The organism is Pseudoalteromonas sp. Z9A6 (assembly GCF_011378805.1).
Classification (GTDB): domain Bacteria; phylum Pseudomonadota; class Gammaproteobacteria; order Enterobacterales; family Alteromonadaceae; genus Pseudoalteromonas; species Pseudoalteromonas distincta.
This window is the reverse complement of the sequence record NZ_WTKZ01000030.1, coordinates 1-51,216: the sequence shown is the minus strand read 5'-3', so window position 1 is coordinate 51,216 and position 51,216 is coordinate 1. Positions and strand designations below refer to the sequence as shown.

Annotated in this window: 45 protein-coding genes, 4 tRNA genes and 1 pseudogene; 24 read left to right on the top strand and 26 right to left on the bottom strand. The window is 39.3% G+C overall.

Features of this window, described 5'->3' with window-relative positions; translation table 11 throughout:
• Positions 1-49: 49 nt before the first annotated feature.
• Positions 50-145: pseudogene (locus GQR53_RS22515) on the bottom strand (VOC family protein); the annotation flags it as partial.
• A 1-nt stretch (position 146) separates the two neighbouring features.
• On the bottom strand, positions 147-803 hold the full coding sequence (locus tag GQR53_RS12365; protein WP_039487345.1) for an HD domain-containing protein: 657 nt from the start codon (positions 801-803) through the stop codon (positions 147-149).
• A 140-nt stretch (positions 804-943) separates the two neighbouring features.
• Here GQR53_RS12365 and GQR53_RS12360 point away from each other — a divergent pair, with 140 nt between their 5' ends.
• The gene (locus GQR53_RS12360) at positions 944-2,134 is read left to right on the top strand and encodes a class I SAM-dependent methyltransferase (RefSeq protein ID WP_002961441.1); all 1,191 of its coding nucleotides are present in this window, start codon (positions 944-946) and stop codon (positions 2,132-2,134) included.
• 30 nt (positions 2,135-2,164) lie between these two features.
• Here the strand turns inward: GQR53_RS12360 and GQR53_RS12355 are convergent, their stop codons facing one another.
• The 11 genes from GQR53_RS12355 to GQR53_RS12305 all read right to left on the bottom strand — a co-directional run bounded on the left by GQR53_RS12355 (position 2,165) and on the right by GQR53_RS12305 (position 17,388).
• Complete coding sequence (locus GQR53_RS12355) at positions 2,165-2,461, bottom strand: PilZ domain-containing protein (RefSeq protein ID WP_007581065.1); 297 nt, start codon at positions 2,459-2,461, stop codon at positions 2,165-2,167.
• Between the two features lie 9 nt (positions 2,462-2,470).
• Positions 2,471-2,851 carry a response regulator gene (locus GQR53_RS12350; RefSeq protein WP_024597850.1) on the bottom strand — a complete coding sequence of 127 codons (381 nt, stop codon included), beginning with the start codon at positions 2,849-2,851 and terminating at the stop codon, positions 2,471-2,473.
• Between the two features lie 75 nt (positions 2,852-2,926).
• On the bottom strand, positions 2,927-6,814 hold the full coding sequence (gene hrpA / locus GQR53_RS12345) for an ATP-dependent RNA helicase HrpA (protein ID WP_186807012.1): 3,888 nt from the start codon (positions 6,812-6,814) through the stop codon (positions 2,927-2,929).
• 194 nt (positions 6,815-7,008) lie between these two features.
• Positions 7,009-8,040, bottom strand: coding sequence for an isoaspartyl peptidase/L-asparaginase (locus GQR53_RS12340; RefSeq protein ID WP_029752414.1), 1,032 nt, complete (start codon positions 8,038-8,040; stop codon positions 7,009-7,011).
• 127 nt (positions 8,041-8,167) lie between these two features.
• A complete protein-coding gene (locus GQR53_RS12335; protein WP_024597622.1) occupies positions 8,168-8,872 on the bottom strand; it encodes a SapC family protein in 705 nt (234 codons plus the stop codon).
• A gap of 335 nt (positions 8,873-9,207) precedes the next feature.
• Complete coding sequence (gene pgl / locus GQR53_RS12330; protein ID WP_024606581.1) at positions 9,208-9,918, bottom strand: 6-phosphogluconolactonase; 711 nt, start codon at positions 9,916-9,918, stop codon at positions 9,208-9,210.
• A gap of 2 nt (positions 9,919-9,920) precedes the next feature.
• Positions 9,921-11,393: a glucose-6-phosphate dehydrogenase gene (gene zwf / locus GQR53_RS12325; protein ID WP_154903432.1), complete on the bottom strand. Its 1,473-nt coding sequence runs from the start codon at positions 11,391-11,393 to the stop codon at positions 9,921-9,923.
• Positions 11,394-11,662: 269 nt separating this feature from the next.
• A complete protein-coding gene (pgi, locus tag GQR53_RS12320; protein ID WP_165744057.1) occupies positions 11,663-13,309 on the bottom strand; it encodes a glucose-6-phosphate isomerase in 1,647 nt (548 codons plus the stop codon).
• A gap of 400 nt (positions 13,310-13,709) precedes the next feature.
• Positions 13,710-15,965, bottom strand: a complete 2,256-nt coding sequence (locus GQR53_RS12315) for an aminotransferase class V-fold PLP-dependent enzyme (RefSeq protein WP_165744056.1) — start codon at positions 15,963-15,965, stop codon at positions 13,710-13,712.
• Between the two features lie 135 nt (positions 15,966-16,100).
• A complete protein-coding gene (locus GQR53_RS12310; RefSeq protein WP_024606584.1) occupies positions 16,101-17,177 on the bottom strand; it encodes an AI-2E family transporter in 1,077 nt (358 codons plus the stop codon).
• Positions 17,170-17,388, bottom strand: coding sequence for a hypothetical protein (locus GQR53_RS12305; protein WP_149602402.1), 219 nt, complete (start codon positions 17,386-17,388; stop codon positions 17,170-17,172). The genes GQR53_RS12310 and GQR53_RS12305 overlap by 8 nt, the downstream gene beginning before the upstream one ends.
• Positions 17,389-17,533: 145 nt before the next feature.
• Here GQR53_RS12305 and GQR53_RS12300 point away from each other — a divergent pair, with 145 nt between their 5' ends.
• Genes GQR53_RS12300 through GQR53_RS12280 form a run of 5 tightly spaced genes read left to right on the top strand, consistent with a single transcriptional unit; the run spans position 17,534 to position 21,053 of the window.
• Entirely contained in the window at positions 17,534-18,199 is a 666-nt protein-coding gene (locus GQR53_RS12300; RefSeq protein WP_024597628.1) for a hypothetical protein, read from the top strand.
• A gap of 1 nt (position 18,200) precedes the next feature.
• On the top strand, positions 18,201-19,658 hold the full coding sequence (locus GQR53_RS12295) for a M48 family metalloprotease (RefSeq protein WP_165744055.1): 1,458 nt from the start codon (positions 18,201-18,203) through the stop codon (positions 19,656-19,658).
• A gap of 53 nt (positions 19,659-19,711) precedes the next feature.
• Positions 19,712-20,059 (top strand): arsenate reductase (glutaredoxin), encoded by a 348-nt coding sequence (gene arsC, locus GQR53_RS12290; RefSeq protein ID WP_024595681.1) that lies wholly within the window; start codon positions 19,712-19,714, stop codon positions 20,057-20,059.
• The gene (gene wrbA, locus GQR53_RS12285) at positions 20,059-20,613 is read left to right on the top strand and encodes an NAD(P)H:quinone oxidoreductase (protein ID WP_165744054.1); all 555 of its coding nucleotides are present in this window, start codon (positions 20,059-20,061) and stop codon (positions 20,611-20,613) included. Before arsC ends, wrbA begins: the two co-directional genes overlap by 1 nt.
• On the top strand, positions 20,610-21,053 hold the full coding sequence (locus GQR53_RS12280; protein WP_165744053.1) for a DUF2069 domain-containing protein: 444 nt from the start codon (positions 20,610-20,612) through the stop codon (positions 21,051-21,053). Before wrbA ends, GQR53_RS12280 begins: the two co-directional genes overlap by 4 nt.
• 80 nt (positions 21,054-21,133) lie before the next feature.
• Here GQR53_RS12280 and GQR53_RS12275 read toward each other — a convergent pair whose 3' ends face one another.
• Both GQR53_RS12275 and GQR53_RS12270 read right to left on the bottom strand, forming a co-directional pair.
• Entirely contained in the window at positions 21,134-22,471 is a 1,338-nt protein-coding gene (locus GQR53_RS12275; protein WP_039487320.1) for an ankyrin repeat domain-containing protein, read from the bottom strand.
• 357 nt (positions 22,472-22,828) lie between these two features.
• Complete coding sequence (locus tag GQR53_RS12270; protein ID WP_024595677.1) at positions 22,829-23,422, bottom strand: ABC transporter substrate-binding protein; 594 nt, start codon at positions 23,420-23,422, stop codon at positions 22,829-22,831.
• Between the two features lie 245 nt (positions 23,423-23,667).
• Here GQR53_RS12270 and GQR53_RS12265 point away from each other — a divergent pair, with 245 nt between their 5' ends.
• Positions 23,668-24,204: an acyloxyacyl hydrolase gene (locus tag GQR53_RS12265; protein WP_039487317.1), complete on the top strand. Its 537-nt coding sequence runs from the start codon at positions 23,668-23,670 to the stop codon at positions 24,202-24,204.
• A gap of 89 nt (positions 24,205-24,293) precedes the next feature.
• A complete protein-coding gene (locus tag GQR53_RS12260) occupies positions 24,294-24,440 on the top strand; it encodes a DUF2897 family protein (RefSeq protein WP_076914920.1) in 147 nt (48 codons plus the stop codon).
• A 53-nt stretch (positions 24,441-24,493) separates the two neighbouring features.
• Here the strand turns inward: GQR53_RS12260 and GQR53_RS12255 are convergent, their stop codons facing one another.
• The gene (locus GQR53_RS12255; RefSeq protein WP_138489349.1) at positions 24,494-25,864 is read right to left on the bottom strand and encodes a YjiH family protein; all 1,371 of its coding nucleotides are present in this window, start codon (positions 25,862-25,864) and stop codon (positions 24,494-24,496) included.
• A 66-nt stretch (positions 25,865-25,930) separates the two neighbouring features.
• Complete coding sequence (gene bamC / locus GQR53_RS12250; RefSeq protein WP_165744052.1) at positions 25,931-26,992, bottom strand: outer membrane protein assembly factor BamC; 1,062 nt, start codon at positions 26,990-26,992, stop codon at positions 25,931-25,933.
• A 358-nt stretch (positions 26,993-27,350) separates the two neighbouring features.
• On the opposite strand from bamC, the gene GQR53_RS12245 reads away from it, so the two are divergent.
• Both GQR53_RS12245 and bcp read left to right on the top strand, forming a co-directional pair.
• On the top strand, positions 27,351-27,884 hold the full coding sequence (locus GQR53_RS12245) for an ACT domain-containing protein (RefSeq protein ID WP_007583906.1): 534 nt from the start codon (positions 27,351-27,353) through the stop codon (positions 27,882-27,884).
• A gap of 11 nt (positions 27,885-27,895) precedes the next feature.
• A complete protein-coding gene (gene bcp / locus GQR53_RS12240; RefSeq protein WP_002963124.1) occupies positions 27,896-28,375 on the top strand; it encodes a thioredoxin-dependent thiol peroxidase in 480 nt (159 codons plus the stop codon).
• 576 nt (positions 28,376-28,951) lie between these two features.
• Here the strand turns inward: bcp and GQR53_RS12235 are convergent.
• The 3 genes from GQR53_RS12235 to queE form a co-directional block, all read right to left on the bottom strand.
• Positions 28,952-31,141 carry an AAA family ATPase gene (locus GQR53_RS12235; RefSeq protein ID WP_165744051.1) on the bottom strand — a complete coding sequence of 730 codons (2,190 nt, stop codon included), beginning with the start codon at positions 31,139-31,141 and terminating at the stop codon, positions 28,952-28,954.
• A 364-nt stretch (positions 31,142-31,505) separates the two neighbouring features.
• The gene (locus GQR53_RS12230; protein ID WP_165744050.1) at positions 31,506-32,249 is read right to left on the bottom strand and encodes a class I SAM-dependent methyltransferase; all 744 of its coding nucleotides are present in this window, start codon (positions 32,247-32,249) and stop codon (positions 31,506-31,508) included.
• Positions 32,250-32,466: 217 nt separating this feature from the next.
• Entirely contained in the window at positions 32,467-33,132 is a 666-nt protein-coding gene (queE, locus tag GQR53_RS12225; RefSeq protein ID WP_002960417.1) for a 7-carboxy-7-deazaguanine synthase QueE, read from the bottom strand.
• Positions 33,133-33,277: 145 nt separating this feature from the next.
• Here queE and queC point away from each other — a divergent pair, with 145 nt between their 5' ends.
• The gene (gene queC / locus GQR53_RS12220; RefSeq protein ID WP_002960416.1) at positions 33,278-33,934 is read left to right on the top strand and encodes a 7-cyano-7-deazaguanine synthase QueC; all 657 of its coding nucleotides are present in this window, start codon (positions 33,278-33,280) and stop codon (positions 33,932-33,934) included.
• 94 nt (positions 33,935-34,028) lie between these two features.
• Here the strand turns inward: queC and GQR53_RS12215 are convergent, their stop codons facing one another.
• Entirely contained in the window at positions 34,029-34,478 is a 450-nt protein-coding gene (locus GQR53_RS12215) for an isoprenylcysteine carboxylmethyltransferase family protein (protein WP_165744049.1), read from the bottom strand.
• Positions 34,479-34,685: 207 nt separating this feature from the next.
• Here GQR53_RS12215 and GQR53_RS12210 point away from each other — a divergent pair, with 207 nt between their 5' ends.
• A complete protein-coding gene (locus GQR53_RS12210) occupies positions 34,686-34,928 on the top strand; it encodes a hypothetical protein (RefSeq protein ID WP_010553668.1) in 243 nt (80 codons plus the stop codon).
• A 4-nt stretch (positions 34,929-34,932) separates the two neighbouring features.
• On the opposite strand, the gene GQR53_RS12205 is transcribed toward GQR53_RS12210, so the two are convergent.
• From GQR53_RS12205 to GQR53_RS12185, 5 genes are all read right to left on the bottom strand, one after another.
• Positions 34,933-35,955, bottom strand: a complete 1,023-nt coding sequence (locus tag GQR53_RS12205) for a hypothetical protein (protein ID WP_165744048.1) — start codon at positions 35,953-35,955, stop codon at positions 34,933-34,935.
• A 101-nt stretch (positions 35,956-36,056) separates the two neighbouring features.
• Positions 36,057-36,737, bottom strand: a complete 681-nt coding sequence (locus tag GQR53_RS12200) for a tRNA (adenine(22)-N(1))-methyltransferase TrmK (protein ID WP_165744047.1) — start codon at positions 36,735-36,737, stop codon at positions 36,057-36,059.
• A complete protein-coding gene (locus GQR53_RS12195; RefSeq protein ID WP_165744046.1) occupies positions 36,738-37,676 on the bottom strand; it encodes a class I SAM-dependent methyltransferase in 939 nt (312 codons plus the stop codon).
• Between the two features lie 2 nt (positions 37,677-37,678).
• Positions 37,679-39,673 carry an excinuclease ABC subunit UvrB gene (uvrB, locus tag GQR53_RS12190; protein WP_165744045.1) on the bottom strand — a complete coding sequence of 665 codons (1,995 nt, stop codon included), beginning with the start codon at positions 39,671-39,673 and terminating at the stop codon, positions 37,679-37,681.
• On the bottom strand, positions 39,670-41,049 hold the full coding sequence (locus GQR53_RS12185) for an MATE family efflux transporter (protein WP_165744044.1): 1,380 nt from the start codon (positions 41,047-41,049) through the stop codon (positions 39,670-39,672). The genes uvrB and GQR53_RS12185 overlap by 4 nt, the downstream gene beginning before the upstream one ends.
• Before the next feature lie 1,050 nt (positions 41,050-42,099).
• Between GQR53_RS12185 and GQR53_RS12180 the strand changes: the two genes are divergently transcribed.
• The 12 genes from GQR53_RS12180 to GQR53_RS12125 form a co-directional block, all read left to right on the top strand.
• Positions 42,100-42,176 (top strand) — tRNA-Asn (locus tag GQR53_RS12180).
• A 20-nt stretch (positions 42,177-42,196) separates the two neighbouring features.
• Positions 42,197-42,273, top strand: a tRNA-Asn gene (locus GQR53_RS12175).
• 21 nt (positions 42,274-42,294) lie between these two features.
• A tRNA-Asn gene (locus GQR53_RS12170) sits at positions 42,295-42,371 on the top strand.
• A gap of 26 nt (positions 42,372-42,397) precedes the next feature.
• A tRNA-Asn gene (locus GQR53_RS12165) sits at positions 42,398-42,474 on the top strand.
• A gap of 148 nt (positions 42,475-42,622) precedes the next feature.
• Entirely contained in the window at positions 42,623-44,566 is a 1,944-nt protein-coding gene (locus GQR53_RS12160) for a GGDEF domain-containing protein (protein ID WP_039487283.1), read from the top strand.
• Positions 44,567-44,774: 208 nt separating this feature from the next.
• Positions 44,775-45,356, top strand: a complete 582-nt coding sequence (rsxA, locus tag GQR53_RS12155; protein ID WP_008134172.1) for an electron transport complex subunit RsxA — start codon at positions 44,775-44,777, stop codon at positions 45,354-45,356.
• A 1-nt stretch (position 45,357) separates the two neighbouring features.
• A complete protein-coding gene (gene rsxB / locus GQR53_RS12150; RefSeq protein WP_002960333.1) occupies positions 45,358-45,912 on the top strand; it encodes an electron transport complex subunit RsxB in 555 nt (184 codons plus the stop codon).
• A gap of 8 nt (positions 45,913-45,920) precedes the next feature.
• The gene (rsxC, locus tag GQR53_RS12145; protein WP_165744043.1) at positions 45,921-48,344 is read left to right on the top strand and encodes an electron transport complex subunit RsxC; all 2,424 of its coding nucleotides are present in this window, start codon (positions 45,921-45,923) and stop codon (positions 48,342-48,344) included.
• Entirely contained in the window at positions 48,341-49,399 is a 1,059-nt protein-coding gene (gene rsxD, locus GQR53_RS12140) for an electron transport complex subunit RsxD (protein WP_165744042.1), read from the top strand. The genes rsxC and rsxD overlap by 4 nt, the downstream gene beginning before the upstream one ends.
• Entirely contained in the window at positions 49,396-50,037 is a 642-nt protein-coding gene (gene rsxG / locus GQR53_RS12135) for an electron transport complex subunit RsxG (protein WP_149602385.1), read from the top strand. The genes rsxD and rsxG overlap by 4 nt, the downstream gene beginning before the upstream one ends.
• Positions 50,034-50,732, top strand: coding sequence for an electron transport complex subunit E (locus GQR53_RS12130; RefSeq protein ID WP_024595474.1), 699 nt, complete (start codon positions 50,034-50,036; stop codon positions 50,730-50,732). Before rsxG ends, GQR53_RS12130 begins: the two co-directional genes overlap by 4 nt.
• Positions 50,733-50,781: 49 nt before the next feature.
• Positions 50,782-51,216: endonuclease III (locus GQR53_RS12125; RefSeq protein ID WP_165744041.1), on the top strand; the 435-nt coding region annotated here is incomplete at its 3' end.

Below are 51,216 nucleotides of genomic sequence, written 5' to 3'. Positions count from 1 at the left end.
AGTGGCCTGACTTAAACAAACTGGTCTCCGATGAACTCGGGGCGATTCAAACCCGTTCATACCACTTAACGGCATTAGCTAAGTTATCAACATTTAAATGGCAATGATCAATGCCAGATAATTTCGGTATGCTTGTATTATTCACATTACTCACCAATTTCTGACTTTAATTGCTCTAAAAACTCATGCATATACCTTGTTCGTCTATTCGCCTCTGCTTTAGCTGATGGGGTATTCATACTATCGGCAATATGTAATAACTTTATGAAAAAATGATCAAGCGTGTATGTTTTATCATCAGCCTCGCGTTCAACACAAAAAGGGTCATTTGGGTTATATAATAACCGAGAAATTGAGCCACCAACTTTCATGCATCGGCTAACGCCAATAGCGCCCAACGCATCCATTCTGTCGGCATCTTGTACTATTTGCGCTTCAACTGTTTTAATTTTTATATTTGCGCTGAAGCTATGCGCTGCAATTGCATGATGAATCTCATCAAAAAGTGACTCGTCATAATTAATCGATTTTAAAAACTCCAATGCCTTATCAGCTGCCATAGTAGAGGCTTTTGCACGATCAGGGTGGTTTTTAGCCACCGCCACACAGTCGTGCATCCACGCTGCAGGTAATACTACTGACATGTTTGCCTGCTCCGCATTACATAACTGTATTGCAACACGCACCACTCGCTCTATATGAGTAATGTCATGAGCAACATCAGCATGCACTAAAGAGGCGATAAACCCTCTACATTGTGAGTTAAGTATTTCTAAATCAGGGCTTAAAGCGACGTCAGACAAAGTTAGGTTCCAAAAAGCTAATTAATCAATGAATTATCCGTACTTTACCGTGCTTTATGCCCCCCTTGCAAAACATTCATTGTATGTTGCTCCTTGCTTGACTAAAATACAGCGCTTATTTATTACTACTGAGAAGCCTTATGTCATCTGCCGTTTACCTACAAGCTGGTCGCGATAAATCATTAAAAAGAAAACACCCTTGGTTATTTTCAAAAGCCATCAAAAAAATTAAAGGTAAACCTGGATTAGGCGACACAGTAACGATTCACGACAGCGAAGGTAAGTTTTTAGCAACTGCTGCGTATAGCCCTCACTCACAAATTCGTGCACGTGTTTGGAGCTTTGACGAAAAAGAAGTCATCGATCAACACTTTTTTGAACGCCGTTTACGTCGCTCATTAGAAGCCCGTAGCCAAGTTATTGAAGAAGGCGGATTAACAGGGTTTCGCTTATGTGCTGCTGAGTCTGATTACTTACCAGGCGTTACAATAGATAAATTTGACAACGTATTAGTGTGCCAGCTATTAAGCGCCGGTGCCGAGCGCCATAAAGGCGAGATTGTAGGCGCATTGATGTCTATTTTCCCCGGCTCTAGCATATATGAGCGTTCTGACGTAGATGTACGTACTAAAGAAGGCTTAGAACCAATTAAAGGCGCACTTTGGGGGAATGAACCAAAAGAGCCTGTGCTTATTGAAGAAAACGGCTTAAAAATCGAAGTTGATATAATTGAAGGTCACAAAACAGGATTTTACTTAGATCAGCGTGACAGCCGTGCTGCACTTGAGCGCTTCTCAAAAGGTAAAACTGTCCTTAACTGCTTTAGTTACACAGGTACATTCTCGTTGTATGCCCTGCGTGGTGGATGTGAGCATGTAACTAACGTAGATGTATCGCAACCCGCTTTAGATACAGCAAAACGTAATGTTGAGCATAATAACTTAGATTTAAACAAAGTGAGCTTTGTTAAGCAGGATGTATTTAAATTATTACGCCAATACCGCGACGAAGGTAGACAGTTTGATACCATCGTAATGGACCCACCAAAATTTGCTGATAATAAAGCGCAGCTAACGGGCGCGTGTCGTGGCTATAAAGATATCAACATGATTGCCATGCAAATACTAAAACCAGGCGGAACACTATTAACATTCTCATGCTCTGGTTTAATGGAACAAAACCTGTTTCAAAAAGTAGTAGCCGATGCAGCACTTGATGCAGGTAAAGACCTACTGATAATGGAGCGATTAAACCAGGCAGCCGATCACCCAATTGCTGGCAGCTACCCTGAAGGCTTTTACTTAAAAGGCTTAATCTGTAAGGTTTTTTAATATCTACTATTGAGTTTAACTGAATTCGATTTAGTTAAACTGAATGATTTCAAGACCTGCTGTTACCGTGCCATCATCTTCTTTGCTGGCACGTATTACTTTTGCTGTTGCATTTAAAGGCGCAATACTTGGATGAGTCGAATCAATGTTCACCGTCAGTAAGGTATTAGGTTCAAGCAATTCATCTAAATGAATTGATAAACCTGTTGCACTTAAATCCACGCACTCTGCGGCAAAACTTAAACCCGCTATTGGTTCTATCGTTGTTAAATTTGCAGGAGTGTTAATCTGCATGCGTCTAAAATTTCGCTTATCATCAGTAAACATATGTTACCTCTAAACAACCGTGTTAATTTCTTCCAACAAAGCACCCACTGAAAATGGCTTTACAACATACGCGTTACAACCAGCATCAAACCCTGCTTGTTTTTCAGATGGGGACTCTAGGCCCGATACCATAACAACAGGAATATTTTTTGTTTCAGGTGTGTGCTTTAGCATTCGGCATGTATCATAACCATCAAGACCAGGCATACAAACATCAAGCAAAATTATATCTGGCGGACTCGCAATTGCTGACGCAAGGCAGCTTTGCCCTGAATCTGCGTAACTAACATCAAATTTCGACGCTAGTGCGGCTTTGAGCATTTCAAAATTAAAATACTCGTCATCTACCACTAAAAGTCGCTTTGTTTTATGTTCAATCGATGAGGACATAACTATGTCGCTTCCTTTTCAAAACAAAAATAAATCCTTCTATTAAGGTACTAAGCTTAATAGAAAATGCAAGTTTTATTCTATCTCTTTTATCGCATTAAGTACCCGCTTGGCTGAAATTGGGTAAGGCGTTCCTAGTGTTTGAGCAAATAGCGACACCCTAAGCTCCTGTTGCATCCAAAAAATAGCGGTTACCTCTTGTGGTATAGGCAACCCTTTAGGCGTTTTATTAACTACTTTTTTATACTCTTGCGCAACTTTATCTAGCTCTAGTACGCATAACCTATCACGATTTGGATCCACAGGCAGCTTTTCTAAACGTTTTTGAATCGCTTTTAAATAACGAATTAAATCCGCTATTTTATCTGCGCCATGCGCGCTCACAAAACCTTTAAATATAAGTGACTCAAGCTGTGACTTAATATCGCCGTGCGCGGTTATCATGGTTAAATCAACGCGCCCTTTCATTTTTTTATGCAGGCCATGAGCAATACTTAATACTTGCTCAACTTGCGTTGCAATCGATACAACGGCATCGCCCAGCTCACCACGTATTTGCTCTTTTACTGTTTCAAATGCTTTTTCGTCGCGTATATCACCGTGTTTTACTAATAAGCTATCAACACCTGCGGCAATACAGTCATCAATTAAATCAGCTATTTTACCAAATGGGTTAAAGTACAAACCTAGCTTTGCCTTATTCGGTAAGTTTTGTTGTAAGTACTTAATTGGCGATGGCACATTTAATAGTACTAAACGGCGCAAACCTTGTTGATGTGCTTGCTGCGCTTTTGCTTCGCTATCAAAAAGCTCCACTGCAGCGGCTGATTTTTTATCCACCAGCGCAGGGTATGCTTTTATCTCATATTGACCTTGCTTTTTAACGTATGAAGCGGGTAACTCACCAAAATCCCATTGTGTTAGGTCTGATTTTTCAATGCCTTTATCGGCTACTTTAGACAGTGTTTCGGTTACTTCACCTTGCAGCTCTGCTTTGAGCTTGGCTAAATCAAGTCCTCGTGCAAGTAACTTATCGCTCTCATCACGTACTTCAAACTGTAATCGTAAATGCGGTGCAAGCGCGGTTAAATCCCATGCCTCTGGATCAACTCTCACACCTGTCATTCTTAATAAACGCGTGGCTAAAGCATCAATTAAGCTACCTTGCATTGGCTCAATAGCTGCCAGCACTGCATCAGCATAATTTGGTGCTGGCACAAAATTACGACGAAGCGATTTAGGCAATGACTTTATAAGCCCACTTATTAGCTCATGCCTAAATGCAGGTATGTGCCAGTCAAAACCACTTTCTTGTACTTGATTTAAAAGCGCTACTGGTATTTGTACCGCAACGCCATCAACTGCTTGGCCTGGATCGAAATGATAAGCAAGCGGCAATATAATATTGTCTTGCTGCCATGTGTCAGGGTAGTCAAACTCAGTGATATTACTTGCACCATGCTGCATTAGCTCTTCACGAGTCATGTGTAGGTAATGCTTATTTTGTTGTTTTTGTGTTTTATACCATTTTAAAAATGCAGCGCGGTTGTTAATTTCTTTGGGTATTTTTTTATCGTAAAACTCAAATAACGTTTGCTCATCAACTAAAATATCACGACGACGTGACTTATTTTCCAGAACTTGAATATCTTCTATTAGCTCACGGTTAAACGCTAAAAAGCCCTCGTTTAAGCCCAGTTCTTGCTCCACTAATGCAGTGCGCACAAAAAGCTCTCGACTCACTTTAGGGTCTATGTTGCTATAAACACAGCGGCGTTTATTTACAACAAGTAAGCCGTATAAAGTTTGCTGTTCAAACGCGATTACCGCACCTGGCTTTTTCTCCCAATGAGGTTCTGTGTAACTACGTTTAACTAAGTGCTGTGCTAATGGTTCTACCCAGTTAATGTCTATTTTTGCATTTGTGCGGGCATATAACTTACTTGTCTCTACCAGCTCCGCTGACATGATCCATTTAGGGCTCTTTTTAAATAAACCTGAACCCGGAAAAATATGAAACTGACTATTACGTGCGCCTTTGTATATTTGTTTTTCATCTTTAAAGCCAATATGGCTTAGCATCCCGCTTAACAACGCTTTGTGAACAAGTTCGCCATCAGCCGCTTGGCTGGTTGCTTTCATGCCCATTTCGTTACACACAGTACTTATTTGATAAACAATATCTTGCCATTCACGCAGGCGCATATAGGCTAAGAAGTCTTTTTGACACAACTTTCTAAATTGGCTATTAGTCAGCTCGCTTTGCTGCTCTTCTAGGTAATTCCATAAGTTTAAAAAAGCGATAAAATCAGAATCTGGATCATCAAAACGACCGTGTTTTTCATTGGCAGCAGCACGTTTTTCTTGTGGGCGTTCACGTGGGTCTTGAATAGAAAGCGCCGCCACAATAATAATCACTTCACGCAATGCGCCAAGTTTATGGGCTGTTAGCACCATTTTTGCTAAACGTGGGTCAACGGGTAATCGACTAAGCTCTCTGCCCGATTGCGTTAGGCTGGTTTTACTATCGCGTTTAGCTGGTTTTACCGCTTGTAGCTCTTCAAGCAATGTTAGGCCATCATTAATATTGCGGCTATCTGGCGCTTGTACAAACGGAAATTGCGCCATATCACCAAGCCCTAGCGCCAACATTTGTAAAATAACAGATGCAAGATTAGTACGCAGTATTTCAGGGTCAGTAAACTCTGGGCGCGATAAAAAATCATCCTCAGAGTACAACCTAATACAAATACCCGCTTCAACACGTCCACAACGACCCATACGCTGATTGGCGCTTGCTTGCGATATAGGCTCTATTGGTAGGCGCTGTACTTTTGTACGATAGCTGTAGCGACTTATACGCGCAGTACCTGGGTCTATTACATAACGAATACCTGGCACGGTGAGTGACGTTTCGGCTACGTTAGTCGATAAAATAATATGACGACGAGAATGCGGCGCAAATATACGGTTTTGCTCTGCGTTAGATAAACGCGAGTAAAGTGGCAATACATCGGTGTGTTTTAAATTACGCTTGCTAAGTGCATCTGCGGTATCGCGTATTTCACGCTCACCATTTAAAAATATGAGAATATCGCCAGGACCTTCAGCGCACAGCTCATCAACGGCATCAAAAATACCTTGTAGCTGATCGCCCTCCGCTTCCATATCATCTTTATTAATATCAGTAATAGGGTTGTAGCGCACATCAACAGGGAAAGTACGACCCGATACTTCTATAATGGGCGCATCATCAAAGTGCTTTGAAAAACGCTCAGGATCGATAGTCGCTGAGGTAATTATTATTTTTAAATCAGGGCGTTTTGGAAGCAGGTTTTTTAAGTAACCTAAAATAAAATCAATATTTAAACTACGCTCATGCGCTTCATCAATAATAATCGTGTCGTATTGATTTAAAAAACGGTCTTGCTGAATTTCAGCCAGCAAAATACCGTCGGTCATTAATTTAATATACGTATTATTAGATACCTGATCGCTAAAACGAATTTTAAAGCCAACTTGCTGACCAAGTTCACACTTCATTTCTTCAGCAATACGATTAGCCACAGTACGCGCTGCTAATCGACGTGGTTGCGTATGACCAATTAAACCATCAACACCACGACCAAGCTCTAAACACATTTTAGGTATTTGCGTTGTTTTACCTGAACCCGTCTCACCGGCAATAATAACCACTTGGTTATTTGCAATGGCGTCTTTAATTAATTCCTTTTTTTGACTTACCGGCAATTGCTCAGGGTAAGTCACTTTAGGGAGGCCAGCAAAGCGTTTATCGCGTAATTCTTGGCTACGGGTTATATCAGCCGCTATTTTTTCAAGCGCGTTGGCATGCTTGTTTTCATCCGTTATTTTTTTTACGCCATGTAAGCGTTTCTTGAAAATGAATTGATCTTTTTTTAAGCACGTTTTTAGCTCGCCAAACAACTGACCTAGGTTTACCACCCGCATACCTTATAAAATTAGTTAAAGAGCCGTAATTGTATCAAATTAAACGGCTGGGGTTAATCCTACAAAATGCATAACGCGGGGTTGTTTGTTATATAAACGCTGCTATTGAACTAAACTGTAAATAATAAATTTATTTTAAACAATTATTTTCAGGGCTAACTACATTGAATAAATTAAATGACGTTGGCTTATTCGTCACTAAAAATGCCTACGTAGGTCGCTTGAGTATTCGATTTACTTGCCCGATACATGCCAGAGGTATTAAACGGTAAGCTAATATTACCTTTTGTATCAATAATAATTACGCCGCCTGTGCCACCAATCGGCTTAAGCACACCGTTTATAACTTCATCCCCTGCCTCAGCAATGGTTTTACCTTGGTACTTAACTCGCGCACATATATCGCTTGCTACGTTATAGCGAATAAAGTATTCACCATGCCCTGTTGCCGATACCGCGCACGATTCATTTTCAGCAAATGTTCCGGCCCCAATTACCGGTGCATCCCCCACACGACCATAACGTTTTGCGGTCATACCACCTGTTGATGTACCTGCCGCTAAATTACCATTTTTATCAAGCGCCACTGCGCCAACCGTGCCCATTTTGTAAGAGTTAGGTAATGCTTTGTGCGCGGCTTGGTACTCTTTACTGGTTGCTTTGGCTTTATCTAATTTTTGTTTTGCTTTTAAAAGCGCTTTGTAACGAGGCTCGGTATCAAATAAGTTATTTTCGACAAGCTCAACACCTTGCTCTTTAGCAAACTCTTCAGCGCCTTGCCCACTAAGCATTACATGTACAGAGTTATCCATTACCAAACGTGCTAAGTTAATTGGGCTCTCAATATGCTTTACACCCGCAACTGCGCCTGCTTCACGGTTTCGACCATCCATTATGGATGCATCAAGCTCATGCCCGCCATCGTAGGTGTATACCGCTCCACGCCCTGCATTAAAATAAGGGGATTGCTCTAATACTGCAATTGCTGCAATTACCGCATCTAAGCTTTCGCCGCCTTGGTGTAATACTTTATAACCTGTCTCTACTGCTTGCGTTAATTTTGCACGATACTCTTTTTCTTGAGCGGGTGTAAATCGTGCTTTTTCAATTGTCCCTGCCCCACCATGAATCGCAATGGCAAAAGGAGTCTCTGCAGCTACTGCGCTATTACTTAAAGCAACAAAGCTGCTCGCAAAAATCGCTAATAATGGTGTTTTCATAATGAGTTCTTTTATGGGGAAGTTATAAACTAATGTGAATGGTTACGGACTTAATTTCAACTAAAGTGAGTTTAATGGCATAAAAAAAGCGCCTTAAGGCGCTTTTTAAAATTTTACGTGTTTGTAATTAAGCTTGTTTAGCTTTTAAACGCGCTAAACGTGCTACTTGGTGAGTAGACGTTAAGAACGAGTAAATTGGTGCTAAGTAACCACGTTTACGAAGCTCTAAGAAATCAGCATCGCTTAACTCATTTAGTTTTTTCTCATCGATAAGGTAAATACCGTTGATGTCTTTTTTCTCGCCTTTAATGTCTACTGTTAGCGTTTGCGCAATTAGTAGCTCTTTATCAGCAAGGAATTTAGTGAACGCTTCAGTTACTTGAGAAAACTCAATAAATGATACTAGCGCTTCTTTACGACGTTTTAGGTAATCTGTTTCTTCGCCGTTTTCAAATAATGCATTACCTTCGTCTTCACCAACAAGCGCACTTGCTTCGTCAATTACGATACCGTATTGATCTTGATCTGGGTGTTTAACTAAACCCAGTGGGTAACGAGTAGATGCCATAGGTGCAAATGCTGCAGTCCATTTACCATCTTCTACAAAAAGGTTTTCGCCTGGCTCTAAGCCAAACATAGCAACTGCTTGAAAAGTGCCTGTTTCGTTATTTTTAACGAATGACATTGGAAACTCGTTTGCTACACGTGCAAACTCATGTGCAACTACTGGCACTAAGTGTTGAGTTTTCATGAATTCTACATTGATGCCGTTTTGAATTTTAGTGTTGGCATGTTTTTCGTTGTGTAAAGGCTGTACTTGTTGCTCCGCCATGTTACTGCTCCGTTTATTTTAATTTATATGTTTCATTGTTAATGCCTTTAGGCTAATGCTTTTGAGCTAAAAAAGGAAGGGAAACTTTTATGACAACAACCATGAAAAAATAAAATTTAACTAAATCTGAACGTTGCTAAAAAACATACAGCTCAAACTCATAAATTTTGTTCAAAAACAACACACTTCGTGGTTGATTTTAATACAAATCAAAGTTATTCATTAACATTGGTTAACAGTTCAAAGCTATTTTTTGCAGTGTTTGGGCTTAAATTTAAGCAAATAAAAAAGGCCGCTTATATAAGCGGCCTTTAAAAGTTAAATTGGCATCTAAATTAAGGCGCCCAATATACTTCAATATTTATACTTGGGTGATTAAGCACAGCGCGAAGTGGCATGTCATTAACATCGCCGCCCGCTTTTGCTTGCTTATAAACAGCGAGTTTTTCTTCACCGCTAATTAAAAGCTTAACCACTTTAGATTGCGCAATGGCATTTAACGTAAGCGTCATTCGCTCAGTAATACTACCCGTCACATCACTTTGTATCGCATTAATTGCACATACTGTTTGCTCAGTTGTTAAACCATGCTCTAAACCGTCTGCATTTGGGAATAACGACGCTGTATGGCCATCTGGGCCCATACCTAAAATAGTTACATCATATGGGCTTTTTAACTCGCTATAAGCCGCTTCACACTCTTGTGCGCCCTGTTGAGCCGTTGCTGCAGCGTTCTTCATAGTAATAAAGTTTGCAGCACTACCATGATTTTGTAATAAAGTACTTTTAATAAATGCTTCATTACTTTTTTCATGGCTTGGGTCTACCCAACGCTCATCAACCATAGCAACATCAACATGTTGCCAATCTAAATCAAGTGTTGATAAATGCTTATAAGCGGGCGCAGGAGACGAGCCGCCCGACACCATTAATACAGCACGGCCATCGTTTTTAATGCCATCACGTAATGATTGCTCAAGCGTTGCAGAAAGCTCAGCTGTTAACGCGTCTTTATCATCAAAAAACTTTTCAACTAGTGTTGCCATGCTTATACCTTATCGCCTGTGTTAAACCATACATGATTGCTTTCTGCCAATAATTCATCAGCATCATCAGGTCCCCAGCTACCAGCACGGTAAAGCGCAGGCTTACCTTTGTCTTGCCAACGGTCGATGATTGGATCAATCCACTTCCACGCTTGACGAACTTCATCACGGTGAATAAATAACGACGGGTTATCAGCAGCGGCATCAAGCATTAAACGTTTGTACGCATCTGAGTGGAAACCATTGCTGTAAGCTTGTGAAAGCTCAATATTCATTGTTACTGGCTCAAGTTGCATTTGAAGATTATCAAGGCGCTTAGACATAAGCGTTAGTTGAATTGTTTCCTCTGGCTGCAAACGAATAACAAGACGATTTGGCTCGATATTACCCACGTTATCTTCGTAGATATTGTGAGATACTTTTTTGTATTCAACCACAATTTCTGCACAGCGCTTAGCCATACGTTTACCCGTACGAAGGTAAAATGGAACACCTGCCCAGCGCCAGTTATCGATATGCGCGCGAATAGCTACAAACGTTTCTGTTTTACTAGAACCTTCATTTAGCTCTTCTAAGTAACCCGGTACAATTTTACCGTTTAAGTCACCTGGTACGTATTGACCACGAACAATATTTTCATCAACATCACCATCTACAAGCGGGCGAAGTGCTTCTAATACTTTTAGTTTTTCGTTACGAATGCTGTTAGCGTTAAGCTTATTAGGCGACTCCATTGCAACTAAGCAAAGCAGTTGTAATAAGTGGTTTTGAACCATGTCACGAAGTGCACCGGCTTTATCATAAAAACCAGCGCGGCTTTCAAGGCCAACCGTTTCTGATAAGCTAATTTGAATATTATCAATAGATTTAGCATCCCACATATTTTCAAACAATGAGTTTGAAAAACGCAGCGCCATTAAGTTTTGTACTGTTTCTTTACCTAAGTAATGGTCAATACGGAAAATTTGTTCTTCATTAAAAAACTCTGCAATTTTTCCATTAATTGCTTCAGCAGAATCACCGCAATAACCAATTGGCTTTTCAACAACAACACGTGATGTAGGGGTAATTAAACCTTTAGTCGATAATATTTCACAACATGTGCCGTAAACAGCAGGCGGAAGCGATAAGTAAAACACGCGAGACTTAGTGCTTTCGTGCTCATCTAAAATGCCTTTTAGTACATCCCAGTTGTCGTCTGCTTCTGTAACATTACTTACCACTGGCACTAAAAAAGTAGAAAACGCTTTCCAATCTTTAGCGTTAAACTCACCTTTGCTTAAAAATTCTTGTAATGCTTTATGCGCTGTTTCTATGTATTCAGCACGTTTCGATTCTTCGCGCACTGTTGGTAAGATACGTGAGCCTTCAGGTAAGTTACCTTCTTGATATGCTCTGTACATTGCAGGTAGCAATTTGCGTAACGCAAGATCACCACCGCCCCCAAAAATTATAATATCAAAAGGATTAAGCATAGTTACTCTCTACGTTGTGATACCCAGTACACTTTATAAATGCGCGGGTATGCCTATTTATTGCTAGATTAGATGGCTTTTATAGCTGTATTTAAATAAAAGCCTGCTGAATTGTTCTGTATCGATGATTTATTATTATTGTTTATCATTGCGCTTATTAAATGAGCCTTAGGGGCCCTGTATCTCCTCTCACAAAAATACAGACCCTAAGCACTCCAGCGCTACCCGTTCAAAGGTACTCGGTTTACTTACTTGCGTAAGCGAATTTTTTACTGCGTACGGTTTTGTTTATAGTACGCCATTAAGCCGTTTGTAGAACTATCATGAGCGTGTTTCACGCTATCATCAGTGAGTTCACTCTCAATTTTAGATGCTAAACCTTTACCTAGCTCTACACCCCATTGGTCAAACGAACATATTTCTAAAATAATGCCTTGGCAAAATATCTTATGCTCATACAGTGCAATTAAACGGCCCACTGTTTTAGCATCTACTGTATCTAATAGCATAGACGTTGTAGGACGATTGCCTTGATGAATTTTATGATTTAATAACTCATCAATCTCTGCTTGCGATTTACCCTTAGCGGTTAAATCAGCTGTAACTTGCGCTGCATCTACACCACTCATCATCGCTTCTGTTTGTGCAAAGAAGTTCGATAATAAAATATCGTGATGCTTATCAACATTCACTTGTGGCTTAACTGATGCAATAAAATCTGCAGGTACAATTACATTACCTTGGTGTAAACACTGATAAAAGGCATGCTGACCATTAATACCCGTCATGCCCCAAATAATTGGAACTGTAGTATAAGGTACCGTTTCGCCTGCAAAGTTAACGTGTTTACCGTTACTTTCCATTTCGCCTTGCTGTAAATACGCAGGCAACATATGCAGTGCTTGATCGTACGGTAATATAGCTTGCGCTGTATAACCTAAAAAGCTCGTATTCCATACACTAAGCAATGCCATAATTAATGGTATATTTTGCTCAAACGGCGTAGATTTAAAGTGCTCGTCTATTTCAAACGCACCTTCTAAAATTGCTTCAAAGGCGTCGTAGCCTAAATATAAAGCAATTGGTAAGCCTATCGCACTCCAAAGTGAAAAGCGACCGCCAACCCAATCCCACATAGTGAATACGTTTTCGTCGCTAATACCAAAGGCTGCCGTTTTTTCTAAATTTGTACTTACTGCAACAAAATGCTTTGCAATTGTACTTTCATCTTTTGTTGTTTGTAAAAACCAGTCAACCGCCGTTTTTGCGTTTGTCATGGTTTCTGACGTAGTAAATGTTTTTGACGAAATAACAAATAATGTTGTTTCAGGGTCAATGGCTTTTAATATAGACGAAATCTGTACACCGTCAGCATTAGATACGTAGTGAACATTTAACGTATCATCAGCGAGTGCTTTTAATGCCTCAGTTGCCATTTGTGGACCAAGGTTAGAACCACCAACACCAATACTTACAACATCTTTTACCGCTTTGCCGGTATAGCCTAACCATTTACCGCTACGAACTTTTTCTACAAACACTTTAATTTTAGCTAACTCGTTGTCTACGGCTTGTGTCACGTTTTCGCCATCAACAATTAATGGAGTGTGAGCACGATTACGAAGTGCCGTATGCAAAACTGAGCGATCCTCAGTGATATTTATTTTTTCACCGCTAAACATTTTATCGCGCCACGATGCAATATCGCATTCTTTAGCAAGCGACATTAAGTTAGCAAAAACATCATTATCAATAAGTTGCTTAGAATAGTCGAATAATACGCCTGGTACTTGAGTAGAAAACTGAGAAAAGCGCGTGTCATCTTGTGCAAATAACGTTTTTAGATGTGTTTGTTTCATCTTAGCTGCACTTTGTTCTAGTGCTTGCCAACTTGCTAGTTGCGTTCGGTTAGACATGGAAATATCCTCTATTTTTTTCAATCAATTGATTTAAAAATGTTTTTTATAAAAGAAAAACTCTTATTACTACTTATTCACACTAAATTAAAGCGCAAATAGTATAACTAAAAATGCAAAAAAAGTGCTGTTTTTATAATTTTATGTGCAGATGATAACGCAATTTTTAGCTTTTGACACCGGTATCATAAAAATTTTATAAATTAATTTACCTGTAATTTTAAAGGCAACGGCATAGCTTAATCAATCAAAATGAAATATTAATGAATTTTTATAAGCGCTGCTAATTACTTTTCATAGTTATTCACTAATTACTGTAATTGTTTGCCTTGCAAACAATTAAACCTTAAAAACAAAAAATCCGCTCTAAAGCCGATTTTGTATAAATTAAAATCTTTGCTTAATTACTAAGCGCTAGCCCACCACTTAGGTTATAAACCGTTTTGTATCCTAGCTGCATTAAATTGCTCGCAGCAATCTTTGAGCGGTTACCACTGCGGCATAATAAAATATATTTGTTATTTTTACTTAACTGCCCTTCAAATACCGCATTTGCCATTCTGCTAAGCGGTATATTTAATGTTTTTTCATCTAGCGTATTAAATAACTGAGCAACATTATTTGCTCCATGTTCATACGGCTCCCGAGTATCTATTAAATATGCATCGCCGGTGTTTAACATTGCTTTAGCGTCATCAAAATTTAATTGCTGTGTATCAATCTCAGGCAATGCATTTACATAACCACACAATTGCGTGTTATTTACTTGCTTTGAAGCGTCGTGCTGCTGCTTTTGTATAGTAAATTCATCAACTGAAATACTGCCGCTTACTAACGCATTGAGTAATGGCGTTTGGTTTTGTTGTACAGCCCAGTTCATGGCAAAACATTGTTGGTAGTCGTGCCCTGAGCAAATAATGCTGGTGCCATTAAGTTGCTCGCTTATTGCTAAAATAGAGCGTGCCATTGCTTTTGCATCCCCACCTATAAGCGATGTATTGCCAAGCCCTGCAGGCAAAATTAAATCACCACAAAAACAATAACGCGTTTCGCCATTACTATTTTTTAATAAATAACTTACGCTATCTTTGCTGTGCCCAGGTGTCGCTACTTTTTCAAGTACGTCATTTGCTAAGCTAATACTTTCTGCATTTAGTGGCCAACCTAAAGCATCAACCTCACCTTTTACAACTCTTGATGCAAGAACACTGGTTAATAAATTAGTCGCTGACTCTCGCTCTTGATGCAGATGTGTATTAAGCACCGCTGATATAGTTAAGTTTTGTGTATTAGCTATTTTTTCAAAGCGCGGAATAAGCTCAATAATCGGGTCTATTATAACTGCGTATTTATCATCGCTTACATAAAGCCAACTACATGCTCCTTGGTGCCTAAACTGAGTAAGGCCAAGTGCGCACACTTCTTGTTGTGGTGTGGTGCTATCAGATACAATTAAACAGTTAGCCTGTAGTATTGCTTTAAGAGCTCGAATACGCACACAAGCATCATCAATATCGTGTTGTGTTGCCGCAGGTCCAAATGATAGCCTAATCGCGTTTTCGCTTTGCCACTTACTTGCACCCATTGCATCTAAAACAAAACTTGTTGATGCGCCCGTACTACAAGCCGAGCCACCACTTACGCGAATGCCCGCAGCATCAAATAAATCAATCACTTCTTTGCTCGTTAAGTCGTTTACCGCAAAGTTAAGTGTGGTAGGCACGCTATAAGCAAAATCATGATTGAATGTAATATCACCAAAGGTGTCTTTTATCGCGCTTTGTAACTGGCTTCGATAAGAGTTAAGTATGCTAATTGGTTTAAATGTATCGTCTGATTTATCAAGCAACATACTAAATAGTTTATTTAACCCTGCAATACCGGGTAGATTTTCGGTGCCTGAACGCATTCCACTTTCTTGACCGCCACCCGCTATAAAAGGTGTATACGCACTGCCACTACGAATATATAAAAAGCCAATACCTTTAGGTGCGTAAAGCTTATGCCCCGAAAAAGGAGCGTAATCAATAGTTGTATTACTCAGTGCGAGCGCTTGTTTACCGAGTGCTTGTACGCAATCCACCATCCACGATACATTTTTGTTACGGCTACGAATTACCTGCTCTATAGCGGGTAAATCTTGATATACACCGGTTTCGTTATTAACGGCCATGGTGCAAATCATCAAAGCGTTATTAATATGCTCTGCGATAAAATCTAAATCTAAAATACCGTTGCTATCAACCGGAATAGCAAGCACCTCAGCATTAACGTCAAGTACGCTATTCCAGTGCTTGAGTGTATTTGGCACCGCTTTATGCTCAGTAGCGCCATATAATAATACAGGGTTTTTAATAGACTGCTTTTTAGCATTAATTAATGTAGAAACCACCGCAGTTTGAATACCCTCCGTTGCACCAGAGGTAAATAGGATATCGCCATTAGTTGCGCCAATAACCGTGCGTGCCTTTTGACGTGTTTGTTCTAATAAATGCTTGGCTTGAATACCTGTGATGTGCGGGCTTGAAGGATTACCAAAACATATTTGCATGGTATGAGAAACAACATCAGCAATACAAGGCAACACAGGGGTCGTTGCATTTGCATCAAGGTAAACTTGTTTTACTGGCTCATCGTGCAATAAAAACTCAGACATTAAAAAACGCACCTTATTACTAAAAAATATATCTTATTACCAATAGTACATAAATTTACAGGTAATGAGTAATAATCAATTAGCACTAGAGGTGCGTTTACTATGCTTTTTTAAACTAAAAGTCTGTTTGCTTAACTATTCACTGAGCTCTTTGCTGATCTCTTCGTGCGTTGACGACCAAGCTGTTATTAGCGCTTTTACTAATGAGGCCAACGGGATGGCAAAAAATACGCCCCAAAACCCCCATAAGCCACCAAAAAATAATACCGCGACAATTATAAATACCGGATTTAAATCAACTGCCTCAGAAAACAACAGCGGTACAAGTACATTGCCATCAAGCGCCTGAATAATTCCATAAATAATTAAAATGGTCCAAAACTGCGTTTCTAATCCAAACTGAAACAGTGCAACTGCCGCTACCGGAATAGTGACGAGTGCCGCGCCAATAAATGGAATTAATACCGAAAAGCCAACAAGCACACCAAGTAAAGCTGCATAGCGCAAATCTAAAACAGTAAATGCGATGAAAGACACACCACCAACAATTAAAATTTCGAATACTTTACCGCGAATGTAATTCATAATTTGTTGGTTCATTTCGTTCCACACTTGTAAAATCAAGCGTCGTTGCTGCGGGATCAGTTTAGCTATACTGCCTGTCAGCTCCAGCTTATCTTTAAGCATAAAAAACACCAGTAACGGCACAAGTACCAAATATATAAGCCAAGCAACAACATCTTTTAAAGACGTAAGTGAAAACGATAATACCGCTTGACCAAACTCAATAATTTTAGCTTCTACGGTTGCAACAATTGCTTGTACTTGTTCTATATTAATTAAACTTGGGTATTGTTCAGGTAAAGCCATTAAATAAGACTTCCCCTGCTCTAGCATATGCGGTGTTTCTTGCACTAAGTTACTGGTTTGCTTCCAAAGCACTGGGCCAATAACTAAAATAAGGGTGAGCATAATGCTAATAAATATCAACATTACAATAATTGTTGCTGTAAAACGTTTTAAGCCAACACGCTCTAAATGAACAACCGGCCAATCTAGTAAATAAGCGATAACCAGTGCAACAAGCACAGGAACAATTAACGCGCCAAAAAAGTAAAGTAAGGCAACTGATACCAATAATAAAAATAATAAGGTAGACGAATGAGGATCCGAGAACTTCCTTTCGTACCATGTTTTTACGTATTCAAACATGTAATGGCTCCACTAATAACAACCCTCGTTGTTTATCAAAATTGTAACTATAAGCATTTTTTTGCAAAAAACGTTCAATGTCGTTCGCACTTTCACCTCTATTAAGACTAAAAGTGATGCGTTGTTTTGATGACTGTGCACTTCGAAGCGCAAGCTTAAACTGCACAAATTGCTGAGGACACTTAAACTCTTTTAAATCGCGCTCTACCATAACTACTTTATCCGTATAGTAAATGAATAATAAGTCGCATATTTACGGTCTACGTATTTATATACTCAAACCGTTGTAACTTTTTGTTAAAACAATTCCTGCAATAGTTTATCCTTATAACATAACTAGCAGTAAGGATAAGTTAATGCCTGGCACGCATAATAAAGCGCAACTACCAAGTAATCCAACACTCAAAGAGATTAATTGGTTTAAAAAGCAGATTAATTGGGGCGAACTACCTCCTTTTTATCACCTTGTTGCCTCATCAATAAGCGAATCAGAAGGAATTTTAGATCATGGGTTCGACAATGCAGTTAAACAACTTTTAGATAAACGCAATTGGAACTTAGATTTACTAGAAGGCTATGAAGATAACCTAGGTGAAATACATACCAAACATAAGCCACGTATTGCGCTGCACCAAGTATTTACAGACAGAGGCTTTGAACTATGGGCACAGCCTTATGCTAAAGATGTTATTGTTGATCAATACATAAAAAACAATCGCTTTATGGAATTTAGAGTGTGGGACCCACATTCAATGAAAAACTTGATCAGAATAAGTCAGTTACATAAGTTTATTGGCTTTTATTTCGAACGAGGCGACAAAGCAGATAAAGCCATTATTTTACATGCTCACAAGGTAGTACATAAAATTATTACTTTCTTGCAGCGAGAATTGAACGTTGTAAAGCTTGATGGAGTCACAATAAAAGAACTATACCAATTGTGCGAAAAAGACAGCCGTGCAAGCAGTGACGAAATAGACATAGCCAAAATTGCAATTGGCGAACAAATTAACAAGGAATAAAATGCAGCTAAAATCAGCATTTATCACTTTATGCAGTGCTGCGCTTACGTTTAGCTTATTAATAAGCGAACCTTTAAAAGCGCAAACCAACTTTACGCTTCCTGATTTAGGAACTTCTGCATTACAAGCACTGCCACTCGAAAAAGAACAAGCCATTGGCGAAGTAATGATGATGCAAATACGAGGCTCATCACCAGTAATAAATGACCCAGTGCTAGATGAATACCTCACGACTATTGGCCGTAAACTTGTTGCTAATGCTAACGATGTACGCTTTCCGTTTTCGTTTTTTTGGATAAACAACTCAGAAATAAATGCCTTCGCCTTTTATGGCGGACACGTTGGTGTGCACACAGGGTTAATAGCTCAAGCCGATAACGAGAGTCAGTTTGCCTCAGTGCTTGGTCACGAAATTGCTCACGTAACACAGCGCCACTTAGCCCGAAGAATACAGCAACAACAAGATAACAGCGCGCTGACTATTGCCGGTATGATAGCCGGAATATTAGCAACCGTTGTTGCACCAGATGCGGGTATTGCCATTATATCTGCCAGCCAAACACAATCTGCTTTTAGTCAGTTAACGCATAGTCGCTCAGCCGAGCAAGAAGCTGACCGCATAGGCATGCAAACGCTTAACAATGCAGGCTTTGATGCACGTGCATCGAGCGAATTTTTAACTAAACTTGCCGCGCAAATTCGTTATAAATATAAACCACCTGCGTTTTTACTTACTCACCCATTACCAGAGAGCCGAGTATCTGATGTACGTTTGCGTGCAGAGCAATTTCCTGTGCGTCATATGAGTGCCAGTCTTGAGTTTAATTTAGCTAAAAGCCGCGTGCTTGCGCGCTACGACAACAAACCAGAAAACGCCGAAGACCTATTTAGAAAACGACTTCGCGAAAATAGCTACGATAACACCGCTTTAAAGTACGGTTTAGCTATTAGCTTACTTGATCAAAAAAAGCTTGATGAAGCAGCCCCAATACTAGATGAGCTTTTAAAAAACGATCCTAAAAACCTATTTTATATAGATACCCATACCGATTTACTCATCGCGCAAAAAAAGGCACATGAAGCCGTAAAATTTTTAGCCGATTTAAATCAGTATCGCCCTAATAATCAGGTAATTACGCTTAACTATGCCAACGCAGCACTTGAAGCTGAGCAATATGAACTAGCCGAAAATATTTTGAAGAGTTTTTTACTCGAAAAGCCAGATCATAACCTAGGCAAGCAACTTCTTGCTGATGCGTATAAAAAACAAGATAAATTAGCCTCATATCACGAAGCGAACGCCGATGTATTGGCTCAATACGGTGCTTATTTAAAAGCCGCAGACGAAGTACAAAAAGCACTTAACTTCGTAGAGCCAACCGAACTTGTAAAGCAACAACGTTTAAAAGCACTACTTACCCAGTATCGACTTTTACAAAAAGAGCTTGCAAGACTTTAAGTCTGCAAGCGCTTACCCTAAAATAGACGCAATTCACACTTTGGAATCATTTTATGTCTGTTACTATTTACCACAACCCACGTTGTTCTAAATCACGCGAAACGCTAGCGCTACTGCAAAGTAAAGCGATAGAGCCAAGTGTTGTAGAGTATTTAAAAACCCCTCTTACTCACGAGCAAATTTCAACGCTTGTAATCCAACTTGGTTTTTCATCCGTACGTGAAATGATGCGCACCAAAGAAGATGACTACAAAGCGCTTAATTTGAAAGATGAAACAAATGAGGACGCACTTATTAACGCTATGGTTAAATACCCAAAATTGATTGAACGCCCTATCGTAGTTAATAACAATAAAGCAGCGATTGGTCGTCCACCAGAAAACGTACTAAGCGTTTTATAATGAGTGCAACCATAGTGGTGCTTTATCACTCAAGCCACGGCTCAGTTGAAGCAATGGCTCATGAGATAGCAGAGTCGATAGAGCAACAAGGTGCAACCGCCCTGCTGCGTACTTTTGTGGCTAAAAATGCGCACGATATTGTGATCACCAAAGATGATTTAATAAATTGCGATGGTTTAGCATTTGGTACACCAACCCGATTTGGCATGATGGCCTCTCAAGCAAAAAGCTTTTGGGAAACCACCAGCGACTTGTGGCTAAAAGGCCAATTAATCGATAAGCCAGCGTGTGTATTTTCGTCATCAAGTAGTATGCATGGTGGAAATGAAGCAACCTTACTTAACTTATCTTTGCCACTATTACACCACGGCATGGTGCTTATGGGCGTGCCGTACGATGTACCCGAACTATTTGCAACACAAACCGGTGGAACACCATACGGTGCAACACACGTCGCTGGCAGCGCTAACAGTGCACAGCTAAGCAAAGACGAAATTAAAATATGCCAAAGCGTTGGTAAACGCCTTACTCACATTGCGAGAAAACTTAAATGAATACAGCTGACAGTCCAGCTAAAAAGCCGATTACAGTAAAGTTTCAGCGTGCCGCACTATTTGGCTATGTAGGTTTACTTGTTCTTATTCCACTGTGGATGTATTTTGTACCCCCTCTAGACGGTAATACTAGTTGGGTGTCATTGTTTTTTCCTATCATTCCTTTACTGCTGCCGCTAAGAGGCATAATTAAAGACAACACATACACCTATGCGTGGGCTAACTTTATTGTAATGCTTTATTTTATCCACGGGCTTACTATGCTGTGGGCCGCTCCTGATGAATTAATTTGGGTGTTGTTAGAGCTTGTGTTTGCCTCTTCAATGTTTATTGGCTGTACTTACTACGCAAGACACCGCGGACAAGAACAAGGTTTAAAAATCCGTAAGCTTAAAGAAGAATTAGCTGAAGAAAAAGCAGCAAATGAGCACGGTAAATAAGGCTTAACCATAAACGCTATATACAAAAAAACGCGCTTAAATTACTTTAAGCGCGTTTTTTATTAATTGTTTAAAACTAGCTAAACTAAATCGCTCAAGGCAGCTAGCACCACAATACTCGCCAACCCTATTTGAGCAATTAAGCTAATAAACGAAAAGCCTCTAAGCACAAATAAACCCCAAGGGTGTTTAATATGTGGATATAGCGCACAGCGCTTTAATGTGGTCGCAAAGAAAAAACAAATCACCGCAGTCATAGTTAAACCCAGCGTCAGCTCACTTTTAATTGAGAGGGTTTCATCAAAAAAGAAAAACAACTGTAAAGGCAGCAATATAGTCACAATAGCATGTAGCACATGCACTTTTTTAATGCGATCGAACTGCCCTTCTGGCGAAAGTTCTTTAATACCAAAATCACGCTCTAAACATTTAACTAAGTTATTAGCTTTAATACTCACCGCTAAACGGTAACAGCTTAAACCTTCTTTATTACGTGCTCTAAAATCGTATCCGGCTTTAATAAGCAGCACCATTAACGACTCATTTTTAGCAAACACAGCATAATGAAGCGCAGTATTACCTAAGTTATCTGTCGCTTTTTTGTCTTGCTTTGCAAGTAGCGTTTCAACCACATTTACAAAGCCTTTTTCGGCGGCCCACATAAAGGCTGTTTTATTGTTTTCATCAGCAAGTACACCAGTAGCGCCTTGTTCAATAAAACGCATAGCCATTGTTTGCTTAGCTGTTTTTTTACGTAAATGAGTAAGCAAAGCTTTTTCTAAGAGAACAACAGAGTCAACATCAGGAGAAACCTGCGTCAGCAGCGTAAAATAGTCTTTACCCGCTGCCACTTTTTCGCTGGCAAGTTCAGAGAGAGTATCTAAATCAGCAATAGACTCTGGTATAAACGCACTTAGGCGCTCTCTAAAATCAACTTCTTTCCAAAGCGCTAATGTGTCCTTTGCCGAGAGTTTACTTTTATTATTTAACGCATGCTCAATTAAGGTGAAGTAGCGTTTACTAAAAAATAAATCGACTAAAGACAGTGGCGTATCTATGGTATTTTGTGCAGCCACGCTTGCGTATTTTTCAAGGCGCTGGCACAGCATAAGCACTAAGCTTTCAGGGGTGTATTCATTATCGTAGTAATGGCTTTTAACCGCACTAATATACGCTTGTGCGTCTTCGTCATATTCAGAGATATGTTGAAAGTAACATTCTTCAAATGGCTCCAGCGGGGTTAGCCATGCCAAATAATAAATAGGTGGCAGCACGGTGGTGCATACACCATCGTCTTCATTTGTAGAACGACAAGCAGGCCAAGCTTCCAAAGCATCTAAAATAAAGGCACCGTTTTGTTCTACCAGTCCTTTAATAAGTAATGGGTATTCCTTTGGCCAAATCAGTACATTTTCCATTAAAACAACACAACTCCAGTGTGGCTTGGGGGTGGTAAGTTATATCAGTTTTAAGCTGACACCACGCTTAATCAAAGTGCCGATATTCTAGCACACCTTTGTTTTGCTGCTAGCGCAAAATTACGCAATAACAACAATCCTTTAGGATTATAACAATTCGCTTAATTAAGTGATTTATTTTGAGGTAGAAAACCGTGTGATAGCAAGGCAAAAATTTCGTTATTTAGTTGTTCTAAATGATTAAGTATTACTGTGGATTGGTATTGTCCTTAGCAAAAATATAAAAACGGCCAAGTACATAAGTAATTGGCCGTTTTTGAGGTTGGAGTTGGGCTTAATCAGAGCCAGACAAATAGTCTATTTACTTTTTAACTCGCTAATAACTTGCTCTAAACCCACATCAGAAATGCGTTGAATAATCTCTTTTTGTTTAGCACTTAATAGTGAAATGCCTTCAGCAACAATATCGTATACTTTCCACTCATTGTTTTTACCTAAACGAAGCTTAAAGCTTAAGTCGATAGTAGGCGCATTTGGCTCAATAATTTGCGTATTAACTGTTGCGTACTCAGAGTCACTTTTTGCGTTATTACGCTCAAATACTACTTTTTGACCCGTGTACTTCATTAGTGCACCGGCGTATGTGCCTGTTAAGTAATGCTCTACTGCATCTATAAATTGAACAGCTTGCTCGCGCTCAATACCTTTAATGTGTTTACCTAATAACTTAAACGACACAAACTTAACGTCAATATGTGGCATTAAACGTTTTTCAACAATGGCAGCCATCGCGTCTTTGCTGGCTGTACCTTTTGAGTTTACTTGGCCAATATCTGCAAAAAGCTTGTCGGCTACCGATTCAAGTAACTGATCTGGTGATTGCTGAGCTTGTGCAAATAACGAACTGCTAAAAAAAGCAGTGGCTAAAACGAATAGTTTAAAGAGTTTCATAATTGTATATGTCTGTGTGATTAAGATGGCTGTAATTTACGCGAACTATACGCAATAAAAAAGGCACAAATAAGCAACTTATTAATGCCCAATTAGCACCAATCAAATAAATAAAATAAATTCAAGCAGTTAGAAAACTCCATTAACAGCTCATATACAACCGGCATTTTGTCCTCATTGTAATTGTTAACAGGCCGCCCTTATCATTTAGTTATCAACTTAAATCAAACAAACATTTGGCACCTATGAAAACGTCACTTAAAACACTTATTATCTCATTTGTATTAGTAGTTTCACTTTTTGGCAAGCTTGCTTTTGCTCAATCGGACCACGGTTATGCCGTTGACTTTCTCAAAGGCGAAGGTAACGTAAACGGCGTTAAGCTTGCGTATCAGTACCATGCACCTAGTATGCAAAACATTATTGGTGATGCACGCTTTTACTTTGAAACCAGCGTAAACATGTGGGAATACCGCCACGGCGATGAAACACAATCAAACCTAGTACTTGCTATGTCACCTGTACTGCAATTTCCTGCTTTTAGTTTTAACAACACCCCATTTTATGTAGAAGCAGGCATTGGTGTATCACTGATTGATGAAACGCAGTTTGCCGGTAAAAACATAAGTACTCACTACCAGTTTGAAGACCGCATAGGCCTTGTAGCCGATTTTGGCCACACCAATGTTGCCCTTCGCGTTATTCACTATTCAAACGCAGGCTTTAAAGAGCCAAACCCTGGGCTTAACTTTTTAACGCTTTCGGTAGCGAGACGTTTTTAAGGTTATTGGTTGTATTTTTGAGTAAATTAATTGCTGTTATAGCGCAAAGCGGTCACACTTAAACGTACTAAATATTAAGTGATACTGCGATGCAAACTTGGCATATTGTAATTATTGTCGCTGTTGTTTTTGCTATTATCATTGGTAATATTGCGCTGATTAGACTCTCTGCAAAACAGGAGTTTATAAAGCCCAACGCCAATATAAAAAATACAACAGACACAAAAAAGCCCTGATCAATCAGGGCTTTTTCAATAATACCAATTCGCTAAATCATATTTTTGCTAATTTAGCCTACTAGCCAATGCGCCATTAGCGCAATAACAGGTAAAGTAATTAGCGTTCGCAAAATAAATATAATAAATAGCTCTAAAATATTTACCGGTATTTTACTGCCAAGTAAAAGTGCACCTACCTCAGACATATAAATAAGCTGAGTTACACTCATTGCGGCAATAATAAAGCGCGTTACATCACTTTCAATAGTCCCTGCAGCTAATATTGACGGAATAAACATATCAGCAAAGCCTACCATAATAGTTTGCGACGCTGCGGCTGCTTCGGGTACTTGCAATAGCTCTAAAAATGGCACAAACGGCATACCTAAATACTGAAATATAGGCGTATGCTCAGCAATGATCAGTGCAAATGTGCCTACCGCCATAACTACAGGTAACACACCAAACACCATATCAAGCGCGTTATGTACGCCCTCTTTTATAGTGCCTTTAACACCCGTTGAGTTATCTGCTTTAGCTAGTGCAACATCTAACGAATGGCCAAATAAAGTTTTATGACCCGGAATTGTTTCTGCGTCTCTATCTGGCTCAGTGCCATCAATGAGTAAATCTTTTTTAAAGCGCAGTGGCGGTAATCGCGGCACAATAATAGCGGCAACAATACCGGCTAAACATACCGTTGCGTAAAACGGAGCAAATAGGTATTCAAGTTTAACTTGCCCAAGCACCACTAAACTAAATGTAATTGAAACCGCTGAAAACGTAGTACCAATAATAGCCGCTTCACGTTGTGTATAATGCTTTTGATCGTACTGCCTTGCAGTCATCAAAATACCCACACTGCCATCACCTAACCACGACGCAGTACAGTCAACCGCGCTTCTACCTGGTACACCAAATACAGGGCGCATTACTTTGGTCATTAACGTACCAGCAAGCTCTAATAGACCAAAGTTAATTAATAGCGGCAGTAATAAGCCCGCTAAAATAAATACCGAAAACAACACAGGCAATAAGTCATTTAATACCAGCGCGCCAGTATTGGCCGAGGTAATCATCTCGCTGCCTAGGCTTAAGTACGTCATTAAACCAAACGCCATACCAAATAAGCGCACCACCAGCCATGTCCAGCTCACATCAAATAAATGCTTTAACAAAGGTGAGTTACATATAGCGGCGGGTTTAAACACTTTAGTAATTACAGAAATAACCCCTGTAATACAAATAATAAGGGTAATAATTGCTTGAGCAGAGCCAAGCATCATTGCTTGAACCGCTTTTGCCATAACGGCAATAGGAATGGTCATCCCTTGCGAAGTACTAATGGGTGTCATAAATAAAAACACACCAATTAACGAAGGAACCAAAAAAGTAAACCAAGTGCGCCACGTATAGTGTGAACGTTCAGGTAGCTGAGACATATTGTTTAACCTATAAAAACCACAAAAAGAGCATAGCGCTCTTTTTGTGGTAAAACTTATTATTATTTAAATTTTAATGCCGCGCTGAATGAGTGCTGCTTCTAATGCTTGTTGTAAACCATTCATAGTACCTGGCTCAAGCGTTTCGCCTTTATCATCCATCCACGTTAAGCTAGTACCGCCTTCTTTAGTTTTGCTTACTAAAATTTGGTATTGGCCTTCATCAATAGGTAGTTGAGCTACGTCATCACCCCAAATTGAATCCCAAACGCTTGTTTCTGGTTTAGTATAATCTGCAGTAATTAAGCCCGTATCTGGGTTAATTTCAACAATAGAGAACGACAAGCGCTCTAAGAATCCAGAGAAACGGTCAAACACAGCGTCGTAAGATTGCTCAGTTACAAGTGCTGCATTACCTTTATTATCAAAGCCCATTTCAAGAGAAATAATACCTTGGCGTTTACGCATATCAACTTCAAGTTGACGGTAACGGTAATCAAACTCGCTCACTACTTGGTTAAGCGCACGTACTTCTAGCTGCTGCTTGAGTAAGTCTGTTAGCGTTTTATCACCTTTAAAATCAATCAGCTCTACACGTAAAGACGCAGTGCGTTGATGTGATTTTTCTTCAATAGTGAACCTAAACTTTTCTAAATCATCGTTAACTTCATCGCCCCACCACCAAAAACTTTCTTCGGTTTTAATGATTGAATACCAATCAGTTTCAATAATACCAAGTAGCTTATCTTCTTTAGTAGTTCCTGCATTATTATCAGCTAGGACAGATTTAATCGTATCCCAAAGAAACTCATCTAAATCAGCAATGCCATCGTTTTTATCAAAATAAATACGCGCTTGTTTATCTGTCTCTTCTACCCAACTGCCTTTAGCAATTGTTAATACTTGTGCCGGTGGGCGGTAATTTGTAGCTTCAGGATTATTGTCGTATTGACCTACATCCATTTTATAAACTGGGTCTTGAGCTGGTTGAGATAACGACGCTGGTGCTTTTACAGGCTCATGCGTACGATAATTACGCTCGTCATGTGCCTTATTAATAAATACACTACACCCTGATAAACTTACCAATACACTTACTGCAAGTGCTTTTGGGATCCAATACTGCACAGATATTTCTCCTTAGCATACCCTTTAATTGTTTTAACAAATATATGAGTGGGTAATACCGATTTGGTTCAGTGTAAAATCAATATTAACTTTACATTTATTATTTGGCTGCCTAAATGCAATAAAGTTCAGCACTTCAACTTAGTAAGCAACTAAGCGCAAATAAGCAAATTTTAGCTATGGTACTTTCCCGTGCCAGTAAAAACAAGAAACACCGCACTTTAAAAGCGCTTAATTAGCGTGTGCTGTAGTTTAGAGCCCTTTTTGTGTTAAACTTCGCCGCCGTGCAACTTCTCGTGTGTATTTTTGGTGTTGCCAACTCGGTTGATATAATCCAAGTAACAAGGTATTTGAACTCATGACTGCATTTTCAAATCATCAAATTGTTTTAACAGCGATTGGCGAAGACAGACCCGGTATAGTAAGTGAACTAACCCAACTGGTTAGCGATTGCCACTGCAACATTATTGACAGCCGTATTGCTATTTTAGGCTGCGAATTTACCTTCATAATGCTACTTAGCGGCGACATGTCGGCAATAAGCCGCATAGAGCACGTACTGCCCACTAAAGCCATGGAACTTGGCCTGCTAACCATGATGAAGCGCACAGCAAGTCATACTCCTAGCGAGTTTTGTGCAGGTTACACACTAGAATACACAGGCATAGACACCCCTGGTACATTGAGCAAAGTAACGCGCTTTTTTGCCGACAATAATATTAGTATTTGCTCACTTAAGTCAGACACTTATTCCCAAGAAGACAACATAAAGATGCGTTGTGAACTTGAATTCAACATACCTGTTGATGTAGATATAGATCAATTTAAAATTAGTTTTGAGAGCCTTTCTCACACACTAAACGTAGATTATATTTTTAAACGAATTCGTTAAGGATGCTAAACATGAACACAATTAGTCCATTACAAGCTGGCGATACTGCACCCGCTTTTAGCCTACAAAACCAAAACGACGAAACAGTAACATTAAGCGAGCTGTTAAAAGAGCAACAAGTGCTTGTGTACTTTTACCCTAAAGCGTCAACGCCGGGTTGTACTGTACAAGCCGAAAACCTACGCGATGAGCAAGCACAGCTTGCTAAATTTAACACCCGCGTTGTAGGTATTAGCCCAGATCCAATTAAGCGCCTTAAAAACTTTGAAACTAAAAAAGAGCTTAACTTTGATTTATTAGCCGATGAAGACCACGCCATTGCAGAAGCATTTGGTGTATGGGGCTACAAAAAGTTTATGGGTAAAGAGTACGATGGTATTCACCGCCTGACATTTTTAGTAGGCCAAGACGGTAAAATAAAACACCTATTTGATAAGTTTAAAACTAAAGATCACCATCAAGTGGTTTTGGATTATCTTGCAGCAGAATAAGCTAGCGGCAGAGTAAGTTACTCGCTGCTAGAAAAATACAGAAAAGCGTTGCTCAAGGGCAACGCTTTTTTTATGCCTACACATTTGCCTATATAAAAACTTAAATAGTAATTGAGTAAATAATTTGTTAAAACTGCCAAAGCACTTATTATTAGCACCTTGCCAATTGGATATTTAAACCTTGAATAAAAGCCTAAAATTTAAACTTTATTTAACTGCCTTAATCATCTGTATTATAGGTTTTAATTTTTCAGAGCCAAGTATGCAATTTTACTCAAACCCGTTTTATATCGGTAGTTTCGTTTTTGCCATTGCGCTTATAATCTCTGCAATTAATTACGCCTGCCCTGCCTGTAAGAAAAACCAAGTAATGCACTCTATTTCTAGTTATAAGCTCCCAACTAACAATTGTTATAATTGCGGGAAAGAGATTGATGAGAAGAGTCATTAAATAGACGGAGTTATTACTGGAGAGTCTGGTATTCAGGGTTATATAAAATAATAATTTACCGCCTAAACCTTTAGTGTATAAAGGCAGTAAATTAACTTGCTGCTTGAAACGACTAAAATTTAAAACTAAAGACCGTCCCACGTAAGTTCTTTAATTGTTTGATACAATGAGATCAAGTGATGATTGGACATATCCATTAGTGGCTCATACATAAAAGAATTCATATGTATATTTTCTGGAGTCATTAGTACAACTTGGCTAAGCGTTTTTCTAATATTTTTAAAAGTCTCACCTTTATCAATATTTTCTTTCGATAAACGATCATATAGTTTAGCTGTTTGCATACCGTTAATTGGCGTAGTATCAATAATGTGATCTAACATAAATTCTTCAGCTTTTAATCTTATAGCTATTGATAAGGCAACTTTGTTTTCTAATCGAATTTCATCCACACTATCGATTAGAGTTTGAATAACTCTATCAGCAGTTGTATAAATAAAGTCAATAACAGGCATCGCTTTATCTATATTCTCTGAAAGCTGTAGCTCATTCATTGTATTGGATATCATGACTTCTAGGTCGCCAAGCTTAAATTCTTTTGTATTAGATTTTATATGAAGTAAAGACGTCAAATCTAAATAATCGTTGCATTTATTTCCGCTTCTATATTCGACCAAATTACGAACAAAAGGAATCATTGCAATAATAATTTGAGGTATTTCGCCAAAATGCTTTTTCCAGTAATCAAATGGTTCGGTAATAAAATTATCACCACCACCTATTAAATTGACTGTATTATCATTTTTTTGAGCTATAAAAGAATGCTTTCTTTTACTCCCATTACCTAAGACTCTACTTTGGAATGTTCTATAAAAATCAAAATTATGTGTTAATACTAATAGATTAAAAAGGCTATTTTCAGATAGTTCTTTTAGATATTCGATGATTGCGTATTTATTTTTATAATCAAAGGAATCTGCAATATCATCTATTATAATTAAAGTATTTTGCTCTTTAGCTTCCCTAGCTTTGAATTCAAATATAACGTAAAGCAAATACATTGCTCGTCGCTCACCTACAGATAAAAAATTTAGTGAATTGAGCTGCCCTCGATCAAATTTAACTTGCTGATCACTACCTTTTTGAAAAGTGAATACTATATTTGGTGCAATAGTTCCAAGTATGGCATTAGATTGGTTTTCAATACTTATTGAAAAGTTAACATGAAACCTTTCTTTAAATACCTCTGTAGCCTCGTGCCAAAGAGTTTTCTCAATTTCAGCTTCAGCCTCTATTGCCGCCAACTCTGATTTACCTGCATCAAATAAGGCTAATAAATTATCGAAAAGTACTTTTTTTTCAATATAGTATGAACACCAAATTATTTTTTTGAAATTTTGAATATCATTTAATTCAGTTGAAATCTCAGGGCAATCTTCTAGTAATTCTTGAAATGCCTTTACAGGAGCAACACCTTGAATAATTTTTTGTGATATAACTTTTAAATTACCATCACCTAAAATAGTTTCTTTTTCATGTTCGATTGCTACCTCTAATTCTGCAAGAGAATTTAGAGGCTCCCCATTTCCATTAAGCAACACTTTGTGTTCAGCTTCAAAGAATTTTTCTTTTTTCAATGAACTAATTATGGTGCTAGCTTTAACTGGATTAAAACCATTTTTCTTAAATATAGGTGATCTTTCGATCAAGTCGTTATATCTGTCTGTATAATCAGCAATACCTGATTTAATAGTCTCATCTGACAATAATTCTGTAACTTTTGGGTCAAATATCTTTGTATATGGCAGTTTCGAGTACGAGTCATTTCCTATATTAGCTAATTGGAGAAACCTTATAGATTCAAATAGGTCGGGGAGACCTAGGTCGCTTTTTATTGTACTTTCTAATTCTTCTTTTTTTACTTTTGATACTTTATTTAATTCAGTAATTAACCTTTTTTTCGCATCTAATATATCTTTATAGACTTTATCATAAACCGTTTTCATTTCTTGGTTCACTAATAAGGTTGATAAATTTTTCGAATCAAAACTAGGGCTAAATGGCTCAACTACCAATATATTTGCAGCATTAATATTCGTACCATCTGATTTTATCTCGAAGAAAGGAGTTTTTTCATAAACTAATTCTTCTGGTACTTTTCCTTCCGATATTTTTAAAAAAGTTTTTGCTAATGAGGTTTTCATCACTCCATTTGGTGCATATATCAGATTCGCATTTACACCTTCAAAGCTAAGTGTTTCGTTTAGTTGCTCTATTCCGTAACAATTTTCGAGATTTATAGATAGGGTTTTCATTTGCTTTCCTTAGCCTTAAATACAATAAATAATCATTTTCTAATAAATATATCAATATTTTGTAATTTTATACTGGTATTCACTTTAAAAGATCTCACTACTCAATTTAGTTGAGTCTCTAGATATTCGCTCAAGTAAATCTCAACCACAATAGATAGAAGAAGTTATTAATAAAATAATTGGGCTAAAGGTTATTACTTTGGGATAAAATTTACTGTGTCGGATGGCGCTTCGCTTATCCGACCTACGTTTTCAAATATATAATGCGGGGTTATTGGGCCGTGTGTATTGGAGGTTCGTTGGAGCTTGTTGGGTTTCGCTGCGCTCTACCCAAACTTTTATCTCTTCTTGATGAATGTTCGCCTTAAATTTTTACGCAGACAAAAATGGCGTTGCCTGAGCGCTCTGCCCATGGGGTTATTTTATCGTAGTCATGTTCAAATATGTGGATTTCGAAGTACGGTTTTAAGGCTTCTTTAAGCTCGGTATAACTAAAAGCGACCATTGGGTGCTCGTCGTACCATACGAGTGTTTTATCTGCGGTGGTTTTTTCTATGCTGAGTTTTAATAACTGTTTGCTGCCAGTGCCACTGTAATGCCAACCAGAGCGAAATGTGAAGAAGCTATTTTCGCTTGTTGCTGTGTGCTCTACAAATGAATCGCTGTCGATTTTGTTTTTATCAACCGTGTTAAAACAAAATATTCCACCTACGTTTAATGCGCTGTGTACGCTGGCAAGGCATTCTTTTAACTTATTTATGCCGTCGCAGTAATGGATTGAATACAAAAAGCAGGTAATTAAATCCAAGTGCTCGGTTACCTTAAATTCACTCATGTTTTGCAACGAAAATTGCGCTTCTGGGCAGCGCGTTTTTGCTTTATCTAGCATTGGCTGGTTTAAATCAAGCCCACTACTTTTGTAACCGTTATCAATAAAGTGGCGCACATGCGGGCCGGTGCCACACGCTAAATCGAGATGGGTGTTTGCGCCATTACCAAAAATTTGGTGCAGCCTGTGAATAGAATTGCTTTGGGCTTGATAATTAATATCTGCACACATTAAGTCGTAGTAATCAGAAAGGTCGGTGTAAAGCGCGTTTGCGGACATATAAGCCTAGTGGTAAGTAGTAGAATATTTTTAAGTCGCGCATAGTAAACTAGTTAGGGCTATTAGCGAAGAAGATATGTGCTTTAGGGTTGTCGGGTGGCGCTTCGCTTATCCGACCTACGTATTTAAATATTATAAAACGTTATTAGAAAATGGTGCGGAAGTGGAGATTTGTTGGGTTTAGCTTCGCTCTACCCAACATACGCAATATAACTCTTTAACTAATTCCTAAATACTTATGTACTTGTATTGATAGGCGCCAGTTTTTGGCAATACAGGTGTCGATTGCGAGTTTAGTTGCTGATACTTTTTGGCTAATTGGCTGTAAATAAACAAGCTTAGGATTAACGCCTGTTTTAGCAAATAATTCTTCTAACTCTTCTACATGCTTTTGCATGGCAACGGGGTGTTTAATTTCGTTGGCACGCTTCATGGTGCTGGTAAGTACTTCATAACCACCGCGCATATTGATTTTTGGTGATACCGTTACCCATGTTTGCTCTGGGGCAAGTATTTCGAACGTGCCGCTGGTTTCTATTTGTGTACTAAAGCCGTGTTCGTGTAATAAGTTACAGACTGGATTTAAATCAAACATACATGGCTCGCCGCCAGTAATAACTACGTGCTTTGCGGTATAACCACGTGATTGAAACAACGCTAAAATTTGCTCTGCACTGGCGTTAGCCCAATGATCTGAGTCGGCTTTTTTTTCTACAGTTTCATCCAGCGATACTTTATATACATTATCAACATCCCACGTTTGCTTGGTGTCGCACCAAGAGCAGCCTACTGGGCAGCCTTGCAGACGTAAAAATATTGAGGGTGTGCCAGTAAAGCTAGCTTCACCTTGAATGGTTTCAAACACTTCATTAATTTTGTACAAAAGAGATCTCACTTACTACCTAGCAGCCAAATTGCTACTATTAAAAAACCAAAAAGCGCTGTGCAAAAATTGTTATTTAAGCTGCGGCCGTGTAGTATATCGCGCCCTGATATAAACCTCTATTAAAACTAAGAGCAAAACAGATATGACGCAAAAAGTAGTTGTTATTTATTCCGGCGGTATGGACTCATTTACCGTATTAAATAAAGCCCTGCAACAAGGCCATGATGTATATGCCCTTTCATTTGACTATGGTCAGCGTCATGTAAAAGAGCTTAAAGTAGCGGCAAGTGTGTGTGAAAAATTAAACGTTCCACATAAAATTGTTGATATTTCGGCGATTAACCAACTTATTGGTGGCTCATCACTTACTGATGATATTGATGTACCTGAAGGCCATTACGAAGAAGAAAGCATGAAAAGTACGATTGTACCTAATCGTAATATGATTTTGCTCTCGCTTGCTGTTGGTTACGCGGTATCACTTAAAGCTAGCCAAGTTTATTACGGCGCTCACTCTGGGGATCATGCTATTTACCCTGACTGCCGTCCTGAATTTGTGCAAAAAATGGATGATGTGTGTCGTATTGCGAACTACGACGCGGTAGAAATTTTTAGCCCGTATTTAAATAATACTAAAATTGGTATTTTAACCGACGGTATTGAAATGGGTTTAGATTACAGCCAAACGTGGACCTGTTATAACGGCCGTGAAAAGGCCTGTGGTAAATGTGGCGCGTGCCAAGAACGCCTTGAAGCATTTGCACTAAATAACATTACAGACCCGTTAGAATACGAATAAGCCGCAATTAATTAGTAATACAATTGCTGCAAACAAAAAAAGGCTATCATCGATAGCCTTTTTTGTTTGTCAGGTTTTAAGTCAATGGTATTGATTACAGCCAGCGTTTTACGCGCGCTTTGTAAGCGGTAAACTCTTCGCCAAATAATTTAGTGAGCGCACGCTCCTCGGGTATTATTTGAAAAAACGTTAAATACGCAATAAACCCGATAATACATAAAAGCGCCCACAAGGAACTTAACCAAACACCCCACCCTGCTAAAATAAATGCAAAACCCACGTACATTGGGTTACGCGAAATTTTATAAATGCCGCTCGTAATAAGTTTTGACGCTTGCTCAGGTTTATTTGGGCTTACTGTGGTGTTTGCTATTTTAAAGCTCGCCACCCCTGCAATACAAAAAACACACCCAATAATGACCAAACTTGCTGCTAAGTAGGTAATAAAGGCGGTGAAATCAATAACACTGTAATGCGCAATAAGCGCCATTATGCCTGCAAAAAAAAGCACAACGATAACCGGTGGAATTTTATTATTTAACATGGCAACTCACTGTATTGATTAATTATGTTTATTATATGGTGGCTATGCAACCATTAAACAATATCTGAAGTGTATAAATGATGAACACGCTCAAAGCTGAACTTAAATAAAGTATACAAATTAAGTTACAATTGTCAGCTTTATCAAAAGCGCTTAAAGGTTATACTTTAACCATAAACGAATAATGAAATGAGAAGGAATGAGGTTATGTCTGGAACTACGATGATTGTACTTATTGTGCTAATTTCGGTTGGCTCAGGAGTAGTTTACGATATGTATAAAAAGCACCTTGAGTTTAAGCATAAAATGCAAAACAACAACAGCGATGCCCATAAACAATTAGCTGAGACAAACGCGCAAGTGCTTGCATTAAAAGAGCGTGTACAAACACTTGAGGCTATTGTTACTGATTCAAGCTTTAACGTTAAAGATGAAATTAATAAACTTTAAGTTGTTATAGGTAATTTGGATATAAATGTGCATTTTCTGGCTGCTCAATGCCGTGAGCAGCTAAAAACCCACCAATAGCTTGCCCGCAGCCCTGTGGTGCTCGCCCACTGTCTATCTCAAAGTTTAACTGATTAGCGTGTTGCTTACCCATAGAGCAAAGCCCTACGGTGCTTGGCGAGCGCATAGCGATACTTAGGTTACCTATTTGTTCAACTACAACGTGCTTACTAAAACGGGCAAAACCTTTGTATTTAAACTGCTCGTTTACGTATTCATTGCTTGTCGCAACAAGGGCTGCAATAAACCCATGTAAAAAGCTATTAGCTGACGAGTCAGACGTTAAAAACGAAATAGTCTTGTTATTAAATTCACTTAACTGACACTCGTTACATAACAACTCAACGGTGTATAGGTGTTGCCCTGCTATTTGCTGATGACCTTGTAATGTAACGTTTGCACCTGCAAACACAACACGTTTTAGTAACTCATTAACTGATGTTTGTACACAGCGTCCTTTCACAAGTTCTGGATTTTGCGCCATAACAGGTAAGTCGTGATGATTATTAAAAGGTGTACTCGTTGCATGGTGTTGCGTTAACTGAAAAAGCTCTCTTACTTCGTGTTCACGCGCTACTTTTAACGCTAAAAATGCGGTTTGAATAAGTTCTGAAGTAGGTAAGTTTTCCTCTACAATCCAGCGTCTGCCAAATAATAGTTTTTTGGCCTTGCCTTCGTTAGTAGATGCGCTTTTTTGGTAGTTATCGGGGCTCAGCACTGCTACTTGCAGATAGATTTCTTCACCTTTTTGTGCTGCGAGCACTCTAAAGTGAGCCGAAAACTCAATACTCTCAAGTACTTCGTTTACACTTTGAAGCGTGTGCTTGTAACGTAAAAAATGCTGTGGCACCACCCAATTACTATTAGCCAATTGCACAAGGGGTGCATAAGAAATAGGTTGCTCGTAACTGTGTTGCCATTTTTGCTCATTGCTGAGCAAATGATTAATGTGACTCTTGTTATCTGACATAAATAAACCAAATAAACTCGCGTAGTGCGATATAAACTATGAACACATTACGTCGTCAATATCGTAATTAGATCACATGTACGCCCTAATTTTGGGCTTTTTTAACTATCGGTGAGTTCTTGATAGTCTGTTATAACTTTTTGATAGTATGGCTTATCTTTATCGAGCATTTTATTATAATGATTTATGAGTTGTCGTTGGTACATAGCGTGCTCTGTACTAGCAAAGTCCCACATTTTGTTGCCTGTATGGCTAATTTCATTATTGGTACTAAAGCTCACTTCAATCACTTCATAAAAACGTTTGTTGTCGTAAACTATTTGTTCACTTATCAGCCCTAAACCGAGTTGTTTTAAACCCACTCGCAACTTATAAGTGTGATGCACTGGGCATAAAATAAACCGAACATTATTTAAATGCTCCACTGCGTTATTAGCAATAATTTGTTGTACTAAACTTAACAACAGCTCACCACCAACACCCGCTATTACAACTACTTGGCTTTTACTTAGAGCAATTTCAATTTTGCCTACATCCTGACATAAGACCTGCCACTGCGGATTTTTATCACAGGTTTTTTGTAATTTATTAATAGATGATAATTGCGCTTCTAGATCGTTCATTAAAGTGGCGACTATATCTACAAAAATAACCTGGTTTGCAGCTGCGCGTTTTAATAGCGCCATGCCTAAATAACCATGGTCGCAGCAACAATCCCAAATAATATCGTGATGCTGCGAAATTAATGTATCAATGGCAGTTAGGCGTTTACTGAGCTTCATTTAAGCAGGTATTTGTGACGTTTTATAGACAAGCGCTTTTAAACTTTTGTCCTTGTCTACTTCAATAAAACGCTCGGTGGGGGCTAGGCGCTGTACAAATTCAATTGCGCCTTGGGTGTGCTCGTTTATTAACGCCTTAAACGCCTCTTCGCTAAGCTCTGGGCTATTAGCGCACAATAACAATTGTGTGGTATCGCAAAGTAACTCTGGCAACCTGCGCAGCACTTTTTGATAATCTTTAGTTAATATAAAACTGCCTTTTTGAAAGCTTGGCGGATCAACTATTATTAAATCAAACGGGGCTGCTTTTTTTAGTTTTCCAAACGATTTTAAAATATCGTGAGGTAAAAAACTGACGCCGCGCTCAAAACCGTTTAGTTGATGGTTTTGCTTACCGACTTTAAGTACCCCTTTGCTCATATCCATATTCATCACATGATCTGCCCCGCCTTGCATTGCAGCAAGCGAAAACCCACATGTATACGAAAACAAATTAAGCACTTTGCCATGCTTGCTATTAGCCATTACAAATTCACGGCCGCTACGCATATCGGGAAATATTCCGGTATTTTGGCGGCTCTTTAAATCAACCAAAAAGCGAATGCCATTTTCGATTACAACATGTGGGTTAGGTAATTGTCCATAAACCACGGTGTTTTGGCTTTGTACGCCAGCACGTTGCTGGTACACAAGTGACGTAATAAGCTCAGGCTGATTTTTTTGTGCCCACTGCCACACAACATTGGTGAGCTCGCTTAGTGTTTGCTCATCAATTTCATCGTACGAAACCAAAAATAAACTTGGCGGGTAAAAGTCTAAATTAATATGGCTTAATGCTTCGACGCTGTGGCCTCGGCCATGAAAAACACGACACAGTTCATTTTTTAAAATTGGCGCGTTTTCAAGCGCAGTAATAAGAGGTGTAAAGTTTGCTGTCATTTTTAATTAATCAACTGTTGTTGTAGTTCATGTATTTCATCGCGAACAGAGCCCGCTTTTTCAAATTCTAGGTCGCTTGCGTATGCATGCATTTTGGTTTCAAGCTGCTTAATTTGCACGGCAATTTCTTTCGCACTAAGAACCTTTTTAGACTCTTTACGAATAAGTTTAAGGTTGTCTTTAGGGGATGCTTCTTCGCCTACATCCATTACATCAAGTATTTTTTTAGCCAGAGCATGAGGCTCTATGCCGTGCTCAACGTTATATGCATGCTGAATTTCGCGCCTGCGTGCTGTTTCGTCCATGGCTTTTGCCATTGATTTTGTAATTCTGTCGCCATATAAAATAGCGCGGCCATCTAAGTGACGAGCAGCACGGCCAATAGTTTGTATCAGCGAGCGAGCCGAGCGTAAAAAACCCTCTTTGTCAGCATCAAGTATGGCAACAAGTGCCACCTCTGGCATATCAAGGCCTTCTCGCAGTAAGTTAATGCCCACTAACACATCAAACACGCCAGCTCGTAAGTCACGAATTATTTCTACGCGCTCAACGGTATCAATGTCTGAATGTAAGTAACGTACTTTTACATTATGCTCGCTTAGGTAGTCTGTTAAATCCTCAGACATACGTTTAGTAAGTGTAGTTACCAGTACGCGTTCGCCCTTCTCCACACTTTTGTATATTTCTGAGAGTAAATCATCAACCTGATCGCCCACAGGGCGTACTTCTATAAGTGGGTCGAGCAGACCTGTTGGGCGAATTACTTGCTCTGCTACTTCGCCTGCGCTGCGCTCAAGCTCAAAGTCGCCAGGCGTTGCTGATACATAAATAGTTTGTGGTGCTATGGCTTCAAATTCTTCAAAACGCAGTGGCCTATTATCCATTGCTGAGGGCATTCTAAAACCATACTCAACAAGGTTTTCTTTACGGCTTCTGTCGCCTTTATACATTGCGCCAATTTGCGATACGGTTACATGCGATTCATCAATAATCATTAATGCGTCATCAGGTAGGTAATCAAGCAATGTTGGCGGTGGATCGCCTGGCGTACGCCCCGATAAATAGCGGCTGTAGTTTTCTATACCCGAGCAATAACCAAGCTCGGTCATCATTTCTATATCGTATTGCGTTCGCTGTGCTACACGTTGCTCTTCTACTAATTTGTTTGCACTGAGTAACTGGGCGCGTCGCTCTTTTAGTTCTTCTTTTATTTTTTCGATAGCGCCAAGTATTTTTTCACGCGGGGTAACATAGTGCGTTTTAGGATAAATAGTAGCGCGCACTATGTGCTTTTCAATAGCACCGGTAAGCGGGTCAAAAATACTTAAGCGTTCTATTTCATCATCAAACATTTCTACACGTACAGCAAAAGTGTCTGACTCAGCTGGGAATATATCAACTACTTCGCCACGTACGCGGTATGTACCTCGGCTAAAATCTATATCATTGCGGGTATATTGTATTTCAGCAAGGCGGCGTAGCATGTCGCGTTGATCGACTTTTTCGCCCACTTTTAAAAGCAGCATCATTTTCATGTACGATTTAGGGTCACCCAAACCATAAATAGCCGATACCGATGCCACAATAATGGTGTCGCGACGCTCAAGCAATGCTTTGGTCGCGCTTAAACGCATTTGCTCTATGTGCTCATTTATCGAAGCATCTTTTTCAATAAATGTGTCGCTAGATACAACATAGGCTTCTGGCTGGTAGTAATCGTAATACGATACAAAGTATTCAACCGCGTTTTTAGGAAAAAACTCTTTCATCTCGCCGTATAGCTGCGCAGCCAATGTTTTATTGTGCGCCATTATTATTGTAGGACGGTTTAAATCGCTAATAATATTGGCCATGGTGAAGGTTTTACCTGTACCGGTGGCACCTAATAACGTTTGGTGTGCAAGCCCCGCTTCTAAACCTTCGCATAGCTGTTTAATGGCGGTAGGCTGATCGCCTGCTGGTTTGAAATGTGATTTTAACTGAAAATGGTCGCTCAATTATTGCACTCCTGTAACGATTCGCCGCTCAGCGCTTCTAGTTTTTTCATAAACCATTTATATGCCACTATTGCTGTAAATAAATTACCTATGGCAGCGCCTATAAATAACCCTAATAATCCGGCTATTTCGTTGCCGATATAAGCAAATGGTACATAAAATATGAATAAACGAATAACGCTTAGTACCAATGCGTTCATTGGTTTATGTAAAGCATTAAACGATGAGTTTGATAATATGATCACCCCTTGTAAGCCATAGCTTAATGGGATGGTATAAATAAAGAGCTTAATTACATCTATTACGGCTTGTTCTTTACCAAATAATTGGCTTATTACACCTGAAAATGCAATTAGTAATACGTAAATGGCAAATTGCAATACCATCACAAATTTTAGTGTGTCGGTATACGCTTCTTTAACACGGCATAATTTGCCAGCCCCAAAGTTTTGACTCACAAATGGCGGTAATGTCATCGATAACGCAAGCACTAAAATACTTGCAATAGATTCTATCCGGCTTCCTACTCCAAATGCGGCCACGGCTTCTGGCCCATGATGCGCTACTAAGGCGGTCATTACAGCCATTGCAACGGGTGTAAGCATGTTTGCACCTGCAGCAGGTAAACCAATTTTTAATATTTTACGAATAGCGCCAGTTACAGTTTGCTTGCCCGCTTTGAGACTCAACAAACGTTTTTTAACCACTAATATATATAAAATAATAACCACAGCGACCGACCATGCAACAACACTTGCTATGGCAGCGCCTTGAATTCCTAACGCTGGTACCGGCCCAAAGCCAAATATAAGTATTGGGTCAAGTACGGCGTTTATCAGCCCAGCTCCGCCCATTACTATACTTGGCGTTTTGGTATCACCGCTGGCACGCAGTACCGAGTTACCAATCATTGGGGTTATTAAAAATACGCTACCGATAAACCATACATTCATGTATTCATGTATTAACGGCAATACTTGTGCGCCCGCTCCTAGCAAAGTAAATATGGGGTCAATCAGTAAATATCCAACAGATGACAATACAATAACCAAAACCACACCAACCATTAAAGAAATACTGGCATCAAAACGTGCTTCATCAATTTTATTACTGCCGAGCGCTTTCGCTATTACTGCTGATGTACCGATCCCCAGCCCTATTGCTAAGCTAATAACGGTAAAAGTAACTGGAAATGTAAAGCTCACAGCAGCTAGCGGTTCGGTGCCAAGTAAACTTATAAAAAAGGTGTCTACAATATTGAACATCATTAGTGTGATCATGCCGAATATCATCGGTATGGTCATCGTCTTTAATGTAGACAAGATAGGATCGTTTAGTAAATCTGGGCGAGTCTGAGATTTTGAAATTGCGCGCATGAAATAAATAGGCCTCTTTTACTGAACGAATCATTTTAAAGCATCAAGGCAGTTCAAGCCACGGATTTATCACTACAATTGATGTAATTACGAAGTAAATATTCTAAAAAATAGTAAAACTTGGTTTTTACATCTTTTTGTTAAAATAGAGCCTAAACACGCCAAAAAACAATTAAAACACATTTTTATAACTTTTATTACAAACACCCTGTGTTATCTGATGCTTTTTTACACAAAGCAACTACTTGGTTTATCGTTACGAAAAAATTCATTCATGGAGTTACATCTATTAGCCAGCAAAACATAACCTACTGTTTTACAATGAATAAAAAATAGTGATTTAAAAGCTTGAAATCGTTGTAGCACCCTAAAACATTGGTGCCGATGATGTTCTTAAAGTTTCATAAACAGAGTTATCCACAGAAACCGTGGATAACTCATTCAAAGCCGCATTTATAAAGGCCTTGAGAGACTCGCAATTTTCGCTGAGGTCTAATCAATTGTTGATTTGCTAATTGTGGCATTTTTATAAACTCACACTGAAAACGCAAGCTTGCCGATTTTTCTTCTTAACATAGTTATACGTTAGTAAATAAAAAACGTTTAATACAAAGTTAAGTTATTGATTGTTCTATTTTTGAGCGAAGATAATAAATGCTCAATTTATAGATCAAAATTGGATCACTATTAAGGGGAAAAATACTTTTATGACTATTCGTGCAGGTATATTTTTAGAAAATTAAAATAAAAAAGTAAATAAATACGAAGAATACCCCAAAGTAAAAAATGAAATTTTATGTTTTTGAGTTGTTTTTTAATTACAAGTGGCTTTAATGGCGTGTTTAATTTAACCAATTTAAAGACTCAACAATAATAAAACTCGCATTAGTATTCTTAAATTCTTAAAAAAACAGCTTTAATAGAGCTACAAATCACGCAGATCGAACACAAAAACAACGAATAAACCTATTTTTTCAATTTATGACTTTTATATGTTGACACTTTGCGGCTCCATCATTAATATTTCGCCCCGTTGAAAGGCAAGACGCTTCCCCCTTAGCTCAGTTGGTTAGAGCGACGGACTGTTAATCCGCAGGTCCCCCGTTCGAGTCGGGGAGGGGGAGCCAAGTTTTCAACCATAAACGATTCCCCCTTAGCTCAGTTGGTTAGAGCGACGGACTGTTAATCCGCAGGTCCCCCGTTCGAGTCGGGGAGGGGGAGCCAAGTTTATGTTTATGATGTAGTTCCCCCTTAGCTCAGTTGGTTAGAGCGACGGACTGTTAATCCGCAGGTCCCCCGTTCGAGTCGGGGAGGGGGAGCCAAATCATAATAATATCAGTACTTTAGTTCCCCCTTAGCTCAGTTGGTTAGAGCGACGGACTGTTAATCCGCAGGTCCCCCGTTCGAGTCGGGGAGGGGGAGCCAATTCTAAGAATTTCATAGACATTCAAAGCTATTTCCACTACTCTTCCTTATATAACTAAAGCATTAGTTTAATTCTTTAATGCGCTGTACTTAGTTTATTAATCAAGGACTTGATTCCTTCCCTTTTGATCATTAAAAGACTGAAAACATGGCTGGATTTAAAAAACTTATTTTTATACAAATTATCTCTTGGTTATTGTGTGTTGCAGCAGGAAGCTACTTCATATCTATAAGCTTTGATACTGCGGTAAGTGATGCACAAAAAAATGCACAAACAACTGTTACTAAGTATATTAATGACCTTTCTTTAGACGATATTTCTGCTCAAAATTTAAAACAATCAATTGCAGATGGTAATACGTTTTCAAGCTTTACTCTAAGAGATTACCAAGGTGCTGAAGTATTTAGCATTAACCCCCCTACTCAATTACCAATGTTTGCTGATTTTGTACTCTCTAACTTTAACTCTGTACGCCCACAGTTTGCTGTGAACGATGCCGCAGATATAAAAGTTGAATTTGTACTTAACATTGAGCATTTAGCGTCGCAGCTACAAACTTCCCTATTTATTGTTATTTTGATTTCTGCCATTTTAGTTATTATTCCAATAATTCTAATGAAATCTATTTTTTATCATTTAAATAAAAATATAAGTACAACAGTTGCTGACATTATCGATATTTATATCAATCAAAACCAACTTGATAATGATTTAGAAACAGCATTAGATGGCACTCGATTGAAAAAAATGGGAAAAGATTTAGTACCTAGTTTTAATCGGTTATCACATTTTTTAAAAAACAAAAACGAAGACATACAAAGCGCTGCTATGACTATCAAGCATGAAGCGTACAAAGATGTAATTACCTCGCTTGGTAATCGTAATATGTTTGTTGAGTACTACGAAAAAAATATTGAAAACACTGAGCAAAGTACATTTGGCTCTTTAGCTATGGTTCGTTGTAGCGAGCTACAAGCTATAAACCAAAGCCGTGGTTATCAAAAAGGTGACGAGTACGTTAAAGGCGTTGCTGATATTATTAAGCACATAAGCGGCACTTACACGGGTAGCCAAGTATTTAGATTAAACAGCTCTGATTTTGCGGTAGTACTCCCCCACATTCCTTTAAAAGAAGCTGAGCGCTTTGGTGAAAACCTGCAATCGCGTTTCACGCAGTACCAACAAAACCAAGAGTTAAGCTCGGTAGCTAATACAGGTATTGTAGGTTACGAAAAAGGTAAGCCCTTAGGCGAACTGCTTTCTGTTGTTGATAACGCGATGAGTATGGCGCAATCAAAACAGGTAAACGCATGGCACGTACAACGTGAAACTGATTTAGTTAATAATGTGAGTGCAGGTTTTGGTAATCAAAACTGGCGTAAGGTTATTAAGGAAGTTATTGAATCTAAGCGTGTGCATTTAGTGATGCAAAACATTATGCCGCTTGGTAAAAGCATAAAAGCCTACGCTGAAGTACAAGTTCGATTTAAAACAGAAGACAATCAGGTACTGCCTACCGCCTCTTTTTTAGCAATGGCCGAAAAGCTTGATATGGCAATAGAAATTGATCGCTTAATCATCGACTCTTCTCTTGAAAAAGTTAAAAGCCGTAATTTATCTGAAAAGTTTTTTGGTTTAAACGTAACAGCCTCTAGTGCACACAACGATCAGTTTGTAATTTGGCTAGAACGCCGATTATTAAAAGATACGCACATTGCATCTAAACTAGTATTTGAAGTTAGCGAGTTTGGTTTACAACAAAACATCAAAGCTAGTAAACGCTTTATCGACATGGTTCACCGCGTTGGTGCACGCGTAACTGTTGAACGTTTTGGTGTTGGCTTAACATCATTTAAATTTTTCCGCGATTTAAAACCTGACTTTATTAAAATGGATGCAAGTTACACTCGCGGCCTTGAAGACGATAAAAACAATCAGTACTTTATGCGCTTAATGGTTGATTTAGCCCACCGTATTGGTGTTAGCGTATTTGCTGAAGGCGTTGAGAGCCAAGAAGAAAAACACATTATAGAAACTTTGTGTTTAGATGGTGTGCAAGGTTATTACATAGAAAAACCTAAAGACATCTAATCAGGTTTTCAATTAATACAAAAAAGAGCATTCGTTGCTCTTTTTTTGTTTCTACTATTTTATCCTTACATCAAGATCACATTAATTTTACAGCCTTGTGATCAATATGTTTGTCCTGACGTTTATTTAACTGATAACAGCTCGCAAATGTTGTTTATCGAGGCAGAAAAAAGGATAATACGCAGGACTTTAATAGCGTGAGGCACACATGACAGAATATGTCTTGTTATTGATTGGAACCGTTCTGGTCAATAACTTTGTATTAGTACAATTTTTAGGCTTATGTCCATTTATGGGCGTATCAGGTAAGCTTGATACAGCGATTGGTATGTCTTTGGCAACCACGTTTGTGCTTACGCTTGCCTCTGTAACTAGCTATTTAGTTAATCAATATATTTTAATCCCTCTGGATATCGAATTTTTGCGTACCATGAGCTTTATTTTAGTGATTGCTGTTGTAGTGCAATTTACCGAAATGGTTGTGCGTAAAACCAGCCCTACCCTATATCGCTTACTTGGCATATTTTTACCGCTGATCACCACTAACTGTGCGGTATTAGGTGTGGCTTTATTAAATATCAAAGAAGATCATTCGTTTTTACAATCTGCAGTATATGGCTTTGGTGCTGCTGTTGGTTTTTCTTTAGTGCTTGTATTGTTTGCAGCACTACGCGAACGCTTAGCTGCTGCTGACGTTCCTACGCCTTTTAAAGGCGCCTCCATTGCAATGATCACCGCAGGCTTAATGTCGATGGCGTTTATGGGTTTTACTGGATTAGTGAAGTTTTAATATGACCTTGTTTTATGCCTTGATAGCGATTGGTTCGCTAGCACTCGTTTTTGGACTTATTTTAGGGTTTGCAGCAATACGCTTTCGTGTTGAAGGCAACCCTATTGTTGAGCAAATTGATACTATTTTGCCACAAACTCAATGCGGACAATGTGGCTACCCGGGTTGTCGCCCTTACGCCGAAGCCATAGCTAATGGCGATGAAATAAATAAATGCCCACCGGGCGGTGAATCAACCATGAAAAAGCTTGCCGGCTTAATGGGGGTTGATGAAAAACCACTTGCCGGTGGTGAGCAAGCAGAACCTATAAAAACAGTGGCTTATATTCGCGAAGACGAATGTATTGGTTGTACCAAATGTATTCAAGCCTGCCCAGTTGACGCTATTTTAGGCGCAACTCGTCAAATGCATACTGTATTAATTGATGAATGCACTGGCTGTGATTTATGTGTTGAGCCTTGTCCTGTAGATTGCATTGATATGCTACCTGTAGCCGAAACTAAACAAAACTGGAAATGGCAGCTAGACGCTATTCCTGTTACACAAATAGATTAGAGGTTTGAGTGGACAAGTTACTTGAACAAATAAAAAAAGGCACCGTGTGGGCATTTCCTGGCGGCATACACCCACCACAACAAAAGTCACTCTCCAATAGTGCGAGTATCACTCGCCTACCTTTGCCCGACAAACTCATTGTTGCGCTTAAGCAGCACATAGGTGCAAACGGTAAGTTACTTGTAGAAAAAGGCCAACACGTATTAAAAGGCCAACCATTAACAGCGCCTGCTGCTAACTGGTCGGTACCTGTGCATGCGCCAAGCTCTGGTGTGGTTACTGATATTGCACCTATGCCATCAGCACACCCATCGGCCCTGCCTGAACTAAGTGTTATTATTGAACCAGACGGCAAAGACGAATGGGTAGCTCTAAATAAAAATAAAAATCCTGCTGAGCTTAGTCATGACGAGCTGATAAATATTATTCATCAAGCCGGTATTAGCGGTATGGGTGGTGCTGGTTTTCCTACTTATGTAAAAGCAGATACCAAGCAACCTATCGAATTTTTAATTGTAAATGCTGTTGAGTGCGAACCTTATATTACTGCCGATGACGTTTTAATGCGCGAACACGCTAAAGAAGTTATCCAAGGCATTGAAATAATGCAGCAACTTTTAAACCCAACACTGTGCATTGTGGGTATAGAAGATAACAAGCCTGAAGCTATTGCAGCAATGAAGCAAGCAGCTGAGCATAACTCAAAAATTATTATTCAAACGGTGCCAACTATTTATCCATCTGGCGGTGAAAAGCAATTAATTAAATTACTTACTAACCGTGAAGTTCCTAGCATTGGTATTCCAGCCGATATTGGTATTTTAGTGCATAACACGGGTACTTTGTTTGCCGTACAACAAGCCGTTTATGAAGGTAAACCGCTAATTGAACGTATAGTTACAGTAACAGGCAACACTATTCATAAACCTGGAAATGTATGGGCACTACTTGGTACTGAAATAAAGCACTTACTTGATTGCCAAGGGTTCTCGCCTGTACCTCAACAAAGTGTTGTAATGGGCGGCCCAATGATGGGCTTTACGCTACCCACAGTACGTATCGGCATAGTTAAAACAACCAACTGTATTTTAGCGCCTGATCATAAAGAGCTAGCGGAACCCGGCCCTGAAAAAGCCTGTATACGTTGTAGCGCCTGTGCCGATGCCTGCCCTGCTTCTTTATTACCACAACAATTGCAGTGGTTTGCTAAATCAAAAGAGTACGACAAACTACAAGAGCACAATTTATTTGATTGTATTGAATGTGGTGCTTGTGCATACGTGTGCCCAAGCGAAATCCCTCTTGTACAGTACTACCGTATAGCCAAAGTTGAAATTAAAGAACAACAAGCTGACAAAATTAAAGCTGACAGAGCAAAAGAGCGTTTTGACGCCCGAAAAGAACGTTTAGAGCGTGAGCAAGAAGAACGCCAAAACCGCCATAAACGCAAACCTGCTGCTAAATCTGCTGACGAAAAACAAAAAGTAGCTGAGGCACTAGCCCGTGTTAAAAATAAATCAGATAACGGCGATGAAAAATCAGCTGTTGCTGCCGCTATTGCACGCGCTAAAGCTAAAAAGCAACAAGGCGAAGAACTAGAGCCAGATAACAGCGAAGTAGCAAAAGAACGCGCACTACGTAAAGAACAAGCGCGTAAATATAAAGAGCAAAAATCTCAAACAGATGAATCGGCCGAGACTGCACCCGTTGATGATAAAAAATCAGCAGTTGCTGCAGCCATTGCTCGCGCTAAAGCCAAAAAGGCAGCACAAGCAAATGAAGAGCCACAAAACGATGCCCCTGCTGATGATAAAAAGTCAGCGGTAGCTGCGGCCATTGCTCGTGCTAAAGCCAAAAAGGCAGCACAAGCATTAGATAACGCTGAACAATCAACAAATGAAGCACCACAAAGCGATGCCCCTGTTGATGATAAAAAAGCAGCGGTAGCGGCGGCCATTGCGCGCGCTAAAGCAAAAAAAGCGGCTAAAGCATTAGATGGCGCTGAGCAAACCGTGAGTGAAGAGCCACAAAGTGATGCCCCTGTTGATGATAAAAAAGCAGCGGTAGCGGCGGCCATAGCTCGTGCTAAAGCTAAAAAAGCAGCTAAAGCATTAGAAGAAGCCGAGCAAACCACAAGTGAAGAACCACAAACTGATGCCCCTGTTGATGACAAAAAAGCAGCGGTAGCGGCGGCTATTGCCCGCGCTAAAGCTAAAAAAGCAGCTAAAGCACTAGAAGATACCGAGCAAACTCAGCTACAAGTTGATAGCGCAGCACCTAAGAGTGCAGAAAGTAACACCGATGACTCATCAGATCTTATTAACGCAGATAAACCTAAATCAGCCGACGATAAGAAAAAAGCCGCCGTGGCTGCTGCAATTGCGAGAGCAAAAGCTAAAAAGTTACAAAAAGAAGGAAATAATCAGTCATGAAACTAACCATGGCCAGTTCACCGCATAATCACAGCCACAAATCGTTAACGCGATTAATGCTTAGCGTTATTGCTGCGTGTATTCCTGGGCTAATTGCTCAAGTTTTCTTTTTTGGTACAGGTGTGCTTATTCAACTAGTACTAGCGCTTGTTGCTGTAAGCATATTTGAAGCTGCAATAATGCTAATACGAAAGCGCCCTGTTTGGCCTGCATTAAGTGATGGCAGTGCGTGGCTTACTGCCGTGTTATTGGCATTGAGTATTCCACCACTTGCCCCTTGGTGGATAATCGTGATTGGCTGTTTATTTTCTATTGTTATAGTTAAACAGCTTTATGGCGGCCTCGGGTTTAACTTATTCAATCCAGCAATGGCGGCTTATGTACTGCTGTTAGTTTCGTTTCCGGTGCAAATGACCGCATGGTTGCCTGTTAGCGATTTAATAAATACGCCAATAGGCTTTGCTGATCAGCTAAGGCTAATATTTACCGATTTTACGGCCTCTGGGTTTAGTCTAGATCAAGTACGTGCAGGGGTTGATGGCCTAACAATGGCAACACCGCTGGATACTGTTAAGACAGACATAGCACACGGTTTAACCGTTACCGAAAGCATGCAAAAGCCAATATTTAACGAATGGGCTGGCCTTGGTTGGGCCTGGGTTAACTTAGGCTTTTTAGCCGGTGGTTTATACTTATTAAAAGCAAAAATAATTAACTGGCATATTCCTGTCAGTTTTATCGCAACTTTAGCTGTATGTAGTGCTATTGGTTATATCGCATCACCAGGTACAGAGCCGGGCACCCTATTTCACTTATTAAGTGGTGCCACTATGATGGGAGCCTTTTTTATAGCAACCGATCCGGTATCTGCAGCAACAACTAACAAAGGGCGCTTAATTTATGGCGCACTAATTGGCTTACTAATTTATTTAATTCGTACCTTTGGTGGTTTTCCTGATGCCATCGCATTTAGCGTATTACTGATTAATATTGCAGTGCCACTAATAGACTACTACACACAGCCACGTACTTATGGCCATGGAGCAGTAAAATGATCATTTCGTCAATGGCTAAAAATGGTGCTATTTTAACTGCGTTTGCATTAGCAACAACTGGCTTAGTTGCCTCTATCAACGCGCTTACTGCCGATAAGATTGCAGAGCAAGAACAACTGCAACTTACTGCGCAGCTACAAGAAGTGCTCGACCCAAAATCGTACGACAATCAATTATCACAAGATTGCGTAGTTATTACTGACGAAAAACTAGGCCCATACGCAAATCAAGTAATTTACCGTGCTCGTAAAAACAATAAACCAGTCGCTGTTGTTATTAGGCATGTTACGCCAAACGGCTACAGTGGCGATATTAACTTATTAACAGCGGTATTAAGCGATGGCACTATTGCTGGCGTCCGTACGACTAAACACGAAGAAACCCCTGGTTTAGGTGACAAAGTAGAAGTTAAAAAATCACTTTGGATCACAACATTTAAAAGCTTAACGGTTGAAGGCGAAGAAGACGCTCGCTGGGCTGTTAAAAAAGATGGCGGCCAGTTTGATCAATTTACAGGCGCGACCATAACGCCACGTGCTGTTGTGGGCTCTGTTAAAAATGCCGTATTATTCGCACAAACTAATTTTGATGATATTTTTGCAGCACCTAATGCTGAATGTATGGAGGTAGCTAAATGAGTGAGTTAAAAACATTATACAAAGAAGGTGTATGGGTAAATAACCCTGCCCTTGTACAGCTTTTAGGTTTATGTCCACTGCTTGCCGTTACCTCAACGGTAACAAATGCCTTAGGTTTAGGTTTAGCAACTTTACTCGTACTAATAGGCTCAAATGTTACCGTATCGATTGTGCGTAACTGGGTGCCAAAAGATATTCGTATACCTGTATTTGTAATGATCATCGCGGGCTTTGTAACAATAGTTCAATTACTTATGAACGCTTATACCTTTGGTTTATATCAATCATTGGGAATTTTTATCCCGTTGATTGTAACTAACTGCGCCATTATTGGCCGCGCCGAAGCATACGCCTCTAAAAATCCTGTTCATTTATCAGCATTTGACGGCTTAATGATGGGCTTAGGCTTTATGGCTGTATTGTTAGTGTTAGGAGCTATGCGTGAACTCATTGGCCAAGGTACGCTGTTTGACGGAGCCGATTTATTACTTGGCCCATGGGCACAGAGCATGCGCATAGAAGTATTTAACTTTGATAACCAATTTTTACTGGCAATTTTACCACCGGGTGCCTTTTTAGGGCTTGGGCTACTTATTGCTGCAAAAAACGTAATTGACGCACAAATAAAATCAAAACAAGTTGCACCGCCAGAGGCTGAAAAAGGTCCTCGAGCACGTGTTACTAGCTTAACTTAAGGGGAAAACGTATTAGAGCAACAATTAGCACTAATACGTTTTAAGTTGCATGAATAAAGAAAAACGTCACCAAATACTGTCGCGCCTGCGCGACGATAACCCGCACCCAGTTACAGAGCTTGGATATTCAAGCCCATTTGAGTTACTAGTAGCAGTAACTCTTTCAGCACAAGCAACTGATGTAGGCGTTAATAAAGCCACTCGAAAGTTGTTCCCTGTTGCTAATACACCACAAGCCATTTTAGATTTAGGTCACGATACACTGCGTGATTATATAAAAACCATAGGCTTATTTAACTCTAAAGCTGCCAACGTGTACAAAATGTGCCAAATATTGGTAGATGAACATAACAGCATCGTGCCAGAAAATCGTGAAGCCCTAGAAGCCCTACCAGGCGTTGGCCGTAAAACCGCTAATGTTGTACTCAACACAGCCTTTGGCTGGACGAAAGATAACGAAGGTAGATACTTTATAGCGGTAGAT

Excerpts from the sequence above, each read along its gene's own strand:
- GQR53_RS12360 (WP_002961441.1), top strand. The coding sequence starts at position 944 with ATGTCATCTGCCGTTTACCTACAAGCTGGTCGCGATAAATCATTAAAA.
- GQR53_RS12355 (WP_007581065.1), bottom strand. The coding sequence starts at position 2,461 with ATGTTTACTGATGATAAGCGAAATTTTAGACGCATGCAGATTAACACT.
- GQR53_RS12350 (WP_024597850.1), bottom strand. The coding sequence starts at position 2,851 with ATGTCCTCATCGATTGAACATAAAACAAAGCGACTTTTAGTGGTAGAT.
- GQR53_RS12340 (WP_029752414.1), bottom strand. The coding sequence starts at position 8,040 with ATGAAAACACCATTATTAGCGATTTTTGCGAGCAGCTTTGTTGCTTTA.
- GQR53_RS12335 (WP_024597622.1), bottom strand. The coding sequence starts at position 8,872 with ATGGCGGAGCAACAAGTACAGCCTTTACACAACGAAAAACATGCCAAC.
- pgl (WP_024606581.1), bottom strand. The coding sequence starts at position 9,918 with ATGGCAACACTAGTTGAAAAGTTTTTTGATGATAAAGACGCGTTAACA.
- zwf (WP_154903432.1), bottom strand. The coding sequence starts at position 11,393 with ATGCTTAATCCTTTTGATATTATAATTTTTGGGGGCGGTGGTGATCTT.
- pgi (WP_165744057.1), bottom strand. The coding sequence starts at position 13,309 with ATGTCTAACCGAACGCAACTAGCAAGTTGGCAAGCACTAGAACAAAGT.
- GQR53_RS12315 (WP_165744056.1), bottom strand. The coding sequence starts at position 15,965 with ATGTCTGAGTTTTTATTGCACGATGAGCCAGTAAAACAAGTTTACCTT.
- GQR53_RS12310 (WP_024606584.1), bottom strand. The coding sequence starts at position 17,177 with ATGTTTGAATACGTAAAAACATGGTACGAAAGGAAGTTCTCGGATCCT.
- GQR53_RS12305 (WP_149602402.1), bottom strand. The coding sequence starts at position 17,388 with ATGGTAGAGCGCGATTTAAAAGAGTTTAAGTGTCCTCAGCAATTTGTG.
- GQR53_RS12300 (WP_024597628.1), top strand. The coding sequence starts at position 17,534 with ATGCCTGGCACGCATAATAAAGCGCAACTACCAAGTAATCCAACACTC.
- GQR53_RS12295 (WP_165744055.1), top strand. The coding sequence starts at position 18,201 with ATGCAGCTAAAATCAGCATTTATCACTTTATGCAGTGCTGCGCTTACG.
- arsC (WP_024595681.1), top strand. The coding sequence starts at position 19,712 with ATGTCTGTTACTATTTACCACAACCCACGTTGTTCTAAATCACGCGAA.
- wrbA (WP_165744054.1), top strand. The coding sequence starts at position 20,059 with ATGAGTGCAACCATAGTGGTGCTTTATCACTCAAGCCACGGCTCAGTT.
- GQR53_RS12280 (WP_165744053.1), top strand. The coding sequence starts at position 20,610 with ATGAATACAGCTGACAGTCCAGCTAAAAAGCCGATTACAGTAAAGTTT.
- GQR53_RS12275 (WP_039487320.1), bottom strand. The coding sequence starts at position 22,471 with ATGGAAAATGTACTGATTTGGCCAAAGGAATACCCATTACTTATTAAA.
- GQR53_RS12270 (WP_024595677.1), bottom strand. The coding sequence starts at position 23,422 with ATGAAACTCTTTAAACTATTCGTTTTAGCCACTGCTTTTTTTAGCAGT.
- GQR53_RS12265 (WP_039487317.1), top strand. The coding sequence starts at position 23,668 with ATGAAAACGTCACTTAAAACACTTATTATCTCATTTGTATTAGTAGTT.
- GQR53_RS12260 (WP_076914920.1), top strand. The coding sequence starts at position 24,294 with ATGCAAACTTGGCATATTGTAATTATTGTCGCTGTTGTTTTTGCTATT.
- GQR53_RS12255 (WP_138489349.1), bottom strand. The coding sequence starts at position 25,864 with ATGTCTCAGCTACCTGAACGTTCACACTATACGTGGCGCACTTGGTTT.
- GQR53_RS12245 (WP_007583906.1), top strand. The coding sequence starts at position 27,351 with ATGACTGCATTTTCAAATCATCAAATTGTTTTAACAGCGATTGGCGAA.
- bcp (WP_002963124.1), top strand. The coding sequence starts at position 27,896 with ATGAACACAATTAGTCCATTACAAGCTGGCGATACTGCACCCGCTTTT.
- GQR53_RS12235 (WP_165744051.1), bottom strand. The coding sequence starts at position 31,141 with ATGAAAACCCTATCTATAAATCTCGAAAATTGTTACGGAATAGAGCAA.
- GQR53_RS12230 (WP_165744050.1), bottom strand. The coding sequence starts at position 32,249 with ATGTCCGCAAACGCGCTTTACACCGACCTTTCTGATTACTACGACTTA.
- queC (WP_002960416.1), top strand. The coding sequence starts at position 33,278 with ATGACGCAAAAAGTAGTTGTTATTTATTCCGGCGGTATGGACTCATTT.
- GQR53_RS12215 (WP_165744049.1), bottom strand. The coding sequence starts at position 34,478 with ATGTTAAATAATAAAATTCCACCGGTTATCGTTGTGCTTTTTTTTGCA.
- GQR53_RS12210 (WP_010553668.1), top strand. The coding sequence starts at position 34,686 with ATGTCTGGAACTACGATGATTGTACTTATTGTGCTAATTTCGGTTGGC.
- GQR53_RS12205 (WP_165744048.1), bottom strand. The coding sequence starts at position 35,955 with ATGTCAGATAACAAGAGTCACATTAATCATTTGCTCAGCAATGAGCAA.
- GQR53_RS12200 (WP_165744047.1), bottom strand. The coding sequence starts at position 36,737 with ATGAAGCTCAGTAAACGCCTAACTGCCATTGATACATTAATTTCGCAG.
- GQR53_RS12195 (WP_165744046.1), bottom strand. The coding sequence starts at position 37,676 with ATGACAGCAAACTTTACACCTCTTATTACTGCGCTTGAAAACGCGCCA.
- GQR53_RS12185 (WP_165744044.1), bottom strand. The coding sequence starts at position 41,049 with ATGCGCGCAATTTCAAAATCTCAGACTCGCCCAGATTTACTAAACGAT.
- GQR53_RS12160 (WP_039487283.1), top strand. The coding sequence starts at position 42,623 with ATGGCTGGATTTAAAAAACTTATTTTTATACAAATTATCTCTTGGTTA.
- rsxA (WP_008134172.1), top strand. The coding sequence starts at position 44,775 with ATGACAGAATATGTCTTGTTATTGATTGGAACCGTTCTGGTCAATAAC.
- rsxB (WP_002960333.1), top strand. The coding sequence starts at position 45,358 with ATGACCTTGTTTTATGCCTTGATAGCGATTGGTTCGCTAGCACTCGTT.
- rsxD (WP_165744042.1), top strand. The coding sequence starts at position 48,341 with ATGAAACTAACCATGGCCAGTTCACCGCATAATCACAGCCACAAATCG.
- rsxG (WP_149602385.1), top strand. The coding sequence starts at position 49,396 with ATGATCATTTCGTCAATGGCTAAAAATGGTGCTATTTTAACTGCGTTT.
- GQR53_RS12130 (WP_024595474.1), top strand. The coding sequence starts at position 50,034 with ATGAGTGAGTTAAAAACATTATACAAAGAAGGTGTATGGGTAAATAAC.